This is a genomic window from Sorangium sp. So ce385 (assembly GCF_051474135.1).
GTDB classification, from domain to species: Bacteria; Myxococcota_A; Polyangia; order Polyangiales; family Polyangiaceae; genus Sorangium; species Sorangium cellulosum_D.
The window spans coordinates 5055247-5112917 of record NZ_CP150337.1; the positions used below are offsets into that span (position 1 = coordinate 5055247).

A 57671-nucleotide genomic window follows, 5' to 3' on the forward strand; every position below is an offset into this window, starting at 1 on the left:
GACGAAGCGGGACAGCACACCGCTCCGCAGCGGCGCGCTCGTCGCGACGCATCATATCGACGTGTTGCCGTACATCCACGCCGCGTCGAACCAGATGTCCCGGTTGCATCCCCCCGCGGCATAGTCGTTCTCCAGCGCGACCGCGAAGGAGTGCCAGCCCGCCTCGAGCCACACCGCATCGGACGTCTGGTGCGTCCAGCCGGCGCCGATCGGGCGCCGGCCGCGGGCCACGGCGTCGATGAAGAAGAGCGCGACCGGATAGCCGCTGCAGATCGAGCCGGCCAGGCGCGCGTGGAGGACGTACGAGCCCGCGGTCGAGACGTAAAAGTACTTGTAAGGTCCGCCGTTCCAGTTGAGCTGCAGGAACGCGTCGGCGTTGGCGCCCCAGCCGTATCCGACCGCGTACGGATACAAGTCATACTGGATGGTCTCGGCCTCGATGTACCAATCCGCACGCGCGACGCTCGGGGTCGAGGCAATCGCGAGCGCGCCGGCAACCGCCGCAATCTTCCAAGTGTTCAATGCTGCTCCAGTGGTTAAGAACGGTCCAGTTGGGAGGATGGATAAGACGACGGATCGTGCTTTGATGTCAAGCGCGCTCCGCGTCGCCTCGCTTCGTGAGGCCGCCGATCCGCCACGACATCGCAGCATGTCGCAGCGTCGCGATGCCGGCGTCGACCCGAGGGGCGCCGGGGGCTCGCGCTGCTCAGAACGTGATCTTGATGGCGTCCGCCGACCTGTTCGCCGGCCCGTGATGGACGACCTCGATGTTGTTCCCGTCGGGATCCAGCACGAAGGCCGCGTAATAGCCGGGATGGTACGGGCGCTCGCCGGGGGCGCCGTTGTCCTTGCCGCCCGCGGCGATCGCGGCGGCGTGGAAGCGCTCGACCGTCGCGCGGTCGCTCGCCTGGAACGCGAGGTGCGTCCGGCCGGTGAGCGCGCCCGCGGCGGCCCGTGAGCTCGCGCTCGAGACGAAGAGCTCGTCGGCCCAGAAGTAATCGTCGGCCTCGCCGCCGATGGGGACGCCGATCGCGTCGAAGACCGCCCGGTAGAACCGCTTGCTCGCCGCAACGTCCGCCACGACGAGCTGGATGTGATCGATGAGACGCCCGCGAACGATCTGCTGTGTTTCCATGCCTCTGCACTCCCATGAGCCGTGGCGCAGGGCAGGCCTGAACGGCACGGCCTCCCCTGCGCCTTCGTTGAACCTGGCGCACGGCGCGCGCGCCCCGCGGCGCGCCGGCGCCGCCCGCTCGGCGCTCAGCCGAGCTTGATGTTGCCCGCTCGGCCTCAGCCGAGCTTGATGTTGCCCGCTCGGCCTCAGCCGAGCTTGAAGTTGATCGACTTCGGCCGCGTCAGGTGCAGGAACCCGAGCGTCGAGAGCGTCGCGCCCTTGCCGCTGTTCTTCGCCGCCGTCCACGGGAGCGCCGGATCCAGCGTGTCGCACTGGTTCATGTAGACCGTGCCGACCTCGAGGTCGCGCGCGAGCCGCGCCGCGCGCTCGCGGTCCCGCGTCCAGACCGACGCGGTGAGCCCGAGATCGCTGTCGTTCATCAACGCCAGCGCCTCCTCGTCCGACGAGACCGGCACCACCGGCAGCACCGGCCCGAACGACTCGATGCGCATCACGTCGAGATCCGGCGCCGTGTCGACCAGCAGCGTCGGCTGGAAGAACCGCCCGCGGCCGTCGACCTGCGTCGCTCGGCCGCCGCAGAGCGCCCGCGCGCCCCGCGACAGCGCCTGCTTCACCTGCGCCTCCAGGAACGCCGGCGCGTGCGGCTGCGCCATCGGACCCAGGTTCGTCCGCTCGTCCGTCGGGTCGCCGAGGACGTACCCCTTCATCAGCTCCAGCGCCGCCTCCACGAACTTCGGATAGAGGTCGCGGTGGACGTACGCGCGCTCGACCGCACAGCAGCTCTGCCCGGCGTTGTAGCAGGCGCCGTCGACGATCCCGTCCACCGCCTTCTCCAGGTCGGCGTCGGCTGCGACATAGGCGCCGTCCTTCCCACCGAGCTCCAGCCCGGCGTCGACGGCCACCTTCTTCGACGTGGCCGCGTAGATCCGCCGTCCGCCTTCGACGGAACCTGTGAACGCCACGAAATTGACGCGCGGATCCGACGCGATGCGCTCGGAGGTCGGGTGGTCGCAGTGGAAGGCCTGGACCAGGCCGGGGGGCGCGCCGGCCTCGGCGAAGGCGGTCGCGAAGTGCTCCCCGCAGAGCGGCGAGCGCGGCGAGTGCTTGAGGAGCACGACATTGCCCGAGAGCACCGCGGGGATGACCACGTTCACGGCGGTGAGGAGCGGGTAGTTCCAGGCCGGGAGGTTGAACACCACACCGAGCGGCGCCCGCACGATCCGCCGCTCCACCCCCGGGAGCTCCGGGAGGACCACGTCGGCGAGCGCGGCCTCCGCGATCGAGATCATGTGCCGAGCTCGCTTGGCCATCCCCGCGATTTCGTTACGGGATTGGCGCAGCGGCTTGCCCATCATGCGCGTGATGTCGGCGGCGATCGACGGCGCGCCGGCCTCGAGGCGCTCGACCGCGCGCAGGCAGAGGGCGGCGCGCTCGGCGAGGGATGTGCGCGAGAAGCTCCGCGCGGCGGCGGCCGCGGCGTCGAGGAGGCGGTCGACCTCGGTCGGGTCGGCGAGGGGCCGGCGGACGGCTTCTTCGAGGGTATACGGGTTGTCGATCACCAGGTCGGGCATGGCGGGGGAGATTAACCCAGTTCCCTGAGAGGCCAAGCGTCGTCTAGACTCGGGACGAATGCGCGCCATCGCGGCAGGTCTATCGGACGTCGGCAGGGAACGGATCCACAACGAGGACCGATACATCCTCCTCCCCGAGTTCAACGTCTACGTCGTCGCGGATGGCATGGGCGGGCACGAGGCCGGCGAGGTCGCGAGCCGCATCGCCGCGAGCGCCATCGCCGGCTACTTCCGCGAGGCGAACGGCAAGCGACGCAAGGCGTCGACCGGTGACCGGCTCCGCGCCGCCGTGACCTACGCGAACGCGCGCATCTTCGCGCACGCCGACGACTCGCGGTTCTACCGCGGGATGGGGACCACGGTCGTCGCCGCGGCGTTCTCGCCGCGGGAGCGGAAGTTCTACGTCGCGCACGCCGGCGACAGCCGCTGCTACCTGCTCCGCAACGGCGATTTCGCGCAGCTGACCCGCGACCACTCGCTGATCGCGGACGCGCTCCTCGAGCGGCCCGACCTCACCGAGAGCGACCTCGCGTACCTGCCCCGCAACGTGATCACGCGCGCGCTCGGGATCGGCCCCAGCGTCGACGTCGACCTGCGCGCCGAGCGCGTCGAGGCCGGCGACGTGTTCCTCCTCTGCTCCGACGGCCTCCACGGGCTCGTCGACGACCGCGAGATCGCGCGCATCATCGAGGACAACGCCGTGCTCGCCGACGCGTGCTGCAAGCTCATCGACTGCGCCAACGAGAACGGTGGCCGCGACAACATCACCGCCGTCCTCATCCGGATCGAGGACACCGCCTCGGCGTCGTGGAGCCAACGCCCGAGCGCAAAGAGCCGCAACGCGCGGTAGCATCCGGAGGCGGTCGGAGGGGCCGAGGAGGACGACGCCACGCCGCGGCCTGAAACGCCAGGGCGGGGCGGCGGGCGCGCGCTCCTCCACCGCTTGCAGTTGTGTCGTAAAATTGCGAGGTCATGGCATGCGAACCACGTGGATCGGGATGGGGCTCGTTGTGGGCGCGCTGCTCGTCTGGGGCTGTGGCGGCGAGGCGGCGCTCGGCGAGGCGTGCGAGGACGAGGGCGCGGACGGCGAGTGCGAGGACGGGTCGGTCTGCGGCAAGCCGGACGACAGCGCGGCGCTCGAGTGCCTGAAGACGTGCGTCGAGCAGACGGACTGCCCGGCCGACCAGGAGTGCAACGGCATCTCCGGCTCGGACATCAAGGCCTGCAGGCCGAAGTAGGCGAGGCCTCGGCGGGGCGCGGCGCGCTCGGATGCGGGCGCGCCGCCTCGCCGCCGGGCGCCGCGCCGACGGCGCCCGGAGCACGCCGGCGCCGCCGCGCGCGGTGCTGCGCCGCGCTCAGAGCACGCCGGCGTGCGCGCGATCGAGCAGCTCGTCCATCACCTGGAACAGCCGGCGGTTGCCGTCCTGGGAGTAGCCGGCGAGCTTCTCCTCGCAGCCGGGGATGGCCTTCACGAAGTCCGCGACGACGGCCGGGTCGTCGAGCGAGTCGGCGCCGCGGCCGAACCCCTCGCGCTCGAGGTAGCGGGCGTTGAGCACCTGCTCGAACTGGCGCCCGAGGGGGACGGCGAGCATCGGCTTGCGCAGGTAGACCGCCTCGCCCATCAGCGTGAACCCCCCGCCGGCGATGACGGCGCGGCACGAGGCGAGGTCGTCGATGAAGCCCTCCTCGCTGAACGGGCGGTAGCGCAGGTTCCCCTCGACCTGCTCCTCGGTGATGCTCCGGCGCATCCCGTAGATGCGGCACTCGAGCCCGGTCCTGGCGAGCGTCTCGGCGAGCGCCTCGTTCCCCTCGGCGGTCTGGTAGACGAGCAGGTGCTCCCCGGGGCGGCGGTTCGCCGCGATGATCTCGGGGCGGAGGATCGGCGGCACCAGCGTCGTCTCCTGCTTGCGGACCGGGGGGCGGAAGAACGTGGCGATGACGTAGTGCTGGCAGAACGGCAGCTTGCTCTTCACGAACGCGCGCGTGAGCTGGAAGCCCGCCTCGTGGCCGGCGACGATCTCCGCGTCGTGGGTGCACCGGTTGATGATCTGCATGTTGTCGATCGAGAGGATCGGCAGCCGGTGGAGCTTGGCGTAGAGGTACGTCCACGACTCGAAGTCGCTGATCGTGAGCTCGGGGCGAAAGTCCTTGATGAGCTCGAAGTACGCGGCGATGTTCTTCGGGATGCCGGTCGCGCCGGAGAGCACGTTGGACCAGAGCGTCTTGCCGCGGCGCACCCGGTTCTCCTCGTAGATCATGTGGAGCCCGTGGATGCGGTTCACCCCCGCGAAGCGCTTCGACAGAAAATCGGTCGCGCGCCCCGACGCCATGATCTCGAGCTCGTGCCCCTGCTCGAGCAGGCGCTCGATCACGACGCGCGAGCGCATGGCGTGCCCCATCCCTTCGCCGACGACGCCGTAGAGGATCTTCATGGCGCGCGAGTGTAGCGGGCGCTGCCCGGGGTTCGGAAGGAAACGGCGGGGCGGGGGCGCGCTGGCCGGCGCGCCGACGCTGCGGCGCGGGCGGCGGGCGTGACGCCGCGCCGCCGGATCTGGAGCGAGCTCCTGCCGCTCGAGGTCGTGCGTGCGCCCGGAACGCTCGCGCTCCTCCGTCGGTACGGGCTGGAGCTCGCGATCGCGGTGCGGCCCCAGACGGCGGCGGGCCTGCCGGATCTCGCGGCGGCGTGCGCGGACGCGGGGGTCGGGGTCGCGGTGTGGCCGATGATCGCGGACGAGGACGGGCGCTGGGCGAGCGCCGGCAACGCGGCGGCGTTCGGCGCGTTCGTCGCGCGGCTGCTCGACGCGCTCGACGCGCGCGGCCTCGCCGCGGCGGAGGTCGCGGTCGATCTCGAGCCGCCGATCCAGGACGTGCGCCGGGCGCTCGACGGCGGGCGGGGGGCGATCGCGCTGGTCGGCGGCGGGGTCCGGGGAGCGCGGGCGGGCGCGGCCGGCCGGGACGCGCGGTGGCGGGACGCGCAGCGCGCGTACATCGAGCTGGCGGGCGCGATCCACGGGCGCGGGGTGGCGACCTCGGCCGCGGTCGTGCCGCTCGTCCTGGCCGACGGGCCGGCGGGCGGCTGGGAGCGGATCCTCGGGACGCCCGTGTCGACGCCGCCGTGGGGGCGGGTCGGCGCGATGCTGTACACGTCGCTGTTCGAGGGGTACTCGCGCGGCGCGCTCGGCCGGGACGACGCGGTCGCGCTGCTCGCCTGGGGGTGCGGCGCCGCCGCGCGGCGGTTCGGTCCGAGGGCGGGCGCCTCGGTGGGCGCGGTGGGGAGGGGCGCGCTGGGCGACGAGCCGGTGTACCGCTCGGTCGCCGAGCTGCGCGAGGACGTGGCGGTCGCGGTGACGGCCGGCGTGCAGGATCTCGCGCTGTTCGATCTCGGCGGGGTGCTGGCGCGGCCGCCGGCCGAGGCGTGGCTGGAGGCGTTCGTGGCGCCGCCGCGCGAGCCGCGCCTGCCCCGGGCGACGCTGCGGGCGCGCGGCGCGGTGGCGGCCGCGGCGCTCGTGGGGCGCGCGGCTCTCGGCGCGCGCTGAAGCGGCGGGTTCCGCGCTAAAGTTCAGTAATTGAGGTTGCGGACGAGAATGAGCGCCTTTCCATTCCCGTCCATGTCATCCTCCCAAGCCACCACGAAGCGGCCCTGATCATCCACGGCGGCCACAGGCGACCGTTGCTGACCGCTCGCGTCGCTGTTGACGGTGAAATCCGCCCGATTCTGTGCGCCGCTGGCCGTGAAGTCGCGCCCGAGGATCTGGTACACACCGTTGTCGTCCTGGTCGTCCTGCCAGACCACCGCGAAAGCACCGTCGCCGCGCATCCCCACGCTGGGCGCATATTGCTGGCCGTCAGCCACGCTGTTCACGGTCATCACCCCGAAGCGCTCGACGCCGGTGATCGTGAACCCGCGCGCATAGATCTGGTAGTAGCCGTTGTCGTCCTGGTCGTCCTCCCAGGCCACCACGTGGTTCCCGTTGTTCGCCATGGCGATCGACGGCTTTGTGTGCTGACCGGCGGCGTTCGTGTTGACCGCTTTCTGCGCGAAGCGGTTGCCGCCCGTCGCCGTGAAACCCCGGTGGTAGATCTGGAAGTTGGCGTCGTCGTCCTGGTCGTCTTCCCAGGCGACGACGAAGTCGCCATCGGAATCCATGGCGATGGCCGGATTGAACTGCTCGCCCGCGGCGACGCTGTTGACGGTGAAGGTCGGGATGCGCTCAGCGCCGGCCGCAGTGAAGCCGCGCGCCAAGATCTGGTAGTACCCGTTCCCATCCTGGTCGTCTTCCCAGGCGACGACGAAGTTGCCGCTAGCGTCGCAGGCCACCGCGGGCCTCGACTGCTGACCACCCGACACGGTGTTCACCGTTCGATCATGGAAGCGCTCGCTGCCGTTGGCGTTGAAGCCGCGCGCCAGGATCTGGTAGGCGCCGTTCCCGTCCTGATCGTCTTCCCACACCACCACGAACCTCCCCGAGTCGTCGATGGCGACGTCCGGGTGCTGCTGCTGACCGGCGTCCACGCTGTTCACGGCGATCTGCGAGAACCGCGCGTTGCCGTCCGGGTCGAAGCCGCGCGCGTAGATCTGACCGACGCCGTTGTCATCGTGGTCGTCTTCCCAGACCACCACGAAGTCGCCGCTCGGCGCCGTCGCGATCTTGGGATCGAAGCGCTTGCCCGTCAGCTGCACGTTGGCCATGCGATCCTTGAACAAGATATCGTTGGCCTTGTAAGCGTACGCGGGCATCGCAGACTGCATGTCGTAGCTGACGGTGTAGTTCTGTTGGTTGTGTTTTGTCGCGGTCGGGCTGGACGCCTGGTTGTAGTTCAAGTACAGCGTCGCCTGACAGTTCGCGAAGATCGCGCAATTGCCGTCTTCGACGCTCAGCGTCTCCACCGTGATCTGATTCTGCGCCGGCGCGAACGTGAGGACGCGCAGCCAGCCGTTGCCCAGCGCGTGGCCGTTGCCGAGGACCGGTTCGCTCTGGAAGTCGTTCAGGATCTCGTGTACGATATTGCCGTTGTTGCCGGTGCGGCGGCGGTACGACACCCCCTGGATGTGCCCGCTCACGGACATGAACACGTTGCTGTGGCGCTGGATCAGCTCTTCCCAGAGGTCCACGCCGTCGCGGCCCTCGAGGTTGTAGCCGTCGGCGCAGCCGCTCGCGTGCTCGGCGTTTTTGTCCATGTGGCAGTGCGTGGCCACGATGACGCGACGATCCGGGTGGTTCGCGATGACCTGATTCGCCCACGTCACGACGTCCTTGCGCGGCGCGAACTCGACGCTCACCACCATGAACTTGAGCCCGCCGGCCTCGAAGTACGTGTAGTTGTTGATGTTCGACGCGTCGTAAGCGCCGCCGTAGAACGGCTCGCCCTGGTAGCGCGGCTGACCGAAGTAATTCGCGTACAGCGAGCTGCGCTTGTAGGCCTCGTTGCTCGGGTAGATGTCGTGGTTGCCGATCGTCATGCTGTACGGCACGCCGGCGTTGTCCAGCAGCGTGTGCGCGGCGCTCGCCACGTCGTACTCGCTCGCGAGGTCGTGATTGGTGATGTCGCCGAGGTGCACCGCGAACTTGATGTTGCGCGCGCCGCGGTTGTCGACGAGCCATTGCATCTGGTGCTCGTAGACCTCGTACGAGGAGAACTCGCTGTAGTTTTGGGTGTCGGGGATCAACACGACCGAAAACGCGGACTGCGCGCTCGCGGGGCGCGCCGCTGCACACCACAGCGCGATGACGGATGCTATGAGCGTCAAACGATAGGTCTTTGTCATGTACGGGGGCTCCCCTGGCCGAAACGGACGAACCTGGCCCTAGTCGCGTTCACGCTTGTATACGGCGCAGATGGCAGCTCCGTGCGGCTCTCGTTACCTCTCGTTGCCGCTCGTCCCGAGCCGCGCTGCGATGCGCCGTCGTCCGACCGTCGGGCCACCGCTCGGTCGCCCTGCTGAAACAGAGACGCCACAGAGCACCGGTAGCGTCGGCCAGGCTCGCCGGTCCGTGAGCCGGAACCACCGCACGCTCGAGAGCCATGACTCGAACCGCCGCTCCCACAACCGCCGACTCGCCCGCGTTCGAGGGCGCACCGGGCCACACGGCCGAGAAGGCCAAGAGCGTCGCCGCGCGGTTGCGGCGCATCGCGTCCGAGCCGTTCCTTCACTTCACGCTGCTCGGGGCGCTCGTGTTCGCCGGACATCGCCTGGTGACCCGCGCGCTCGACGTGCCCACGGTCGAAGTGTCGGTGTCCAAACAGCGAGAGCTGGTCAAGCTGTTCGAGCAGCGTCAGCGCAGGGGCCCGAACGACGTGGAGCGCGAAGAGCTGATCCGACGCTACGTCGAAGACGAAGCGCTGTTTCGCGAGGGCCTGCGCCTGTCCCTGGCGCACACGGACCCTATGCTGCGCGCGCAGATCATCGCCCGCGTGCGCGGCATGCTGCAAGCCGAGCTCGATCGAACGCCGCCCACGGACACCGAGCTCCAACGCTACTATGAAGCGCGTCTCTCCGACTACGCCATCCCTGAGACCATCAGCTATCGCGAGTACCTGATCCGCAGCGGCCCGGACGCGGACGGCGACGCGCGACGGCTCTTGTCGTTGCTGGAACGACAAGAGGCGGCCGACGGGCCGGGGCTGCCCATCCCGACCGACCATTCGCACCGCTCCGAAGCGCAGCTAGCCTCATTGTACGGCCCCGAGCTCGCGCACGAGCTCTGGAGTCTGCCAAGCGGCAGCTGGCAAGAGCTGCGGTCCAGCAGCGGAGTTCACGTCGTGCGCGTCGTTGAGCGCACCGCGGCGTCGGAGCCCTCGTTCGCGGCCGTCCGCGAGCGGGTGAGCGCGGACTACCGCAAGGATCGGACCGCGCGCGCGTTTCAAGCGGAGCTCAGCCGCCTCACATCGCAGTGGCGCGTCCAGATCGCGGAGCAGCCATGACGAGGGCGACGCGGCTGCGCGCGGCAGCGATGCTGTGGGTCACCCTGTGTCTCCTGCGCGCTGCGAGCGCGCACGCCCACACACCCGCGCTGAGCGTGCTGGCGCTCGACGAGCGCTCGCCGGGCGAGTTCATCGCCAGCTGGGAGCGCACGCAGGGTATCCACGACGTCAGCGCGGCGTACGACTTGCTCAAGCCCGTGTTCCCCGAGCACTGCCAGCTCGCGGCGCCGCGCCTCGATTGCGGCGAGCGCGGGTTGTCAGGCCGCATCGGGTTCGACGGCCTGGGTGATCTCTCGACCGCCGGCATGATCAAGATCCAGTGGGTCGACGGAAGCACCCAGGTATTGAGCCTGACCGCCGCGCAGCCGCACGTCCGAGTGTCAGCGGCCCGGCTCGATACGAGCGCGTTGCGCGGCGTGTCCAACTTCATCTGGATCGGGATCACGCACATCTGGCTCGGGCTCGATCACTTGCTGTTCGTGGTAGGGCTGCTCTGGCTGCTGGACTCGTGGCGCGTGCTGATCAAGACCGTCACGGCGTTCACGATCGCGCATAGCTTGACGCTGGGGGCGGCGACCTTCGGGCTGCACATCCTGCCGACCGCCCCCGTCGAAGCCGTCATCGCGCTCAGCATCGCGTTCGTCGCCGTGGAGATAGCTGGCGAGGCACGCACCAAGCAGACGAGCTTGACCCGGAAGCGGCCCTGGCTGGTGGCGTTCGCGTTCGGTCTCCTGCACGGCTTCGGCTTCGCGAGCGCGCTGGCGGAGCTGGAGATCGCCAAGGCGGAGCTCCCGATCGCGGTGCTCTGCTTCAACGTCGGCGTGGAGATCGGGCAGCTGGTGTTCATCGCAGGCTTGCTGGCGCTCCGGCGGGCGCTGCGCACGCTCGAGCGCGCGTCGAGCCTACGCTTCGCGATGGCCGGTTGCTACGCGATGGGCATCCTGGCGATGTACTGGTTTTTTGAGCGCATCGTCGCTTTCATGCCCGACGTCTGACGTCCAGGCGGCCTGCCTCGGTCTCGACGCCTCCGCCGAGCACTAGGCGTGATGTGACTTGCCCTGGCCGCGGTAGCGCTTCCAGTGATGTCGTTTGTTCTTGTTCTTTGGCCTGCTGTTGCTGGAGCTGCCGATGGACGTCTTCTTGGTCGAGAGGGACATGCGCGCTCCATTGCGCCTGGACGGAGCGAGCGAAAGTGGGCTTCGTGCGAACGCGGCGGCTTCCGGCGAACGAGCTCGCCTGGCGCGCGCTGTCCGCAGCGGCTCAGGAGAATGGTTTGCGAGCAGAGCCCAGCCGTCCGGTCCTCATGATTCGCCGGCCGGCCGCGCTCCAGGAGCGAAGGATTCCTTTCGTTCTTGACCAGGTCGCTCGAGCACCTCGGATCCAATCACCAGAAGCTCGAAGCGCCCGCGATTTGTCGGCTGGTTGAAGATTTGAAAGCGCACGGGAACGCGCGCCCGTCCTGTCGCGCGCGCAGGGGCGGTGCGCCTGCCGAAAGCGCGCCGGTCCTGCGACCACGCGCCGCGCAGATATGTTGGGGAGTGAACGGCGAGAAACGGGCCCTTCTCTCGGTGCACACATTGACGTTCGCAGCGCGGTGTGTGATAGGTTGGTGCGGTTCGAGAACGTTTATCTTGCGCATCGGCGCTCTGCCCCTGAGGCCTGTCCCTGATTCCGTGATGGGGAAGAAATTGAACCACAGAGGGCACAGAGGGCACAGAGGGAAGAGAAGAGAGAGAAAAAGACTTTTTTATCCCTTTCCTCTGTGCCCTCTATGCCTCTGTGGCTTCTTCTCTCTCTCATGACCCAGGAATGAGCTCCGCCGACGCCGCGCCGGCTCGACTTGACGGAGGTGCTTATGAATCGAAGCAAGCGGTGGGTCCTTCACGCGACCCTGGCGATGTCCAGCGCGGCCGCGCGCGCCGGCAGGGGAACGGCGCTCGGCCTGGCGCTCGCGGCCGCGGCGTGCTCCACCGGCGGGGACGCCGGCGGGAGCGTGGATGCCGGCGATCGCGGCGACGCGCTCACCGAGAGCGCCGCGTCGGGGACGGGCGGCGCTCTGGCGACCGGGGGCGCCGGCGAGACGGGCGGCGGGGCCGGTGACGCGGGGCCCGCCGCGAGCAGCGGGGCCGGCGGCGAGGGGACCACCGCGGGCGGCGGCGCGCCGGACGACGGGGGAGCGACGGACGCGGGCGGCGGAGCACCCGACACGTGCAGCAAAGCCGCGGCCTGCGGCTCGCACAAGTGGGCGTGCTGGCCGATGCCCAATCCGGCGGGCAGCGGCCTGCCCAACCCCGCGAGCACCACCGATCTCGGGAGCGGCGTGGTGCGCGACGACGTGACGTGCCTCGAGTGGCAGAAGAGCCCTCCCTCCGAGGCGTACACGTGGGAACAGGCGATCCGCTATTGCGACGAGCTGACGCTCGGCGGGGCCTCGGACTGGCGCCTGCCGACCCGCATCGAGATGACGTCGATCGTGGACTTCACCCAGAGCCCGGCCATCGACAAGACCGCATTTCCGGGGGCGCGGGGGGGCTTCCACAAGACGTCGTCCGACTGGATCCTCACGATCCGGCAGGCCGGCGCCGGCGCCGGGCGCGATTATGCGTGGGCCTTCAACCTGAGCGACGGGATCGTCAGCAACGCAACCTCCAAGGCGACCGCGGCGAGCCTGCGCTGCGTGCGGGGCAACGGGGAAGGGGAGGCGCCGAGCAGCCCGGCCGTGCCGCCGCCCGACCAGTACACCGTCGTGTCGCCCGGCGAGGTGATGGACAACTACACGGGCCTCGTCTGGCAGCAGGGTTATTCGCCGACCACGCTGACCTGGGCCGAGGCGGAGAGCTACTGCGCGACGCTCGATCTCAACGAGCGCGCCTGGCGCCTGCCGAGCATCCGGGAGCTCGCGACCCTGGTCGATGAAGCCCAGGTGGCGCCGTCGATCAACAGAACGATGTTCCCGGACACGCAGTACGGCGCCCGCAGCAACGACTGGTACTGGGCCTCGCACACGGCCGTGAGGAACGCTCCGGCGGCGTGGGCGCTCAACTTCGATGATGGCTTCACCGGTTTCAACGCCGGTGAAAGCGGCAAGTGGAACCACTTCACGGCCGCATGGGTGAAGTGCGTGCGCTGACGGGGCCGCGCGGTCACGGGCGGGCAGGGCGGTGCCCGCCCGCCTCGTTTCGGTGGCGCGCGGCCGCCGGCGTCGGTTAGCGTGCCCGGGTGAGCCCGAACACGCTGCCGGCGCGCCCGCGCCTCGCCGCCCACGTGCTCGTGCGGCGCCACCTCGTCGGCGAGGAGGAGCGGATCATCCTGCACGACGTCCGCTCCGGGCAGCTGCTCCAGCTCGGCGCGCGGGAGTGGGTCCTGCTCTCCGCGGCCGACGGGACGCGCGACGTCGAGGGCATCGTGATCGCGGCCGCCCGCGAGGGCGCGCACGCGCGCGCGCCCGCGGCGCACGCGTTCCTCGCGCAGCTCCACGCCGCGGGCCTGCTCGAGGCCGAGGCCACCGGCGACGACGCGGTCCGCGCGGAGCCGGCGGCGGGGGCGAGGCCCGCGCGCGCGCCGGAGGAGCGCGGCGGCCGCGCGCGCCCGCTGGAGGTGCTGCCCGATTTCAGCCTGCACTGCGACGGCCGCGGGAGCTGCTGCCGGATCTACGCCTCGATCCTCTTCGACCCCGAGGAGGCGGCGCGGGCGCGGGCGCTGCGGCCCGACGTGCTGAGCGGCGGCGCCCGGCACGAGCGCGCCTTCACGCCCGAGCGCGGGACGTGGCCGTGCGCGGCCTCGGTGGTGGCGATGCGGGACGGCCGGTGCGCCTACCTCGAGGGCGAGGGGCGCTGCTCGCTCCACGCGATCGGCGGGCCCGAGGCGAAGCCGCTCGGGTGCCGGACCTTCCCGACCAGCTTCGTGGACGACGGCGAGTCGGTGCGGGTCTCGGTCGCCGCGGAGTGCGCCTGCGTGCTCGCCAGCGCGGGCCGCCCCGGCGGCGCCCCGCTGCTCGATCCGCGGCTGCGGGTGCGGGGCGACCTGGACGAGCGCATCGACGTGGCAGAGCTGCCGGATCGCGCGCCGATCTCGCCCGGCGCGACCGCGTCGCGGGCGGAGCTCGTCGCGTGGTCGCGGCGGCTCGCCGCGGCGGCGCCGCCGCCCGACGTGGCCGCGGGCCTCTTCGCGCTCGCCGCCGCCGTCGAGGCCGAGGGGCTCACGGGCGGCGCCATCGCGCGCTTCGAGCGGCCCGATCCGCTGGAGCCGGCGGCGCTCGGCCCGTGGCTCGCCGCGCTGCACGGGCGCGCGGCGCGGCGCGTTCGCGAGGACGCCGCCTGGAGGAGCGAGCGGGATCTCGCCCGGCGCGCCGCGCAGTGGATCGCGGCCGCGACCCTCGCGCTGGCCGAGCCCGACCTGCTCGCCGCGCTGCTCGCGACGCCCGCGCCCGCCCCGGATCGGGAACGCTTTTACCTGCGCGCGGCGCTGCACGGCCACCGCCTGATCGGCGCGCTGCCGCTCTCGCTCGCGCTGCGCGATCGCGCGGCGCGCCTCGTCGTGGCCCGGGCGCTGCCGGTCGCCGTCGCCGCGGCGGGCGACGACGACCCCGCCTGCGCCGAGCCGATCGCGCTCGTCGAGGCGATGCTCCGCGGCCACGGCCTCGAGGCCTACGCCGCCGAGGTGGCCGGGGCGCGGTGATCGCGCCGCCGGAGAGACACGGCCGCCGATCTTGTCGATAATGCGCCCGCGATGGACCAGCCCCCGCTCGACAACAAGACGGACTTCGCCGCGCACCCGCAGCTCCTCGTCGATCGGGACGGCGAGAAGCTGGTCGCGATCGTGAAGGCGAGCTTCGAGCTCCAGGAGGACGGCTCCTTCGAGCTCTCGCCGCCCGAGCGCGCGCGGGGCGTCCGCCTCGCCGACCTGCCCTGGGAGAAAGACAAGCCGGAGAGCGTCGCCTATCCGGCGGACGTGTGCCTCTTCAAGCCGGCCACCGACGTGATCTTCGTGGCCCGGGCGTACGCGCCGAACGGCAGGGCGGCGCCGTCCTTCGACGTGCGCGTCGAGGTCGGCCCGCTGCGGAAGTCGCTCGTCGTGTTCGGCAGGCGGCTCTGGGTCGACAAGGGCGCCGGCCTCACCGCGCCTTCGCCGATCGAGCAGATCGACATGCGCTACGACCACGCCTGGGGCGGGCGGGACGACGAGGATCCCGCGGCGATCGTCGAGGAGCCGCGCAACCCGATCGGCATGGGCGTCACGGGCGCGCCGGCCTCGCTCACGCACCAGCCGGCGCCGTACATCGAGGACCCCGCGTTCCCGATCCGGACCGCCAAGACCGCGCCGCCGCCCGCGGGGATCGGGGTCGTGGGCCGGCACTGGGAGCCGCGCCGCCGGTACGCCGGGACGTACGACGCGGCCTGGCGGGAGCTCCGCGCGCCGCTCTTGCCCGAGGATTTCGACCCTCGCTACAACCTCTGCGCCTCGCCCGGCCTGATCGCGGATCCGCCGCTCGCGGGCGGCGAGCCGGTGCGGACGCTCAACCTGACGCCCGAGGGGGCGCTCAGCTTCGAGCTGCCGCGGGTGCAGGTGGAGATCGAGTTCCAGGTGAAGGACCGCGCGCCGGCCGCGTTCGCGCCGCACCTCGACACGGTGCTGATCGATCTCTACGCCACCGGCCCGGAGAAGCCGGTGGCGGTCGAGATGGTCTGGCGCGCGCACGTCAAGGCGCCGCGGCGGATGAAGGACGCGCGCGTCGTCGTGCGCGAGCGGGGGCGCGCGTGAGGCCCCTCGCCGTCATGGTGGCCGCGGGCGCGGTCACGCCGATCGGGCTGCGGTCGATCGACACGGCGTTCTCGCACCGCGCCGCGGCCGCGGCGATGCGCGAGGCGCCGCTCGTGGACGGGAGCGGTGAGCCGATCACGATGTGCTTCCTCCCGACGCTCGATCCGCTCGTCACGGGGGCGCAGCGCGCTGGCCTGCTCGCGGCGCGGGCGCTCGGCGAGGCGCTCGAGAAGCTCGGCCCCGCGGCGCGGGCGCTGCGGATGCAGATGACCCTGTGCCTGGACGAGCACCTCGGGCAGCGGCCGCCGGGGGGCGAGGCGCCCGCGCAGCGGCTCGGCGCCGAGCTCGCGGCGCGCGGCCAGGCGCACGCGCCGGAGCTCGCGGTGAAGGTCTCGACGCGCGGGGCCGCGGCGGCGGGGTTCGCGCTGCCGGAGCTGTGCGACGCGCTCGGGCGGGGGGCGATCGACGCGGCGCTGCTCGGCGGGGTGCACACCGACTACGATCCCGCGCGCATCGCCGCGCTCGACGCGGCGGGGCGGATCTTCCGGCCGGACAACCTCGACTCGCTGATCCCTGGGGAGTGCGCGGCGTTCCTGGTGCTCATGCGCCCCGAGGTCGCGCGCCGCGCCCAGCTCCGCGACCTGGGGCAGATCGTCGGCGTGGCCACCGCGCACGAGCGGGCCCGCCCGGACAACGACGAGTCCGCGTTCCAGGCCGCGGGCCTCACCGCCGCGCTCCGCTCGGCGCTCGCGCCGCTGGCCGAGCGCGGGCTGCGCGCCGGCTGGATGCTCACCGACCTGACGTTCGAGACGTTCCGCCATTTCGAGCTCCAGGCGGCCTCGGTGCGCACACAGCACCTCTTCTGCGATCCGCAGCAGGTGGAGAGCCCGGCGCAGCGGATAGGCCATCTCGGCGCCGCGGCGATTCCGTTGCACCTATCGATCGCGTCGGAGGCGTTCGCGCGCGGGTTCGCGCCGCACCCGTGCGCGGTCTCGCTGGCCGGGAGCGACGGCGGGGAGCGCGCGGTGGTGGTGGTCGCGGCGCCGGGGTGAGGGGCGAGAGCGGCGGGGCGCGGGCTGGCGACCCGCCAACGACATGTCCGAAACCAGACACGACACCGGCGCGCTGAGCGCGCTTGCTCAGGAGCTGCTTCAGCGGCTCGGCATACGCCGCTCCGTCGAGTGGACCGTGCCGTCTTCCGAGCTCCAGAGGGAGCTCGCGACGCTGCGCTGGCCCTGCTCCAGCGCAGTGCTTCGCGCCGAGATGCTCACGGGCGGGCTCTGCCGCACGCCGAGCGGCGTCTTCGGCATCCATGCATCGCTGCGCTACTTGCGCGGCGAAGTGCCGTGGGACCGCGACGACCTGCAAGAGTACGGCTCGCGCGCCGATCCACGGGACGCTTCACAGACCCTCCTGCCCCTGTGGATGCTGGACGACCCTCGGGTGTGGCTTGCGCAGGACGGCTGCGTCTTCTACGGGAGTCATGTCGATGGCCCCGAGTATTTCACGCTCGCTTTCGAGGACGTGTGCCATCACTGGGAATCGATGGCGCTCCTGGACGGCTATGTTGTGGCGTATCATCGCCCTCACATCGTGGCTCGTCCGCGTCTGGAGTCGTCCTGCTTCGTCGGTGAAGCGGTCGCGCGTGAGCTCGGGATTTCTACCTTCGCGCCCGGCACGCGGGGCAGGACGCGCGCGTGGACAGGGCCGGGGGTGAACGTCGTGGAGCTCGACATTCCAGGCTTCAAGCAAGGCACCGACGTCGTCTCCGACAGCGCCGAGGGGGTCGTGCTCGCGGCCGCGCAGGCGCTCGACGCGGGCGGCGCGGCGCGCATCACGAGCCCGGAGCCGCTGGATGCCGACCTGCTGAGAGAGCTCCCGGTCTGCAGCGGGCAAGAGCGTCCATTCTCGGCCTGCCATGTATACAGATGGGGCAAGTTCTCATCGTACGAGGACGACCGCTACCGCCGGCGCCATCGCGGGGCGTAGTACCGGGTCGCCCAAGCTCCTCTTCGATCCCGCGGACCTGCCTGGAGGGTCGAGCGGGATCTCGCCCAGCGTCACGGGGGGCGGGGCGGGTAATCGGCGGGGCGCTCGAGAAGCTCGGCCCCTCTTTCGAGGAAGTTGTGGAGCACGCTCCTGGACGGCGCATGCGTCACCTCGAGCTTTACGACCCTGCCGACGTTGATGGGGACGTGAGCGCTTGGTCGCAACGCGTCTGGGAGGCCGCCCAGTAGTGGGGCGTCGTGGGCCACGGCGGCCTGCGTGCCGACGAGGTGACAGGGGAGGCGGCGCCTCCGCGGCGCCGCGGCGAGATCAACGAGCAGGGCGACGGCGGCGGGGCGGGACACGGTCGAGGGCGTCGAGGACGCGGAGGTGCATGGCGAGGCTTCGCGGCGCTCTTTTTCCTGCTCCCCGCCGCGCGCACCCCTGCGGTCAGCGTCGCCTCAGTTCACTTCGACGTGAGACCAGGGGAAGCTGCCGACCAGACGCAGGTAGTATCCGCCGTCGCAGGTAGCGGGATAGCTCGAGGACGGAACCCACGTGTTTGAGATGTTGACTCCGTTGAGCTCGACGGTCGCCATGTTCCAGGAGTTCAGGTTCGAGCTCGCCGCGTCGAAGAACACACACGTATTGATAGGACCGTTGTTCACGTAAGGGATGGTCACGTGCGCCGCCGACCCGCAGTCCGCGGGCACGCAGGTCGAGCAGGTGCCGCAGTCCACCTCGCACGACTGGCAACTCTCGAGCGCGGAGCAAACGCCGTCGCCGCAGCTCCCGGGGTCGGCCACCAGGGGCGCCGCCGCGGCGAGATCCGGGAGCGGGCCGATCTCGCGGCTCAGCTCGGACTGCTGCGGCTTCCCGGTATTCACGAGCAGATCGCGCAACTCTTGCGGCGTGAGCGGCCCTGACGCCTGCTGCGCGACGCTCTGCACCACGGCCACCGCGCCGCTCACGACCGCAGAGGCGCTCGACGTCCCGGAGAACGTCGCGGTATAACGGTCCCGCTCGCCCAGCGTTCCGCTGTAGAGCTCACCGGCACCTCCCGTCGTGGTCACGTACTCTCCCCAGGCATGGACATCCACGCGGCCGCCGGAGTTGCTGTAACACGTCGGCCTGCGCGAGGTCGACAGGCTCGCGCCCACCATCAACGCGCCGGAGTCCCGGACGGTCCGGTCGAAGACACCTCCGTACGACGGATGATCCAGATCCACCGAGCCGTTGCCGGCGGCCTCGACCACGATGATCCCGTTGGCCGTGGCCGTCTGGATCGCATCGAACTCGGCCGAGAAGAACTCCATGGGAACGAAGTCGCACTGGCTGGAGTTGCAGGTGCACGTGGCCGTGGCCGGGCCGCGAGCGTGCACCTCGATGAGCACGATGTCGCCGGCGTCCAGCTGCTCGGCGGCCAGCGCGATCGCGGGGCCGACGCCGTTGTTCAACCAGCTCGCGTAGCCGACGCCCGAGAGCGGCGCGACCCCGGTCACGCCGAAGCCGTTCTCCTGCCCGACCATGACGCCTGCCACGGCGGTGCCGTGATCGGCGTTCCCGGAGCTCGGCGCGGGCGCGTAGAAGAAGGGCGCCGGGAGATCCTCGTGGTCGGGGACCCAGTATTGCTCGACGTCGATGATCCGGACGTTCTCGCCACGGCCGCCCGGGAACGAACGGGCCTCGGCCACCCCCATGCCGTTCGCGTCGCTGCTCACATAGCCTTGCAGGGACGTGAAATCCGGCGTGTTCGCGTCCAGTGCCACGAGGCCGGCGCCCGCCTCCGGGGCCGCGGTCGCGAGCTCGGGCTTCGGCTGCGCATAGGCGATCTCCACGCTCGGGTGGGCGTTCAGCGCCTCCACCAGCTCGACCAGCGCGCTCCGTGGCCCTCCTGACCAGGGGGCGTCGAAGTAGAGCCCGAGATCCGAGAGCTGGATCGCGCTCCGTCGCTCGCCGCTGCTCTTGAGCGACGAGAGCCGCGCCTCCGGCAGCGGGAACAAGGGTTTGAGATCGAGCGAACGCTTCGAGAGCAGCGCGGTGATGCTGTCCAGATCATGCTGCAGCTGCTCGGGATCGAGGCCGCTTGCGGCGCTCGAGAGATCGCCGATACGATCGCTGCTCAGCAGCGAGCCGCGCAGCCGAACGCCTGTTCCTTCGTGGAACTTGATCACGACGCGAACGTCGGAGACGTCGCTCGGAATCCATGAGGACGCCAGAGACTTGTCCTGGAGCCTCCGCAGCGCTCGAGCGGGCGCGCTGGCCGGCTCGCTGGCGACCACGGGCGCCGACACCTGGGCGACCGGCTCGGCGTCGCCGCAGCCCAGGGCGATGGCCGAGAGCCCCAGCAGGGCGGCAGGCAAGGCCCGACGCACGGCGACATGACGGAATACGACGTTGGAGAGCTTGGTTTGGTTGACTGGCATAGGAGCATCAAAAACAAGGGTGAACGTTATCCTGTTCGAGAACGAACCAGACGACCGCCGTCGCTGTCCTCGGCCGCGCTGCGCCTCGTGCCCGACGGGGCTTCGAGCACCGAAACAGCCGTGTACGGGCGCGCGTTCATCGCGGAGACCGGCGCAGCGCCCCGCTGGATGCCGCCGAGGCGCTCACAGCGTTGCGGGCAGATGTGTCATCGCGACCGAGCACCGTCAAGGACCCCAGTTTGCGCTTAATGCTTCTTGACACTGGGCAGACCCCCTCATCAGATGCGCGTTGAACTCCGAGGGCGCCGCATGTTTTCTGGACGTGGGCGGCGGAGAGGTCTCATTCTCAGGCGCCGAGGCGGCGGCCTCCGGCGGGGGCGCCGGCGATCGCGTCGACGGAACCTTCGCGGGGTAGCGGCGCGCGGGCGCAGAGGTTCCGGGTCTCGACGACGACATCCGCGGCCTCCAGCGGCGCGCCCATAGAGACCGAGATCAGGCGTGGTGCGTCACGGGCGCGCCGCCCGGCTCGCGGTGATCACGACACCGCGCCGCTCCCGGATCCAGGTGCTCGGCGTGCGATCGAGCGGGCCGGTCACGGGCTGGGCTTGGCTTTATCCCGCACGTAGAGCGCCTCCACCTGCTGCCGGGCCCACGGGGTCCGTCGCAGGAATTGCAGGCTCGATTTGATGCTGGGATCGTACTTGAAGCAGCGAATGTCGATCATGCGTCCGAGCTGCTCCCAGCCGTGCTGCGCGACCAGGTGCTCGAGGATCATCTGGAGCGTGACGCCGTGAAGAGGATTGTTGGGCTGGGGTTGAGTCATATCGATGCTCGGGGGCGACCGCCCCGGAGGGCCAGCGTGAGCCCACGGTGTAGCACGTCGCGCGGCGGCCGCCGCACCCACGCCGCCCGCGCGCCCACGCCGCCCGTGCACGCCGAGGAGCGCTCGGTTTCATCCGCCCCCGCCCCGTCGTCGCAGCAACCCTGGCGGCACGTCCACCGGGAGATGGGTGCCGCCCATCTCGGGCAGGGGCGAAGCGTCTGGAGGCGCGCGAGCACGGTGCCACCCTCGCCAGGCGACGGCGGAGCTCCTCCGACGTGTCCGGTTGCACGGCCACGGTCGGCAGGTGCGGGAACCAGCGGGGTCGACGTTGCGGACGACACGTTCCCATCATGCCTAGCCGTCGCCCGCGGTGGTAATATGGGCGACATGGGTCACGCACGCCGCTTCCTCGCCGCAGCCCTGATCCCCGCGGCCGCTGCGGTCGCCGCAGCGTGCGGCGCGCCGGTCGAAGGCCCCCAGGGCTCCTCGCAGGCCGCGGGCTCGAGCGGGAGCGGCGCCGGCGGCGGGAGCACCGGCAGCACAGAGGCCGGTGGCGCGGGCACCGAAGGTACGGGGGCTGCGGGCGCTGGGGTCGGCGGAGCTGGGGCCGGCGGCAGCTGCATCCCCTTCTCCGAACCGCCGGGAGCCGAGTGTTCGCCGAACCTGCAGTGCAAGAGCACGGCGATGTCGTGCGTGTGCAGCGGCACGGACACGCTCTGCTCCTCGTCCCAGACCGGTCAGCAGAACGACGTGCACCCGCCGAAATCCCTCCCACCCGAGGGAGGCTGCTGCGACACCGAGGGCCTGGTCTGCGGCTACGAGACGTGTGGGCCGATCTGCCGGTGCACGAACGGCGCGTGGTCGTGCCAGGCGCCCGACGTCTGCCCGCCGTTCGAGTGCCCGGCCGATCCCTCGCAGCTCGACGGCCAGCGCTGCGAAGGGTTCCTTGGGCAGGTCTGCGCTCGATGCTCCCCGCCCTGGAGCTGCACCTGCGAGCTCCAGCCGACGGGGGCTGCCCTGTGGGAATGCGTCGAGATCCCGTGCTGAGCGGCCGCTCCGGCGGCCGGCACCCGATGTCGTCCCGGGGGCAGCCGCTGCGCGATCGCGCCCCGGCGCGGCCCCGCTACTCGGCCGGCGTGAAGCAAACCTCGAGCATCGGCCGGAGGGCGACGTTCGCATGTTCGCTCGACCGGATGTCGGTCCGGGCGTTCACGTCCTGCAGCGCGACGCCGTAGTTCGGCTGGGATCCATCCACCCAGGCCTGGACGAGGGGCGCCACGCTGGCGCTCACGGAGGCGTCCGCCTCGGCGACCGTGGTGATCACGGCCTCCACGGCCGGGGTGTACCCGGGGAAGTTGCCGGCGTGGACGGTCGACTCCTGCCAGGGGCCGTTCACGCGGTGCACCTCGATGGTGCCGGCGCTTGCCTTCCACGGGTGGGACAGCGTGAGGACCGCGGATTCGATGTTGGATCCCGCCGGGATGAACGCCAGATCGAACGCCAGCACGCCCGCCTTCACGTCCGCCGGCAGCGTCGTCGTGACGAGATACGGGTAATCGCCGTATGGCCACGAGATCCCGGGCTGGATATACGTATCCTGAACGCTCCCGTAGGTGCCGCGCTGCACGACGACGCACTGGGGCTCGACCTCGCAGGCATCGCCGATGGCGTCGCCGTCGACGTCGGCCTGGGAGGGGTTGGCTGCGCCGGGCCGTCGACCGGCGGGCGCGCCGAGCTCGCGCGAATCCTCGTGCTGTTGACGGAGGAGCACGCCCGTCCGCGCCGACGGTGCGGTCCCGCACGGAAGCATGTCTCTGGCTCCGCCAGAGGGCGCGCTCACAGCAGATCAGCGACAGCGCTCCACCGCGATTGGCGCCGTGCGGCTCGATCGACGCAAGCCACCGATCGCCGCAGGAATGCTGGCGACACGCGCCGCACCGTTCACGGCGAACAGAGCACCGGTGGCGGGGACGGCGGCACCAACCGAGCTCTTGCGGCAGACGCTCCCGCTCGATATTCAAGCTGGACGATGTTTCGTGGTTCCGACGATGCGGCCCTCTTGCGGACGGCCGAGGCGCAGGTGCTCGAGAGCTACGCCGCGCTCGTGCAAGTCGTGGCGCGTGTCGCGGCCGTCAACGCGCGTCTCGTGGAAGGCGGGGTGGCTCCGATTCCGCTCGCCACGTACACGCCGCCGCCCGCCGCGGTGGGGGTGCCGACCTCCGTGGAGCTCCTCCAGGGCCAGCGCGCGTACTACGCCGGAGAAGCCGCTCGTCTCGGCGAGGCCCTCCGCGCGATGGAGTCGGTGCTTGCCGAGCGCGCTCGCCCCGTCGCGCCGCTCCGGCCGGGGCCGCGCGCCGTGCCTGCCGCGTACGTCTTCGCGGAGCTGTCCCGCGGGGCATGGTCCTTCTTCAAGATCGCCCTGTTTCCGCCTTTCACGATGCTGATCGCGCCGGTCCTGCTCGCACCGTGGTTCGCTGGGCCGCTCGCGGGCGCCGCGGCGATGGCTGCGTTCCTCGTCGCGCTCTGGGGCGTGTCGCTGGCGGGCGCGAGGAAGCGCTTGCGGCTCCTCGCGCGCGGCGAGGTCGGCACCGTGCTCCAGAAGAGCGAAGCGTACTCGGGCGTGCGGCTCAGGAGCTGGCCCGTGCTCTGGACGAACGGCTGGGACATCGCGCTGCGCCCGTACTCGGGCCTCGGCTCGGCGACGACGCTCACGGTGCAGACCCCGCGCGGACGCATCGCGCAAGTCACGGTGCGCACGGGGCCATCGTTCCACGGCGTCGTGCTCGCCGATCCCGAGACGGGCGACGGCCTGGCGAACTGCGACTTCGCCTCTGCCCCGCGGCCGGATGCGCGGGGCGAATGGGACCCAGCTCTCCCGGGGCGCGTCTGGGCGACGAGCTGTCTCTCGGTCATCGCGTCGCTCGCGCTCGCCACCGCTGCGACCGTCGTCGTGCTCGCCTCTCTGGACCTCCAGGCGCTCTAGATCGAGGCTCGCTCTGCGGAGCTGCCCCTTCCCGCAACGGGCCGCCGCTCACGCGGTGAGAGGGGCGCCGGAGCCTTGGGCCGAGGAGGAGGCCGCGCGCTCGAGCGAGCACGGCGGATCGTGTACGGGGCGCGCCGGCGCGGACGTACCGGGTAGGCCGGAACGGCGCGATCGAGGTGGCGTGGGCATAGGCGGCTCCTCGCCTCGCATGCGCGGGCCCGTCGGCATCTCACGAAGCCGACCGCGGAAGTGCTAGGGTGCCCCGCGTGCCGACGATCTTCACCAAGGGCGACCTCCTCAACACCCCGGATCTTCACGCGTACGCGCACGGCGTGAGCTGCGTGGGCCAGATGGACACGGGGATCTCCGTGGCGTTCAAGAAGCGCTGGCCGGGCCTGCTCCCGGCGTTCGAGCAGCGGAGCGCCGAGCGGAAGCTCCAGCTCGGGGAGGCCTTCGCCTGGAGCGAGGGCGGCGACACGGTGTACAGCCTCGCGATCCAGGAGAACGCGACCAAGAGGCCCTCGCTCGCCGCGCTCGAGCGCTCGCTCGCCGCGATGGTGACGCACGCCGCCGGGGCGGGGATCACGCGGATCGGCGTACCGCGCGTGGGCGCCGGCAAGACCGGCCTCGAATGGCTGCGCGTCAAGAGCATCCTCGTGAAGGTCGCCAACGACAAGCCGGTCACGCTCGTGGTCTACGAGCAGTTCGTGCGCGCCCCGAGCGCCTGACGCCAGCCGAGCCCGCCGTCCGGGGCCCGACCCGCCGATCCGGCGCGCCTACTTGCCGACCTCGGCCGAATAGAGGCCGGCCGTCGTGCCGGGGAGGTCCGTCGTGAAGGCGAGGCGGCGGCCGCCGTGGCTGCTGAAGTAGGTCAGGTTCGCTCCCGGCGCGATGAGCCGGGGCTTCAGGGGATCGCGCGACAGGTCGACGACCTTCAGGTCGGCCGTCGACCTCGCGACGTCTTCCGCGTCGAAATGGGTGTTGTCGTTGAACGACACGAGGCCGCGGACGGCCGGCAGATAGCTCCAGCCCCCGTCGTCGCTGAACTGCCGCACGCCGCCCTCGCCCGAAGCCAAGAGGGGGGCGGTGCCGGTCGTCAGGTCGACGATGCGGGCAAACAAAACATGCTTCGAGTCGGCGCTGAAGGGCGGGCCGCCGAGCACGTTGCGCGCCTGCGGGTCGATCGACAGGGGCGGAGTACCGTGGCGCGCGTCGGCGAGCGCCACGTCGGAGAGGCCGGTCGCGGGGTCGCGCTGGGTGAAGAAGGGCACCTTGCTGCCGTCCGGCGACGCCCACGCGTCGGTGATGACCTTCGACCCGGCCAGGACCGTGAGAATGCCCCCGACCCCGTCGGCGATGGTCTCGGTCGACCGACAATCGCCCGGCGTGGCGCGGCGCAACTCGAGGCCGGCCTCCGTTTGCGCGGTGTACACGACGAGGCCGCGTTGGGTGAAGAAGCCCAGTCTCGAGCGCACCTCGTCGAGCGCGCTCACGTCGCCGTCGTCGGAGACGACGACGGGGTGCCCCGAGCCCGCCAGCGTCGTGAAGAACGACCCGCCGCCGGCGTCGGCGCTGAAGAAGGGGGGCGTGGCGACGCCGCCGAGCAGGTCGACCCTCTCGCCCCGCTCCCAGCTCGACAAGGTGGCAGAGCTCGCGCCGCCCTCGCAGTGCAGCGCGACCGGGTGCGAGCGGCCGTGGCGGCCGACGAACGCGGCGAAGGGCCGACAATACCCCGAGGGGAAGCCCATCGGCACCGCGCCGAGCAGCGTCGTGCGCTCGCTCATGTCGGTCGAGGCGAGCTCGACGTCGCCGACGCTGCCGTCGGCGTTGCTATGGGTGGGGAACAGCACCGAGCGGCCGTCGGCGCTCGCCGAGGTCGCGAAGGTCCCGATGGGCGAGGCGGCGGACGCCTCGCGCGGGCCGGACGCCGCGCTCCACACGACGAGGGGGCTGACCCCGAAGCCGGGCAAGCTCCGGTCGGGGTTGGTCCAGCAGAACGCGACCTTGCCGACGGTATAAACGAAAGCGGTGTTCCCGGGGGGCACCTGGGCGACGAGCTGCCTCGTCGCGCCCGGATCGAGCGCGGTCGCGTACACGCGCTCTCCGTCCTGATAGAGGGCGTGATTGTCGCTGGTGACGCCGAGCAAAAGCAGGCGAGCGCCCCGCTGCACCCGCCATTCCGCGGGCGTCGTGAGCGACGCCTGGCTCTCCGATTCCGCCTCTTCGGGGGGCGGGCTCGGCGCCTCCATCTGGGCGCAGCCGAGCAATGCCGCGCCGAATGTGATGCCAGCAAAGAAAGCTTTGACCATGTGCGGGTCTCCTCTTCGGTCAGACCCTAACGCGCGCAGGCACCCTGCGTTGGGGCCAGATCGTCGATGTCGCGTAGTCCAGTCGCCCGCGCGTCGCACGGAGCGAGGCGCGCGTCAGGGGCGATCACCCGCGGGCCTGGACCTGGCCTTCGGCAAGGTCTGCGCGAGCCGCCGCGCCGCGTCCTCGAGCTGGGCCTCGTCGCACGCGGCGAAGCCGAAGCGGGCGAAGTCGAGCGGCCAGCGACCGAGCGCGAAGTGGCTCGCGGGCTGGAAGGAGACGCCCGCCGCGTGCGCGCGCCGGGCCCACGCGTCGATGTCGACGCCGGGGGCCCGCGCCCAGAGGGCCATGCCCCCGCTGGGAGGGTCGAACTCGAGAGCGGGCAGGTGGCGCGCGAGCGCCTCGCAGAGCGCGTCGCGGCGGGCGCGGTAGGCGCGCCGGACCCGCTGCGTGTGCCGATCGATCTCGCCGTTTTCGAGCAGCTCGGCGACGGCGCGCTCGAGCGCGTGGTCGCCCTGGTGGTCGACGAAGGCCCGGTAGGCCGCGATCCGCTCGGCGACGTCGGGGGTCGATACGACGAAGCCGAGCCGCAGCCCCGGGGCCAGGATCTTCGACAGGGTGCCCAGGTAGACGACCACCCCGTGGCGGTCGGCGGACGCGAGGGGCAGCACCGGCCGCCCCTCGTAGCGGAACTCGTGGTCGTAGTCGTCTTCGAGCACGAGCAGGCGCCGGCGCCGCGCCAGCTCGAGCAGGCGCACGCGCCGCGCCGCGGTCAAGGTGACGGTCGTGGGGAGCTGGTGGTGGGGCGTCGTGTAGACCGCCTTGACCCTCCTGGCCGCGCAGAGCGCCTCGAGCGCGGCGACGTCGAGCCCCTCGCCGTCGAGCGGCACGGGCGCGAGCTCCACGCCCGAGAGCTCGAGCGCGCCGCGGGCGGCGGGGTGGCTGTACGCCTCGATCGCCACGCAGTCGCCCGGCTCGAGCAGCGCGCGCGCCGCGAGGTAGAGGCCCTGCTGGCTGCCGCGCACGATGTTGACCGACGCGACGCTCGCCCGCACGCCCCTCGCCCGGGTCAGCAGCTCGACGATCGCCCGGCGCAGGCGCGGCTCGCCCCGGGGGTCGCCGTAGTCCATCAGCGCGCGCGCCCCGGCGCCGAGCATCGCGCGGCGGTAGGCGCGGCACAGCTCCAGCCTCGGCACGAAGCCGAGCTCGGGCACCCCGCCGAGCAGGAGCAGATCGGCGCGCGGGGTCGAGGGCGGGGCCGGCAAGGGGCGTCCGGGCAGATCGAACCCGGCCCGGTCGGCGAGGGCTCGTCGGCGGAAGGGGGGCAGCTTGGCGGGCAGGTCGCTCGATACGTACGTTCCGGTGGCGGGCGCGCTCGTGATCCAACCCTGGCGCGCGAGCTCGAGGAACGCGGCGACCACGGTCTTGCGGTGCACGCCGAGCTGGGTGGCGAGCTTGCGGCTGGAGGGCAGCCGCTCGCCGGGGCGCAGGCGGCCCCGTTCGATGTCTTCGACGACGGCCCGCGCGATCTGCAAAAAGAGCGGCCCCTGACCCGCCGCGCCGAGCTGAAGAACGAGTTCTCGGGTCACCGCCACGCCGCCCGTGCCTGCGCCGGAGGGGCGGGGCGCCCTGGCGCCCGCCCCCGAGCTCTCGATGCCCCGCCGCCCGGGATCTGTCAACCGAGGCGCGGTTCGCCGCCGGCAGCGCTCGCGCGAAGGGGAGCCGCGTGGGACCGCCTCGTTCGTCAGCGCGCGCCGGCGACGGAGCGCCACCACGGGGTCGGCGCGTCGACGTGCTCGGGCTCGAAGGCCGCGCCGATCGGCGGCGTCACGACGCGCGCGCGGCGCTCGGCCGCGAGGGAGAGCAGCGTCTCGGCCGGCTCGTCCCAGTCGTGGAGGGCGAGGTTGAAGGTGCCCCAGTGGACCGGAAGGAGCGTGCCGCCGCCGAGCATCTGGAATGCGGTCAGCGCGTTCTCGGGGCCGAGGTGGATCGCCCCCCACGCCGGGTGGTACGCGCCGACCTCGAGCATCACCAGGTCGAAGGGGCCGTGTCTCCGGCCGATGTCCGCGAACTCGGGGAACAGCCCGGTGTCGCCGGAGAAGAAGACCTTGCGCCGCTCTGCCTCGATGACCCAGGAGGCCCAGAGCGTCTTGTTGCCGCTCGTCGGCCCGCGGCCCGAGAAGTGCTGCGACGGCGTCGCGGTGAAGCGAACGCCGCCCACCTCCGCGCCCTCGTGCCAGTCGAGCTCGGTGATCCGCGCGGGGTCGACGCCGAGCGCCTCGAGGTGCGCGCCCACGCCGAGCGCCGTGACGACGGGGACGCGCGTGCGGGCCAGCGCCTCGATGGTCGGCGCGCAGAGGTGATCGAAGTGGTCGTGCGACAGCAGCACGGCGTCGAGCGGCGGCAGCTCGTCGAGCGCCGCCGGCACGGGGTGGAAGCGCATCGGGCCCGCGAACGCGACGGGGGAGGCGCGCTCGGCGAACACCGGATCGGTGAGGACGCGGCGGCCGTCGATCTCGATCAGCACGGTGCTGTGGCCGAGCCACGTGACCCGCAGGCCGGTCGCGCTCCGCCGCGCCCAGGTCTCGTGAGGCCGCGCGAGGGGCAGCGGCCCGGGCGGCGTCCGCTGGCCGCGACCGAAGAAGTACTCGCCGATCACGGGCAACGCCGAGCCGTTCATGCCGGGGCCGGCGCCCGACGGGTTCTGGAAGCGGCCGCCCTTGAACTGCGCGGAGGCGCGCGCCCGCTCGAGTCGGAGCCCCTTGCGACGCTGGGAATCATTCATGAAGGGATGACCTCCTGCCGGGCGTGGCGCCTTGCGAGCCAGAGTCCGACGGCGATGGTGACCAGCGCGGCGCCCACGCCGAGCCACGCAGAAGGAGGGGCGTCGCGCTGAGCGCCGAAGACCCGTTGACCGCACGAGGCGGACGGCCGAACGGGCGCGCAGGACGATGTTTACAACTGGAGCTCAGGTTGTCAAGTTTGACATTGACGATTGAAGCGTTTGCTGGCAACTTCGATCATCGTGAGCGAAGCGAGCTCCACCGACAGGCCCGCCGACGACGTGCGCCGCCGCAAGCTGATGGACGCGGCGCTGACGGTGTTCCTGCGCTTCGGCTTTCGGAAGACGTCGATGGACGAGGTCGCGCGGGCCGCGAACGTCTCGCGACAGGGCCTCTACCTCCACTTCGCCACGAAGGAGGAGCTCTTTCGCGCGTCGGTGGCGTACTTCCTCGACACCGCGCTCGCCGCCGCCGCGGCCGCCCTCGCCGACGCGGAGCGCCCCCTGGAAGAGCGGCTCGTGGCCGCGTTCGACACGTGGGTGGGCCAGTTCGTGGGCGCGCTCGGGTCCGACGCGGCGGATCTCCACGCCGCCACGAAGGAGCTCGTCGGCCCGACGGTCGACGAACGTGAGGGGCAGTTCGTCGAGGCCGTGGAGGAAGCCCTGCGCGCCTCCGGGCTGGTGGCCGCCTACGCGCCCGCGGGCGTCACCGCGCGGCAGCTCGCGGAGACGTTGTACGCCGCCGCGCGCGGTCTGAAGTACGGCGCCGCGACGCGCGAGAGCTTCGTGGAGGGCATGTCCGTCGCCGCGCGGGTGATGTGCCTGCCGCAGCGGGACGACCGAGAGAAGCGGGCGAGGAAAAGACCGCCAGGCGTTCGCGGCGAGGGCGGCCGGCCGCGCAAGGCGCGCGGCACGACACGATAACGTGGGGCGAGAGGCGTGAAGGTCCTCCTCGTCGACGCGGCAGGCACGGCAGGGCAGGGCGTCTTGCGGGTCCGCGGCGCGGCTGCTGTCGCCAGCGGCGGCGTGGATAGCGCGCAGGGCGGCCTTCCAACGTGCATTGCCCGTGACCGGCGTTCATCCATGCACCCTCGTGCGGCGCGGGGCTCCGCGCACGGTCCGTGCGGGTGATGCCTCGTCGAGCTCGTCCTCGGCGGCGCGCTCGAGCGCCGCGCGGAGCTCGGCGTCGGCCGTGGCCTCGGCGGCGACGCGGATGAGGTCCTGCGCCTCGGGAACTCCGGCGATCCGCAGGAGGAGGGCAGCGCCGATGCGGCGATCCGGCGGGGCGCTGGTGTCGTCGAGGGCGTGGCGCACGTCCTCCAGGGTCAGGCCGGCCGCGCGGTAGTCGCCGGCGGTGACCATCCTGCGGAGATCCTCGCGCCAGGCCGCGGGGTCGCGACCGCGCCGCTCCAGCGCCTCGGCGCCGCGCGGGGCGGCGCCCCCCGCGACGCGCTTGCGCGCCTCGCGGACGCGCAGCGCGAGCGCCCTGACCAGCCCGCGCTCCGCCCGGAGCTCGACGGGGCGATCGTCCCCCTGGCGGACCAGGAGGAGGCGATCGCCGCGCGTCCGGACCGCGGTGAGCACGGCATAGGGGAGCCAGGTGCGCGTGAAGGGACGCTCGACGAGCACGCCGTCGCTGCCCACCACGAGCCGCGCGGGACGAGCGGTGGCGCGGATGAGCCAGTTGAAGAGCACGAAGAACGCCAGCGACTTTGCGTTTCCCAAGGCGGAGCGATCGACGAATACGCTGAGGTCGTCGAAACAGGCGCTCGCGAAATCCAGGACGAGCGCGGAGACCACGTAGCGGGCCCAGGCGGCCGCGCGGTCGCCTTTGACGCTGCCGAGCGAGACCGCGACGCGTCGCGCTTCGGGTCCGAGCCCGAGGGCCGCGAGCAGCCGCGCGCCCTCCTCCTCGCTCTCGACCTGCACCTCGAGCTGCCGTCCGCCGCGGAGCTCCAGCGCGACGCAGGGGCGCGGCTCGGGCACGACCAGGCCGGAGCGGATCGCGGCGCGCGGGATCCAGCGAACCGCGGCGCCACGGGTGAGGCGCAAGCCGGTCGCGCCGGCGGCCACGCGCACCGTTCCGCGCCGGGTGCGCGGAGCGAAGGTGACGAGGGCGCTCACCAGCACGAAGAAGAGGCCGGCGAAGAAGCCGGATCTGCTCCAGGCCAGGATGTCGCGGGCCACCTGACCGAAGAGCGGGGAGGCGAGCTTCTGCCCGAGGACGTCGGCGAGCGCGCCGGCGAGCACGGGGCCCACGCTCGCGAGCAGCGCGAGGCACTCGAACACACGCCCGAGACCCGGGTGACGCTGCGCAACGCTGGAGCTCGTGAGCTCGAAGGAGGGGCTGGTGGTGGCCGGCATGCGGCGGAATCGTCCCTGCGGGAGACGCGGATCCGAGCATAAACCGCGTCATCCGGCCGTGGCACGCTCGCCGGTCGTCGTGAATGTGCCGGATCTTCGACCCGAAGACGGCCAGCGCCCGCTACCAGGCCGGCCGCGACCGCTGCCGCTGCCAGGCGGCGCCGCCGCGATGCCGTCGAGCCGGTTGAACCACAACGACCTGTCGACACCCTCCCCGGAAAATTGAAATCCAACCCCGCGGTTGCCGACACCCTCCCTCGATATCGTCGATCCTGCCGGCCGCGTGGTCAGAGCGGCACGTCGCTCCAGCGCTCCACGGCCATCGCGTCGCCCCCGGAAACTGGCCGCGCGCGTAACGTCACTGCGCGCGGGCGCGCCGAGGCGGCCGGTCATCCGGCGATCAACCGGAGGAGGGCGAGCTCCGGCCGGCAGGTGAGCCGCGCGGGCAGGACGCTCGTGCCGACACCGCGGCTCACGTAGACCGGGCCGCGCTCGGTGGCGTACATCCCCGAGCGAAACCGGCCCGAGCCGGGCGGCACCCACACCGGCACGCCGAGCGCCCGGATCTGCCCGCCGTGGGTGTGCCCCGCGAGGCCGAGGTCGAAGCGCGGCGCGCCGGCAGGCAGCCTGTCGAACAGGCCCGGCGCATGCGTGAGGAACAGCCGCACGGGCGAGGCCGGCGCGCGCGAGAGGGCCGATTCCACATCGTCATGACCGCTGCAGAAGTCGTCCGTCGCGACGACGGCGATCCCGCTCCGGAGCAGCGTCGACTCGTTTCCGAGCAGCCGCGCGCCGGCGCGCGCATAGGCCTCGTCGAGGCGCCGCAGGGGCACGTGCCCCCAGTGCTCCCAGTTGCCCAGGGTGGCGACCACCTCGCGCCCCGGCGCGGCGAGCCTGCGGCAGAGCTCCTCCAGCGCGCCGAGCGCGCCCTCGTCCTCGATGGAGTCGCCGGTCATCACGACGAGGTCCGCGCCGAGCGAGCGCACGGCGGACGCGACCTTGTCGTGCACGCCGCCGAGCGCGCGCAGGTGCAGGTCGGAGAGGTGCGCGATCCGGAAGCCGTCGAGCGCGCGCGGGAGCCCGGCGACGGGGACGTCGTGCTCGGTGATCTCGAGCCACGACGGCTCGACGGCGAGCCCGTCCACCGCGCACGCGGCCGCAGCACAGCAGCCGGCGCCGAGGAAGACACGGCGCCTGAGCTTCAGGGACATGCAGGGGAGGGTACCATCGAGCCGGAGCTTATCGCCGGACGGAGCACCGGCCCCATCGCGCGCCGCGCCGGCCATCTCGAGATCCGCCGTGCAGCGCAGGAACCTGCTCCCCTCGGCCCTGTGCAGGAACCTGCTCCCCTCGGCCTGTGCAGGAACCTGCTCCCCTCGGCCCTGTCGAAAGCCACCGATGCCCAGGCCCCCCCTCCCGCTCGCCGGACTCCTCATCATCGCCGCCCTCGGCGCCGCCGCGACCTCCGACGCGGCCACGGACCATCGCGGCGCGGTCGCCCGCGGCCTCGACCTCTTCGTCCACGCGCCCGACCGCGGCGCGCCCGGCGCCGCCCTGCCGGTCCAGGTCCTCGCGCTCGGGTTCCCCACCGCGGTCACGCTCCGGCCGCTCGAGGCGGCCACCGTGGAGGCGACCTGGGACCCCGAGCACCTCGGCAAGGTCAGCGCCGTCCCGCCGCCCGTGCGGGTCACCACCGACGCGAAGGGGCGCGCTCACCTCGACGTCCCCATCCCCGACGGGCCCGAGCGCGAGCTCCGGCTGCTGCTCGGCGTGCGCGCCGGCGACCGGCAGCGGACCCGGACCCTCACCGTGCAGCGCCAGGCGCCGCTCCAGGTCGACCTGCACGTCCCCGACGCGCGCGTGGTGCCGGGCGGCGCGACGTCGGCGTGGATCACCGTGCAGAGCCAGGCCTCGGGGCAGCCGGCCCCGCGCGTCCCCGTCGAGGTCAGCCTGCTCGAGGGCGGCGTCGCGCGGCACACGATCGTGGTCACCACCGACGCCGCCGGCGTCGCCATGGCGCGCGTCCCCGTCCCCTGGATCGACGAGCCCGGGTGGCGCTGGGTCCTCCGCGCCCGCGCGCGCGGCGCGGCGGGGGCCGCGTCGAACGCCGCGCAGATCTCCCTCTCGCCGCGCGAGGAGACGCCCGGCGCCCCGCAGATGCTGGCCGAGTGGTCCGAGCAGGACCTGCGCGCCGGCGACCGCGCCGCCTACGTGATCCGGATCCGCGACGGCGCCGGCCAGCCCGTGGCCGGGCTGCCGGTGCGCGTCTGGACCGGGCCGAAGGGCACGAGCCCGCCCGAGGACAAGGCCGCGTGGGAGAAGCTCACCACGCCCGCGCGCACCGACGCGGCCGGCGAGATCCGCGGCGCGGCCGCGGCGCCCACCACCGTGGTGCAGGGCGTGGGGACCACGCTGCGCCTCGTCGCGCGCGCCTCGCTCGAGGGGCACGAGCTCGAGCGCGAGGCCACCGTCTCCGTGGAGAGCCCCACCTCGGAGGCGGCGCTGCTCCCGGAGGCGGGCGCGATCGTCCCGGGCGCCGCGCAGCGCATGCTCCTGCGCGTGCGCGACGCGCGGTGGAAGCCGGTGCAGGGCACCTTCACCGTCGAGGGCGACGGCCTGGAGGCCTCCGTGACCACCGACGCGTACGGCGAGGCCGAGGTGACCTGGGACGCGCCCGCCGATCTCGGGGCCTTCCGCAACGTCGGGCCGTGCGCCGGCGGCGTCGCAGCGGCGGTGCGCGTGCGGCCCGCGGGCGAGCTCCCGGCGCTCGCGTCGCGGCGCGAGCCGTTCGCGCTGTGCGTCTCCGTCGATCGCGAGGCCACGGCCCTGCTCCGGCCCGAGCGGCTCCTCGCCCGCGCCGGCGACGCGCTCGCGCTCCGCGTGATCGACGCCGCCGGCGCGGACGCCCGCGCTGGCCGCCGGCCGGAGGGCGGCAGGGCCGCGGACGGCGCCGGTTGGAGCGTGATCGTCCAGTCCTCCGCCAGCGCGGCGCGCGCGGCGAGCGCCTGGATCGCCGGGGGCCCGGAGGGCGGCGCGCTCGGCCTGCCGGACGGCGCCGCCGGCGTCTGGACGCTCAGCGCCGCCGCTCCCCGGCAGGGCGCCGCCGCGCGGCAGGCCGGCGGCGCGGTGCTCGTCGCGCCGCGCGTGCTCCCGCGGCTCGAGGCCCGCATCGCCGGCGGCCGCGCGGCCCCGCGCGGCGCCGTCGACGTGGACCTCGCGCTCACCGACGGGGGCGGTCGCGGTCTGCCCGGCACCGTCGCGGCCGTCGTCGTGGACCTGCACGGCGGGGGCAGCGTCGGCGGCCTCGCGGCGCTCGACACGCGCGCGCGGCTCTGCCAGGGCATGGTCGAGCCCGAGCGCTGCGGCGCCTTCCTGGAGGGCGATCCCGCGCTCGATCCGCTGCGGCGCGCGGAGCTCGGCGCGCGGGCGCGCGCGGCGATCGCGCCGGCGATCGATCCGGCCGGCGCCGCGAAAGCGGCGCTCGACGAGGCGTTCGGTCAGGTGCTCCGCTCGCTCGAGGGGGCGGTCTTCGAGGCCACCAGCGACCCGGAGCGGCTGCGCGACGTGCGCCGCCGCGGGCCGGACGGTGCCTATTCGTGGAACCCCGAGCTGATGACCCTGGTCACGGCCGCCATGGATGCGCCGCCCGAGACGCCCGGCGGCGAGCCGCTCTCGCTCGCGGACCTCCTGGCGGTGGACCCGCAGGTCACGTTCGATCACGTCGCTCGCCGTGTCACCCGCCTCAAGCTCTTCCGCATCCTCGCCGCGACGCGCGCGTTCCGGCGCGAGCGGCTGCTCGACCCCGACGAGCCGGCGCTCCGCGATCCGAACGCGCTGCTCCGCCGCCTGGTGCGCGACGAGCAGCTCGAGGAGTCGCTCCTGCGCGATCCCTGGGGCGGCACGATCCAGTTCACCCCGACGACCGCGCCGCCCGCGCCGTTCCTCACGGTGCGGCGCGGCTTCGCCCTGCACGCGCCCGGGCCCGACGGCCGGATCGGCACGGGCGACGACGTGCGCGACCCGTTCGAGCGCGTGCTCCGCTCGGGCACGCCGTACGCGAGGGCGGTCGGCGAGGATCGCCTCGTCGACGCGAAGTTCGATATGGAGGTCGGCGACGCCACGGTGTCGGCGTGGGAGAGCCTCCTGGAGGAGCTCACGGGCACGGCGCTGGGCGAGGGGATCGGCCTGGGCGGCATGGGCCTGTCCGGCGTGGGGTCGGGCTCCGGCATGGGGTTCGGTCAAGGCCGCGGCAGGGCGGGCGCCGCCGCCCGGACCTCGTATGGCGCGGCGCGGGGCGTGTTCTTCTGGTCGCCGCCCCAGCGCACGGACAGGGATGGCCGCCTGCGGATGCGCGTTCCGCTCGGCGACGTCGAGACGACCTACCGGCTCGCCTTCGTGGGCGTGCCGGACGGCGCCACGCCGGCCACGGCCACGCTCGACGTGCCCACCGCGCAGCCGCTCTCGGCGCGCGTGGAGGCGGGCGCCGCGTGGGTCGAGGGCGACGAGGTCGACGTGGAGATCTCGGTCCGGAACCGCTCGCCGAGGCCGCTCCGCGCGACCGTGGAGCTCACGGCGCGCGGCGCGGCCGCGCTCGCGGACGCGCGGAGCCGGGCGGCGGCGGTCGACGTGCCCGCGGGGGGCGCGGCGCCGGTGCGCGCGCGGGTGCGCGCGGTGCGCGCGGGGCGGGCGGAGCTCGCGGTCGCCGTGAAGGCGCAGGGGACGCCGGGCGACGCGCTCGTGCACGCGTGGGACGTGGGCCCCGCGGGCGAGCCCACCGATCTGACCCACGCCCAGGGCGTCGAGGGCGGCGCCACGGCCACGCTGCGCGTGTCGGCGGACGCGCAGCGCTACCGCCTCACCGGCCGCCCCCGGCTCGTCGTCGAGCGCGGCCTCGCGAGCGCACTCACCGCGGCGCTCGACGCCATGGATCCCGATCGGCTCACGTCCGCCGGGGCGATGGCGGACGCGGTGGAGGTGGCGGCGCTCGTGGGCCGCTGGGCCGCGTCGCGCGGGGGCGAGGGCGCGGCGCTCGTCGCGCGCGCGGAGGACATCGGCCGCCGCGCCGTGGGGCGGCTGCTCGCGTACAAGGCCGGCAAGAAGGACGTGGGCTTCTGGCCCCCGGCGCTCCGGGCGCGCACCTTCGCGCCCGCGGCCGTGGTGGAGGAGCTGCCGGAGCTCGACGCGCGCTGCCCGCCCGAGCCGCTGCAGCCCACGGCGGCGCTCGACGCGCTCGAGGTGGAGCCCTCGCCGGCCGGGGGCGCGGTGAACGCGTGCTGGGACGCGCTCGTCACGGGCACGCTGGACGAGGTGATCCGGAGCGGCGATCGCGTGGCGCTCGCCCGGGTCCTGCTCGCGCTCGCGGAGCGGCCGCACCGGGCCGCGCTGGCCGCGAGCGTGGCGGACCGGCTGCGCGCCTGGGTGGCGCTGGGCCCGACCGGCGGCATCACGCTGCCGCCGGATCAGGCCGAGGACCGGAGCGCGCGCGCGGTCGTCTACGCGGCGCTGCTCCGCGCCGCCGGGCTCGGCCGGAGCGCGGCGCCGCCCGCGACGCTCCTCGGCTGGGTGGGCGTGCAGCGGGACGTGCGCGGCGGCTACGGCGCGCCGGCCAGCACGCTCGCGGCGGTGCGCGCGCTCCTGGCCCACGGGGGCGAGGGCCGCGAGGTCGCGCGGGTCACGGTGACGTCGGGCGGCGCGCGCCGCGACGTGGAGGTCGGTCCGTCGGGGCGGCTCGTGGTGCCGCTCGACGCGGGCGCGACGGAGGTGGCGCTCGCGGTGGCGGGGCCGGCGGTCGTGGCGCGCCTGGAGCGCCCGGCGCTCCGCCGCTGGAGCCGACCGCCGGCCGCGGCGGCGAGCCCCGTGCAGGCGGAGATCTCCTGGCCGAAGCGCCCGCGCGCGGGCGCGACGGGCAAGCTTGGGGTCTCGCTGCGCCACACGCTGGGCCGCCCGATCGAGGTCGACGTGCGCATCCCGCTCCCCCCCGGGGTGTCGCTGGCCGCGCCGCTCGACGGCGTGCGGCAGGTGAACGGCGTGCTCGCGCTGCGGGCCTCCCTGGACGCGAGGCGGCTCTCGACGCTGGTGGAGATCCCGGTGCGCTTCGCGCTCGCCGGGAAGGTGACGGCGCCCGAGGCGCAGGCCCGGGTGGCGCACGAGGAGCTGCCGCGCGCGGTGGTCCCGGCGCGGCCGATCGTGATCGAGTGAGCGCCGGCATGGACCATGGACCAGGCGCTGAGCGCTCAGACCTGCGCCATGCCGCCGTCGACGAAGAGCTCGGCTCCGTTCGTGAAGCTGCTGTCCTCGGAGGCGAGGAAGACGGCGGCCTTGGCCACCTCTTCCGGCGAGCCGAGCCGCCCGAGGGGGACGCTGGCGACGAGGCTCGCCTTGATCTGCTGCGCCTGCTCCTCGGTCGCGCCGAGCCCGTGCAGCCCTGGGGTGTCGATCGGCCCCGGGCTGAGCACGTTGACGCGGATGCCGCGGTCCTTCAGGTCGAGCGCCCAGGTGCGCGCGAAGCTCCGCACCGCGGCCTTGGTCGCGCTGTAGACGCTGAACGCAGGGGATCCGGTGGAGGCCGCCGTCGAGCCGTTCAGGATGATCGACGCCCCGTCGCGCAGCAGCGGCAGCGCCTTCTGGACCGTGAACAGCACCCCCTTGACGTTGATGGCGAAGGTCTTGTCGAAATGCTCCTCGGTGATCGCGCCGAGCGGGGCGAGCTCGCCGCCGCCGGCGTTGGCGAACAGGACGTCGATGGGGGCGCCTCGCTGCTTCACCACCTCGAAGAGGCGATCGAGATCGGCGAGGCTCGAGACGTCGCTCCGGACGCCGGTGGCCCTCTCGCCGATCTCCTTCACGGCCGCGTCGAGCTCCGCCTGCCGCCGCCCGGTGATGAAGACGCGCGCGCCCTCCGCCGCGAACCGCTTCGCCGTCGCGAGGCCGATCCCCGTGGTGCCGCCCGTGACGATCGCTACCTTCCCCTGGAGTTTGTTGCTCATGGTGTCCGTCCCTCGATCGCGGCGCTCAACGTCGCCGGCCCCCTGGAGTTAGCGCCGAAGCGGGGGGCAGCCAGCCGGCGACCGTGGCACGCTGCGTTCCGCTGGCAGAACGACGAGATCACCGATGCAGGATCTGAACGACTTCTTCTTCTTCGCCGAGGTCGTGGCGAACGGCGGGTTCGCGAAGGCGGGGCGCGCGCTGCGGCAGCCGAAATCGAAGCTCAGCCGGCGGATAGCGCAGCTCGAGGAGCGGCTCGGCGTTCGCCTCATCGAGCGCTCGTCCCGCCGCTTCAGCGTCACCGAGGTGGGCCAGGCGTTCTACGAGCGCTGCCGATCCGTCATGAGCGAGGTGGCGCTGGCGGAGGCCATCGTCGCCGAGGCGCAAGGCGAGCCGCAAGGGCTCGTCCGACTGAGCTGCCCCACGGGCATGATGGAGCTGGTCAGGCCCATCCTGCCCTCTTTCATGGATCGCTACCCGCGTGTCGCCCTGCAGATCATCCCCACCAATCGGCGCGTCGACTTGATCGAGGAGCGAATCGACATCGCGCTTCGGGTGCGCACGAAGCTCGACACCGACGCCACGCTCACCCGGAAGACGCTCGCGAAGAGCCGCCGGCTCCTCGTCGCGAGCCCCGCCCTCGCGCGTCGCCTGGGCGGCGCGCCGGAGATCGCCGCGCTCGCCTCCGTGCCGACCCTCAGCCAGAGCGAGCAGGCCGGCGAAGATGCGTGGGAGCTCGTCGGGCCCGACGGGCAAACGCATGTCGTGCATCACGCGCCGCGCCTCTCGTGCGGCGATTTCGCCGCCCTGCGAGATGCGGCGATCGCAGGGCTGGGCGTGGCGTTGTTACCCGATCACATCGCTGCGGCGGACTTGAGGGCTGGTAAGCTCGTCCGCGTCTTCCCCGAGTGGTACGTGACCGAGGGCATCGTCCACCTCGTGTTCACCTCGCGCCGCGGCTTACCGCCCGCGGTCCGGGCGCTGATCGAGCACCTCGCGAGCCACATCCATGACGGCGTGATGAAGGAGGGTATCGACTGAGGATGATATCTCCCGACGGGCTGGCCACGACGCCCACGTGAGCGCGCTCGTCGGCGCGGCCGCGCTGCTCTCGGCGCGCAGGACCGCACCTCTCCGCGCTCGCTCCAGGGGAGCGGCCGCTCGCGACCGGCCCCCTCCCGGGCCGGGGCGCGCTATCCTCGCGCTGTCGTGGTCAACCTCCGCACCCTCGCGCCAGGCGACGAGGCCGCCCTCGAGGCGTTCCTCGTCCAGCACGCCGACAGCTCGATGTTCCTGCGCTCCAACGCGCGCGCCGCCGGCCTCGCGGACCGCGGCAGACCGTACCAGGCCACCTACGTGGCCGCGTTCGAGCAGGACCGCATCGTCGCCGTCGCCGCGCATTGCTGGAACGGGCTCGTGCTCGTCCAGGCGCCCGTCCACACGGAGGCCGTCGCGCGCGCCGCCGTCGAGCGCTCCGGTCGCGCCAAGCGGCTCGGCGTCTCCGGCCCGTACGGGCAGGTCGCCCGCGCCCGCGACGCGCTCGGCCTGCCCGAGCACGGCGCGGCCCGCGACGCCCGCGAGACGCTGTTCGCCCTGGATCTCTCGGCGCTCCGCGTGCCCGCCACGCTCGCTTCCGGCGAGGTGCTCTGCCGCCGCTCCGAGCCCGCCGACCTTGATCGGCTCGCCCGCTGGCGCGCCGCCTACTCTGCCGAGCTCTTCGGCTGGTCGCCCGGCCCCGCGCTCGACGCGTCGTCGCGCGAGCAGGTCGCGCGCCAGCACGAGGACGGCGACGCTTACGTCCTCGTGGCGGGCGAACGGGCGGTGTCGTGCACGTTCTTCAACGCGCGCCTGCCCGACATCGTGCAGGTCGGCGGCGTGTGGACTCCGCCCGAGCTGCGCGGGCGCGGCTACGCGCGCGCGGCCGTCGCCGGCTCGCTGCTCGCGGCGCGGGACGGCGGCGCGGCGCGCGCGATCCTCTTCACGGGCGCCGAGAACCGCGCGGCCATCGCCGCCTATGCGTCGCTCGGATTCACGCCCGTCGGCGATTACGGGCTCTTCTTGCTCGCCGGCGCCTGAGCGGGCCCATCCCGCCATCCGGCGAGAGCCGAGCGCTGCGAGGCGCGCTCACACCACGGCGCGCGCGAACTGTCCCGGCGTGATGCCGACGATGCGCTTGAAATGCCGGTTGAGCTGGCTCTGGTCGTAGAGGCCGACGCGCGCGGCGATCTCGGACGGCGGCACGCCCCGCGTGAGGAGCGCTCGAGCGCGACCGATGCGCAGCTGGGTCACATAGGCATACGGCGTCACGCCGAGCTGGTCGCGAAACGCGCGGATGAGCTGGAACTTGTCGAGCCCCACGTGCAGAGCGATCTCGTCGAGAGAGAGCGCGGTGACGAAGCGCTCGCGGATCAGCTCGAACGCGCGGCGCAGGGGGGCGCGCCAGCCGTACGGGCGTCCGCGCTCCGCGTGACCCGGACTGGTGAGCGCGACGAGGGAGCGCAGCGACTCGGCGAGCGCGGTCTGGACCGCGAGGGGCTCGGCGTCGCCCGCGTGGACGAGCGCGTGCAGGGTGAGGAGCGGCGCGCCCTCGGGCGCTCCGCGTTCGAGAAACAGGCTTGGCGGGGGCGCGAAGGGCCGGCCTCCGAGCGAGAGGCGCGCTTCGTCGACCAGCGCGTCGCTGAAGAGCACCACCTGGAAGCGCGCCGGTCCATCGCGGCGCTCCTCGCGATGCACCTCGCCCGGGAGCATGAGCGCGAGCGCGCCCGGCTTCGCCGTCCAAGCGCGCCCGCGCGCCCGCCACTCGCTTTGGCCGGCCGTGAAGGAGACGGAGGCGACGCGGTCCTTCACGGAACGGTGGCGCCGGGCGTCGCTGCGGCAGCGGGCCACGGTCACGCCGGGAAGCGCCTTCGGTTGCACGATCTCGATACGCAGCGGATCGTCCGGATCGCCGGCTGACAGAGGGCTCGGCATGCTCCGGAGCCTAGGGGGCCGACGCGCGCTGCGCCAGGCCCATCTCCGTGGATCCCACGCCGCGCGGGTCCCGTCAATTTCGCCCAAGCCGCGCCGGCGGAGGGTGGACATCCTCCGTCCCGAGGTCGCGGGTCTCGTCGTCCTCGACCCACCCGCGCGCGAATCCGACGGGCGTCGCGATCGCAGGCGATCCGCTGCGTCTCGACTCGGGCGCTGCCCTCCTCGACGCGCGGCAGAGCGCCTCGGCGCCGCGCGCTGGCATGACATGGCCTGTCGTTCATCGGGCATCAGGCCCACAGATCCGGAGCGAATCCTATGGGACGGTTGCAAGACAAAGTCGCGCTCATCACGGGTGGAAACATGGGGATCGGCAAGGCCGCGGCGCTGTTGTTCGCCCAGGAGGGCGCCAAGGTGGTCATCGCCGCTCGCCGGGTGGCCGAGGGCGAGAGGACGGCCGCGGAGATCGTCGCCCGAGGGGGGGAAGCCATCTTCGTCCCGACGGACGTGTCGCGCGCGGCCGACTGCGCCGCCATGGTCGCGGCCGCCGTGAAGAGGTACGGGCGGCTCGACGTCGCGTTCAACAATGCAGGCGTGGAGCAGGTCATCAAGACCGTGCCCGAGCTCGACGAGGACGAGTGGGATCGCGTGATCGACATCAACCTGAAGGGCGTCTTCCTGTCGATGAAGTTCCAGATCCCGGAGATGCTCAAGGCCGGCGGGGGCTCGATCGTCAACACGTCCTCCGTCGGAGGCCTCGTGGCGACGCCTGGTCTGTCCGCGTACGTGACGTCGAAGCACGGCATCCTCGGGCTGACCAAGGCGGCGGCCATCGATTTCGCTGCTCGCAACGTGCGGGTGAACGCGATTTGCCCCGGGGGCACGCGCACCGCGATGTTCGACAGGTGGATCGAGGATGGGACCGTGGAGCAACGCGTCCTCGCGAGCCACCCGATCGGCCGGTTCGCGGACCCGATCGAGCCGGCTCGGGCGGCCCTCTTCCTGGCGAGCGACGAAGCGTCGTTCGTGACCGGAGTCGCCCTGCCCATCGACGGCGGGCTCGTCGCGGCCTGACACGGCCGCTGGGTGGACGGGTCGCCGAACGGCCTCGACGCGAGCCTCCAGCCGGCCGCGCCGCGCGACGGCGCGCTCGCGCTGCGGGCCTCCCTGGAGGCGAGGCGGCGCTCGACGCCGGCGAGCTTGCCGCTGTCGCCTCCGTCCATCGTATCCTGGGCGCCGTGCGGACTCGCCCACCCGCCCCGCCCACCCGCGCTCGGCGCTTACCTCGGCGTCCTTCTGGACGGCCGGCCCGCCCTCGGCCGATCGCCTATGCTGTGAGCAGGCTGGCCCTCCGCGCCAACGCGAGCGTGAAGTGCTGCCGCCGGTGACCCGTGAAAAGAAGTGGCGATGAGAGCGTGATGCAGAAAGTGAGGAATCTCAAGTGGCAGACCGTCGCGGCGGTCGCGCTCGTCGTCCTCGGGCTAACTGGATATCTGTTGGTCCACGTGAAGGTGGCCGGACATAAGATGGCAGGCATCTCGAGGTCGGTCATCGTCCCCAGCTTGCCCTCAGTTGCATGTGTCCTGACAGCTCTGCAGGCGACGCGCGGCGTCACTGTCACGAAACACTACACGGTGCCTTCGGACGTCGGATGGCGCCTCCCGGAGGGATGTACCGACCATCCGGCGTATGACGTCATCGTCTATGAGTGCGGGGACTCTGGTGGCCAAGTGTACCTACACCCTGGTGTTGGGGCACGACCGCCTCAAGTTGCGTTCGAATCGACGCTGCACGCTCCGGGAGATCCAGGTGCGGAGTATCCGCCCGCCAGGCTGGACCGCATTCGTCAGACGCTAAGCTCGGTCTATGCGGAATTGTCGGCTCGCTGCGGTCCGCTGCCCGACGCGAGCTCGGTGATCGAAACTATATATTAACATGAGGCGACCATGGACCACGTCGTCACCCCGAGCCGCCGCGAGGTGAGGCCGCTCGATGGAAGCGCGGGGGCGACGCGCACCGCGACGTCGATGGCGCGCTCGCGCGGGTGCCGGGCCTCGGGGGTCCCGCGAATGCACGCGGCGCAGGGCGCGCGGCCAGCCCGGATCGCGCGGCGAGCGCGCGACGGCCCCCACGCCCCGCTCCCCGCGTCGGTCTCGTGCCCCCGCCCAGCGCCGGGGCTTGGCGCCGCCCGCCGATCGCCTACCATGGCCCCGATGGCCGACACCTTCGCCACCTTCTCCCTCGAGGGCGACAAGCTCCCCGCGGACACCGCCGTGACCCGCTTCGAGGCCGTCGAGGCCATCTCCACCCCCTACACGGTCGAGGTGCGCTTCGCGACGCTGGACGCCGCCTTCCGGGTCGAGGACTGCCTGCGCAGCCGCCTCTGCCTCCGCGTCACCGACACCTCCGGCGCGGAGCGCCTGTTCGACGGCATCGTCGACCGCGCGGGCTTCGCGCGCATCGCCGGCGACTCCCGCCAGTTCGACGTCCGCCTGCGGCCCGCCCTCGCGGCCCTCGCGCACCGCGAGGGGTGCCGCATCTTCCAGGAGAAGACCATCGTCCAGGTGGCGCAGACGATCTTCGAGGAGGCGGGCTTCGGCGACAAGGTCGAGTGGCGGACCGCGAAGGAGTACGAGCCGCGCGAGTTCATCGTCCAGTACCGCGAGTCGCACCTCAACTTCGTCTCACGCCTCCTCGAGGACAACGGCCTCTTCTACTATTTCCGGCACGAGGCCGCCGGGCACACGATGATCATCACCGACGACCCCGCCGCCTTCGCGGTCGAGGAGGGGACGCCGGTGCTCCTCCGCATGGCGCAAGGCGGGCTCCCGGGCAGCCTGCCGCTCAAGAAGCTCACGCGGACGCGCGCGCTGCGCACGAGCAGCGTCCACCTCCGAGACTACGATTTCGAGAAGCCCGACGTGAAGCCCGAGTCGTCGCTGCCCCGCAAGGAGGCCTTCGTCCTGCCCTATTTCGAGTACCCCGCCGGCTTCACCAAGGGGAGCGTGGGCGCCCGCCGCGCCGACGCCCGCATGCGCGAGCTCGCCGCCGACGCCGACGTGTGCGAGGGCGAGAGCCGCGCGGCCGGGCTCAAGGTGGGCGAGCCGTTCCTCGTCGAGGGCGCCGCGGAGCCGTGCCTGAACGGCGAGTTCGTGGTCACCCACCTCGTCTCGCGCGGCAACCAGACGCTCACCGGCGGAGACACGAACGTCGACGTCGAGAACCACTTCCGCGGCATCCCCAAGGGCGCCCCGTTCGCGGCCGAGCGCCGCGCGCGGCGGCCGCGCATCCGCGGCATCCAGACCGCGGTCGTCACGGGGTCGAGCGCCCAGGAGCAGGCGATCCACGTCGACAAATACGGCCGCATCAAGGTCCGCTTCTTCTGGGACCGGCAAGGCCAGCAAGACCACACCTCGAGCTGCTGGCTGCGCGTCTCGCAGATCGCCATGGGCGGCTCGATGATCCTCCCCCGCGTCGGCTGGGAGGTGTCCGTCGCCTTCCTCGACGGCGACCCGGACCGGCCCGTCGCCCTCGGGCGCACCTACAACGCCGAGAAGACGCCGCCGCAGGCGCTCCCCGCCTCCAAGGCGTCCGGCACGCTGAAGAGCATGTCGTCGCCGGGCGCGGGCGGCCATAACGAGATCGGCATGTCCGACAGCTCCGGCAGCCAGGGCTTCGGCATCCACGCCCAGAAGGACCTCAACGTCACCATCGGCAACGACAAGGTCGAGGAGGTCGCCGTCAACGAGGAGCAGCACATCAGCGTGAACGGCTCCCGGTCGGTCAAGGTCGACGAGTCGATCTCCGTGGCCGGCAATCAATCGCTCGACGTCGGCGCGGTGCTCTCGCACAAGATCTCGGGCAACCAGAGCATCTCGATCGGCGGCAACGACACGACCAACGCGATCAGCAATTATGTCGAGAAGATCACCGGCAATCGCTCCTACACGGTGAGCGGCAACCAGATCACCATCTCGAACGGCATCGAGCAGTCGATCACCGGCGACATGAGCCGCAAGGTCGGCGCGCTCCAGCTCTCCGGGAGCCTCGCGTCGATCAACGACAACGTCCTCGGCGGCATGAGCGAGACGGTGGGCGCCGTGAAGGCGCAGATCATCAACGGCAGCCACGGCGAGCAGATCACCGCGAACAAGGACCAGACGTCGCTCGCGGCCGAGCTCCACCTCACGAAGGGCTCGCTCTCCCACGTGGCGGCCGGCGTGACGAACCTCGTGGGCGGGCTCCATTACCAGAAGCTGAACGGCGACCTCGTGGTGCAGGCGCCGCTCATCACGCTCCTCGGCGCCGTCGGCGTCTTCAAGGGCGGCGGCAGCGAGCTCAAGCTCGGCGGCGGGCCCATCGTGATCAAGGGGTCCAAGATCGCGGTCAAGGGCGCGCTGGTGGTCAAGATGGGCGCGTCGATGAAGCTCGGATCGTGAGGTCCAAGGGCGCTTGTGAGGTGAAGAGTGGCTGACCATCATGTCCTCGCGATCCCCTCCGTCAGCGTGGAGGGCAAGGTCTACCGGGTGCTGCGCTTCGAGCTCTCCGAGCAGCTCTCGGAGCTCACCCACCTCGAGTGCGAGCTGCTCGACGACGCGGCGGCGCTCCCGAGGCCGAAGGAGGTCCTCGGCAAGCGCGCGGTCTTCACGCTGTCGCGCAGCGACGACACGCAGACCCGCACCTTCGCGGGGACCATCGTGCTCGCCGAGCTCCTGCCCGACCCCGACGACGTGCCGACCTTGCGGATCCAGGTCGCGCCGGCGCTGTGGAACCTCGCGCAGCGCGCCGACTGCCGGATCTTCCAGGACAAGAGCGCCGTCGACATCGTGAAGGAGGTCCTCGAGGGCGCGGGCGTGCCCGCGGGCCAGCAGGACTGGCGCGTGACCGAGCCGCACCCCTCGCGGGTCTACACGGTCCAGTACCGCGAGCGGGACCTCGATTTCGTCCACCGCCTCCTCGCCGAGGAGGGGATCTACTTCGCGATCCACACGAGGGGCGAGCAGGACGTGGCCGTCTTCAGCGACGCGCCGGCGGGCCTCGAGGACATCGAGGGCGCGACCTCGCTCCCGTTCTTCCAGGACTTCGGCGTCGCGGGCTCGGCGGATCGCGTGGCGCGCCTCTCCCGCGAGGTCTCGGTGCGGAGCGACAAGGTGTTCGTCCGCGATTACAACCCGGAGAAGCCCTCGCTCAAGCTGGAGGCGTCGGCCGAGAGCGACGATCCCGGGGAGCACGCGCTCGAGATCTACGAGTACCCGGCGCGCACCGCCGACGTGAGCGTGGCGGAGCGGCTCGCGAAGGTGCTGCTCGACGCGGTGCAGGCCGAGCGCGACGTCGTGCGCGGCGAGACCGGCTCGCTCGCGCTGCTCCCGGGGCGGCGCTTCTCGGTGGAGGGCCACCCGTACGAGCCGCTCAACCAGGAGTACCTCGTGGTCCGCTCGCGCATCGCCGGGAGCCGGCCGCGGAACTTCGAGCTCTCGGGCCGCGACGCCGCCCTGGAGGGCGCGCGCGACGTCCGGATGGCGTGCGAGTTCTGGGGCGTGCCGACCGGGACCACGCGCTACCGGCCCCCGCGCCGCGCCCGCGAGCAGGTCATCCCGGGCGCGCAGACCGCGATCACGACGGGGCCCTCGGGGCAGGAGATCCACACCGACGCGAGCGGGCAGGTGAAGGTGTCGTTCCACTGGGATCGCTCCGGCAAGAAGGACGACACGTCGAGCCGCTGGATCCGCACGAGCCAGGTGCCGACCGGCGGCTCCATGCTGCTGCCGCGCGTCGGCTGGGAGGTCACGGTGCGCCACGTCGAGGGCGACGCGGACCGGCCCTTCGTGATGGGCCGCATGTACAACGCGCTCACGCCGCCGCCGTACGCGCTGCCGAAGGAGGCCGGGAAGAGCTCGCTCCAGACCGCGACGACGCCGGGCGGGGGCAGCAGCAACGAGCTCCGGATGTCGGACACGAAGGGCGGCGAGGAGATGTTCATGAACGCCTCGAAGGACATGTCCACCGAGGTGAAGAACAACGCCACCGAGTCGATCGGCAACAACCACGCGAAGAAGATCGGCGCCGACCAGACGACCAACGTCACGAACAGCATGACGAGCAGCGTCGGGGCCAACCAGAAGATCTCGGTCGCGGGCAACCAGGCGATGAAGGTCGAGACCTTCCACGTGGACGACATCGGCGGCGACCACTCGCTCTCGATCGGCGGCAACCGCGACATGAAGATCGGCGGGGATCACAAGCGCGACGTCGCCGGCGACAGCGCGCTCAACGTCTCGGGCAACCAGATCGATCTCGTGGTCGGGTCGGTCACCGACCAGACCCTGGCCGGCTTCAACCACGAGGTCGGCGCGGCGCTCGTGGAGCTCGCGCTGGGCCACCGCTCGGTGACGGTCCAGGGCGACCGGAGCGAGACGGCGACCGGCGCGAAGGTGATCGCGGTCAAGGCCGGGCGGGGCGTCCAGGTCGGCGGATCGATGAACGTGAAGGTCGGCGGCGCGATCGTCAACGTCGCGAACGGGGATCGCGTGGAGAGCTCGCTCGGCACCTACACCGAGCTCGCCGGCGGCGCGCAGCTCGTCAAGGCGAACAACGTCGTCTTCGAGGCGACCGGCGCGCTCACGCTGGTCATGGGCGCGTCGATCGTGTCGCTGACGCCCGCGAGCGTCGCGATCCTCGGCCTGTCCGCGAAGCTCGACGGCGACGTCGCCGACACCGCGGCGCTGGTGATCGACAACTGAGGAGCAGGAGGCGAACGTGGCACGCGAGACGATTGCGCACTTCACGATCGACGAGGTCCCCGCCGCCCGGGTGCTCCGCTTCGAGTCGATCCACGAGGCGGGCAGGCCGCTCGTGGTCGACGTCGAGGTGATCCTCCACATGTTCCAGGAGCTCGACGCGATGATCGGCAAGCCCGCGGCGCTCTCCTTCGGCGCGCCCGGCGAGGCGCCGCGCGTCATCGCCGGCACGGTGGAGGCGGCGACCTCGATCGGCACGACCGAGCTCGGCATGGAGGCGATCGGCGCGCGCTACGCCGTGCGCGTCGTCTCCTCCCTCGCGCTCCTCGCGCGCAGCGTCGACGCCCGCATCTTCCAGGACATGAGCGCCAAGGAGATCGTCGCGCAGGTCCTCGAGGAGCACGGGGTCGCCCGGGTCGAGTGGCGGCTCAGCGGCGACTGTCCGAAGCGCGAGTACTGCGTGCAGTACCAGGAGAGCGCGCTCGCGTTCATCTCGCGGCTCATGGAGCACGAGGGCATCTACAGCTTCGTCGAGGTGGACGCCGAGGGGGAGCTGCTCGTCTTCGACGACGACAGCACCATCGCCGCGCCGATCCCGGGCGACCCCGCGCTGCCGTTCCGGCGGCGCACGGGCCTGAGCGCGGCGGACGAGCGCGACGCGATCTACGCTATCCGCGAGCTCGAGCGGGTGCGCTCGGGCAAGTTCGTCCTCCGCGACTTCGACTTCGAGCGGCCGGCGCTCGACCTCACGGCGAGCGCGGCGTCGAGCGAGCACGCCGAGCTCGAGCGCTACGACTACCCGGGCGGCTATGTCGAGCCGAGCGAGGGGCAGCGGCTCGCGCAGATCCGGCTCGAGGAGGAGCAGGTCGAGCGGCGGACGATCGAGATCGAGGCGGTCTGCCCGCGGCTCGCGGTCGGCCACACGCTCACGATCACGGACGCGGGCGAGCTCGACGGCGAGTACTTCCTCTTCGCGGTGACGCACAGCTTCGTCCACGACGACGGCGAGGAGCGCGAGGGCGCCGCGTCGCGCTCGAGGGCGCGGGCGCGCCTCGTGCCGGCCGACGTGAAGTACAGGCCGCGGCGCGTCACCCCGATCCCGGTCATCGAGGGGCCGCAGACCGCGACCGTGGTGGCGCCGGCCGGCGCGCAGCCCGAGGCGATCCACACCGACGAGCACGGGCGCTGCAAGGTGAAGTTCCACTGGGATCGCAGCGACGTCACCGACGACAAGGCCTCGTGCTGGATGCGCGTCGCGCAGCTCCAGACGTCGGGCTCGATGATGCTCCCGCGCATCGGCTGGGAGATGATCGTCGAGTTCCTGGAGGGGAACCCCGATCGTCCGATCGTCACCGGCCGCCTCTACAACGGCGTGTACATGCCGCCGTACGCGCTGCCGGAGGGCAAGACCCGCACGGCGATCCGGACCGCGAGCACGCCGGGCGGCGGCGGCGCCAACGAGGTGCGCTTCGAGGACAAGGCGGGCGCCGAGGAGATCATGGTGCACGCCCAGCACGACATGAAGACGGCCGCCGCGAACAACGCCAAGAAGAACATCGGCAACAACGAGACCACGGTGGTCGGGAACAACGCGTCCCTCGAGGTCGGCGGCAACCAGACGACGAAGATCACGAAGGGCTCGTCGAACACGGTGGGCGCGGATCAGACGGTCAGCGTGGGCGGCAACCGCACCCTCGAGGTGAACGCGGTGTCGGCCGTGACGGCGAAAGGCAACGCGACGACCACGGTGGGCGGGAACCAGTTCGAGATGGACGGCAACCCGCTCGAGGCGATGCTCGCGCTCGCGGCGCAGGCGGCGGTGCAGTTCGCGAGCGTGATGGCCAACAACGCGATCTCGGCGGTCCAGGGGCAGGTCGACGGCGCGATCAACCAGGTGATGGGGCCGATCAACGCGCTGACGCAGCAGGCGCAGGGGGTCGCGGGCGCGATGCGGGCCGTCGCCGGCGGGGACATGGGCCGCATGCCGGCGATGATCGCGGGCGCGTCGGGCATCCCCGGCGCGAGCCAGCTCGGGGCCGCGATGGGCGGAGGCGGCGGGGGCGGAGGCGGCGGCGGGGGCGGAGGCGCGCCGGGCGGCTCCGGTCCTCCGAACATGCTCGCGTCGATCGCCTCGAACGCGGTGCACAGCAGCCTGGCCGGGCGGGTCTTCGTCCAGCCGGAGGCGCTCGCCTCGGCGCTCGGCATGGACGCGGCCGGCGGCGGCGGCGAGTCGATGGCGAACGCGGCCGGGCCGGAGGGCAACGTCGACGGCGTCGACGCGACCGACCGCGAGAAGGGGCCCGGACACTCGACCGCGAAGGTGGCGGGCACCCACAAGGAGGACGTGGGCTCGATGAAGATCCTCGGCGCGGTCCAGGACATCGACAACAACGTGACCGGCAAGAAGACGATCGACGTCGGCGCCGCGACGGTGCAGGTCGCGTTCGGCAGCTACGCGGAGAGCGTCACCGGCTCGAAGAGCGAGAAGGCGACGGGGCTCGTGGTCCTCAGCAATGCGGGCGAGAGCGAGACGATCACCGGCTCGCGCACCGCGATGGTGGGCGGCGCGGTCGTCGACAAGCTCAAGGGGTCGCACGTGGTGCAGGCGGTGGGGCCGGCGACGTTCATCGGGGCGTTCCACAAGGTGGAGGCGAAGGGCGCCATCGTGTTCAAGTGCGGCGCCAGCGAGGTGGTGATCAGCGGCGGCGGCGTCACCATCAGCTCCCCGCTCGTGGCGCTCCTGGCGCCGAAGATCCAGCTGCCGAAGAAGGTCTCGGAGGTGTGATGGCGGCCTCGTTCGACGGGGAGCCCGGCCGGTCCGGCGCGCCGGCCGCGGTGGAGGAGCTGGAGCCCGAGGGCGAGCCCGGGGGGGCGTCCGGGGCGCCGCGCGTGACCCTGGACGACGTGCTCGCCGAGCCGGCCGCGGAGGCCGCGGCGCCGCTCCCGGCGCGGGGGGCGCAGCCGCTCGGCGCCGCGATGCGGACCGCGCGCGTGGCGGCGGTCGCGGGGCGGCAGGCGCGGATCGTCGTGCGGGGCGTGGCGGGGCAGGTCGAGGCGCTCGTCGCGCCCGAGGTCGATCCCGAGGTGATCGCCGACGCGCACGCCCGCGGCGACGCGGTGCTCGTCGAGCTCTGCGAGGGCGAGCCGCCGCTGATCGTCGGGGCCCTGACGACGCAGCGGCCGAAGGCGCTCCACCTCAAGGCGGGGACGATCACCCTCGAAGGCGAGCAGGAGCTGCTCCTCCGCTCCGGCCGGGGCGCGGTCCGCATCCGCGAGGACGGCGACATCGAGGTGGTGGGCAGCCGGATCAGCGCCGCGTCGCGGGGGCTGTTCCGGATCGTGGGGAGGCTGCTCCGGTTGAACTGAGGGGATTCGCCGGGGAGAGCTCGCGGCGGAGGGGGCGCCGTCGAGCGCGCGAGGGATTCCTAGCCACTTTGCCGGCGAGCTCCCCAGGCTCGGCGCGCCAGCGGCCGCTCTGGGGCGCCGCCGCGATCTACCGTGACAACTCACGAATGTTCCGTGACATGTCACGAGCCGAGCAGGCGCTCGACCGAGGGACTGGCGCACGGCGCGCGGTGAAAGCGCTCGATTCCGCTCCGTTTTGTCTCCTGATGGTGAACTAATCCAGTTCCATTGCTTCTGCGCAGCGAGGGACCAACGCGTCCCGATATGGCACGCGCGCTGCTACCTCACAGGGCTGGCAGCCAGCATGGCTTGCTCGATCGTGCCGGGGTTTGGAGGACGCGCGCTGGCCCCTGGACCTGCCGCCCCGGCGGCGACGCGCCCACGATGCAGAGGAGCGAACATGAGAGCCGACTCACGCGTATATCTACCATTGTTGATTGCATCTCTTCTGTCCGGATGCGCAGGGACTGACGATGACGGCTCCGCGCCGCCCGAAGATATCGGTGTCGCGGACCTCGAGGCATCGAGTCGTTTGCCGGAGCCTGCCGTGCGGCGGGTCGATCCGCCTCAGCTCACGCCGGAGCAGCAACGGCGGCAAGCAGAGGTGGATCAGCTCCTGGCCGAGCGATACCGCGGCTATCAGATCGTCGAGACGACCCAGGCCTACTCGGGCGACATCATCGACTGGGTGGATTCGGACACGATCCCCGGCGCACGCCTCGCGCCGCCGCCGCCGCCCTGGTCGGAGAAAGACCTCCGCCCTGCGTCCGGCGCCCAGCTCGCGCGCACCGAGCTCGAAGCTTATCCAGAGCTACGCGGACCGAAGGGGACGACGCCGATCCACAGGCCCGATTTCTCGGTGTACGTGATGGGTGAGACCGACGCCCAGTCACTTCAAGACTACATCGAAAACTATCAGGTGAGCGGGCAGCCGGCAGGTCAGAATCGGCTTTACGCCGGGCTCATCACGACCGCTGCAAACAAGGCGATCGCCGGCGTGATCAACCAGTTCCAGGGCGACGTAGAGACGGGAACTTTCACCCTGATTGAAGCGGCGACCCTATGCCGCGGGTGGAACGAGCCTACCACGCTGGAGATGGTCGGCGCGGTGGTGTCTCGCGACAGGGCCAACTTTGGCAACTCGCAGACGCGCATTCAGGTCGAGTTCTTCACGCATGGCCCCACGACAGTCGGCAATAACGTGGGTGGATGGGACACCTTCGTCACCGGCTTCGTGCCCGCGGCGGGCCGCCCGTACGGCCCCAACTCCGTGGTGCTCGCGTCGACGCCGGGGCTGGCAACACAGCAGGAGAGTCGTTTCGATATCTCGCAAGACGCAAGCAACAACTGGTGGGTCGCGCACAACGGGAACTGGCTCGGATACTATCCAGTCGGCCTGTTCAACCTGCTGGGTATCAGCGCATGTGAAGCGGCGTGGTACGGTGAAGTCTATGATCCGACGCCTACCGATTGGACGTGGACCGACATGGGGAGCGGACAGTTCGATACCGCTGGATACGCGTTTGCCTCCTATGTGAGAAATCCCACGTACCTAGACTTGCTTGGAGTCGGCCGGTATCCGGGCGTGCACGTTGCCATGGGACCCGTCGACGCTGCATGTTACACCCGCAGTGCATTGACGACGGGCGCTACCCCGTGGGATCGCTTCTTCTATCTTGGAGGTCCTGGTGGTAATGCTGTGGGGTGCAACTAGCTGCGATGGATAAGGCTCCGCGCGCGCGACACCGACGCCCGTTGTTCTGGCACGCTTCCTGCTTGGTCCTCGCGGGCTTGACCGCGTGTGCGGTGGCGCAAGAGAAGCCTGAGCGCCCCGCCGGGCATCCGGGGGGGCGCGCAGACCCGCCCCTGGCGGCCTCCGCGGGGGCCGCGTCGCCCGGCCCTCCGCCGCCCGGGGCTCCGCCCGCCACGCCCGCGGCGGCGGTCGTCGAAGAGGAGCCGCGGCGGCCGCCTCAGAACGTGCCGGAGCGAGCTTGTACGAAGGACGGCGAATGCGGTGACGGTTTTTGCGATCGGGGTCGCTGCGCCGCGACGTCGGCGTCGAGGCCGGTGTACGGGCGGACGTGCGAGCCGCTCCCCACGCTCAACCCGTGCGGGGCGTATCTCTGCTTGGAGGGCCGTTGCAGGTCGTGCGTATCTGACGCCGAGTGCACGAAGGCGATGGGCGCTCCCACGTGCGACCGCTTCGGAGCCTCGGAAGGGTTCCCGGGCCGCAGCTGCGGCCGGCATGTCCAGGGTCCACCTCCCGACCCGAACCGCAAGCCGCCCGAGCTGGTTCCGGCGCCCTCGACGCCGTGAGCCGCCTTGTCGAAGGGGGACTGCGATCTCCCGTCTCGTTGGCGTTCATGCTCTCCCGCGCCTTACGGCCCGTCTTCACCGTGCTCGCGCCGAGCTCGACGGCTTGCGCCGCCTCCAGGCCGGCGGAACGCACGATCTCGCGATAACGATCGAGGGTGACGAGCGAGATCCTCTGCAGCTCAGCGACGAGGAACGCCCATTTCTCATCGCGCACCGGAGCGAGCGCGATCTGCCTCGCGAGCGAAGAGAAACTTTAACGCAAAGATGCCGAGTGAAGACGCAGAATGCACGACATTGGTTCTTCTTGCGCCTTTGCGTTGAGCTCTCTCTCGGGATCCCTGGTCGTACTCGTGATGGGTGGAACTAGCGCTGCGCGCTCTGCTCGATGAGCGCCTGCCACCGCGCCTTGAGCGCCGGATTGGACTGGAAGCGCTCGTGCCACATCGCGTGGAGCGCGGCCCAGCCCTGCGGGCTGAGCCCGTAACGGCTCTGGATCTGCTGCTCGTGTCCCGGGCGCTCTCGCAGGTCGGCGCAGATGTGCGCGTACTCGCCGAGGGTGATCCGCTCCACGCGCCGCATCTCCTGCTCCTCGACGTCGGCCTGCGCCCGCGGGGCGGGCGGGGAGGTCGACGCGCTCGCGGGCGCTCCGGAGGCGGAGCTCGGCTGCTGGAAGGGCAGGGCCCAGCTCCCCGACGAGCGCTGGGGGGGCAGCGGAGCAGTCTCGTCTCGGACGGGCTGCGAAGGGGCGGAGCGCGCGAAGGGAAGCGCGCTGTCGGCTGGGGGTAAAGAGGTAGGGCGCGAGAAGGGCAGGGCCTTGTCGGCCGGAGGCGGAGAGTCAGGGCGCGAGAAGGGCAGGGCCTTGTCGGCCGGAGGTGAAGGGGTGGATCGCGAAAAGGGCAGGGGGGCCTTGTCGATCGGAGCGACGGCGGCCGTGCGCGAGAAGGGCAGGGCGCTGTCGGCCGGGGGCGGGGGGCTGGGGCGCGAGAAGGGCAGGGCCTTGTCGGCCGGCGGCGAAGGGGTAGGGCGCGAGAACGGCAGCGCCGTGTCGACCGGAGCGACGGGGACCGAGCGAGCGAAGGGCAAGGCTCTGTCGGCCGACAGCGGGCTGACCGCCCCGATGCGCGTTGCATTCAGGCTCGCTGCGGCCGGGGTCGCGGTGCTCTCGGGCGGAGGTGCGCTCGAGGCGTCGCGACGGAAGGGAAGCGCCTCGCGCGGCGCGACCGCCTGCATGCCGAAGAGCGTCACGTCGACCCTCGTCGGCGGCGGCTCCGAGCTCGCCGTGGGGGTGACCGCAGGCACCGGCGGCGGCATGGCCGGCGGTGGCGGCGACGGCATGGCCGGCGGGGGCGGCGACGGCACGGCCGACCCCAGCGTCGGCGCTTCCACGCGGCCAGGCCCTGGCGGCGCGCCCGCGCCCACCCTGGCCCACGGCGATCGCGCAGCCGCCTCACCGCCCGCGCCCGCGGCGGACGTCGGCGCCGCCCCGTCCCGGGGCGCGCTCCGCAGCGGGGAGAGGTGCGCCGCAGGCGCCACCGGCACCGGCCCCTCCAGCTTCCGGCGCGCGTCCCGCGCCTTCGCCTCGGCGCGGCCCTTCTGCTCCGCGACGAGCTCCAGGTAGCGCTGGCTCGATCGCAGCTGCCCCCGGGCGGCCCGCGCGGCGAGCCTCGACATCCAGCGCTCCCGCGCCGCCTCCCACGCCTCGACCGAGAGCCCCGCCCCGGCGAGCACCTCGTCCCGCGGCAAGCCCGCCTCGAGGGCCCCGGTGATGGCGGCGAGCTCCTCGAGCGTGATCGATCGGACCGTCCCCTCGCGCCCCTCGCTCTCCACCATGCCTCCCCGAGCCTACGCCCCTTCGCCGCTCAGCGATGCGCCGGCCGCCCCGGCCGATCTCGCCCAGCGGCCATCCCCGCTACCTCATCGCCCGCTGAAACTGCGCCATGAGCTCGTCGTCCTCCAGCATCGCCGCGGTCCAGCGCTGCTGCGCGCTCAGGTAGTCCTCCAGCGTCAGGTCCAGCCGGCTCAGCACCGTCGCCATGTCGGTGCCCCGCTTCATCGCGCGCGCCGCCTCGAGGAACCGCTCGAACGACAGCTCGCCCCTCGCGCGGCCGCGCTGGACCCGGGCGAACGTCTCGGCGAAGGCGGCGACGAGCGGCGGCACGCCCACCTCATCGCCGTCGTCCTCGTCGGCCTCGGAGAGCCGCGCCTGCCAGGCGTCGTCGAGCGCCTCCCACCCCGCCTCGTCGAGCCCGTGCTCCGCGAGGAGCGCCGCGCGGTCGGCACCCGGGTCGGCGAGCCGGGCGGCCAGCGTCGCGTAGACCTCGACGTCCTGCGCAGGATCCTTCATCGCGCGGCCAGGCTACCTCAGCGCGCGGCTTGGGGCCTCCTCCGCGTGGGTGTATCCATGGCGCGTGTCCTTCTCGTACCTGCCCTTCGTCGCGCCCGGCGGTCAGGAGGCGCAGCCCTCCGCGCCCGCCAGCCTCGACCTGCTCGCCCACGACGCGCTCGAGAGCGCGCACGCCGCGCTCCGCCGCGCGGCGCTGTCGCTCGAGCACGACGTCGAGCCGGTCACCGACCTGACCGGGCCCGCGCGCGCCCTGGAGCGCGCCCTCGGCGCGATCTACGACGCCTTCGACGGCCGCGCCGATCGCGTCGCGGCCGTGCGCGCCGCCGCGGCGGAAATCGACGGCGCTGCTGTGGCCGTCGTGGAGGCGGCGGGGCTCGAGGCGGGCCTCGCGGCGGTGGGCGAGCTGCTGCGGAGCGCGCGCGCCTGGCTCGAGCGCGCCGAGGCGCGGCTCGCCGCCGTGCCGCCGGCGCCGCCGCTCGACCCGCCGCCGATCCGGGCGAGCCGCGATCGGCCGCGGCTGCACGCGGTCCCGCGCGCGTCGCTCGTGCCGAGGATCAAGGTCCCGGAGCCGCCCCCGGCCGAGCTCGTCGCCAAGCCGCCGCCGCCGATCGCGCGGCCGAAGACGTTCGAGGAGCTCAAGGCGGCCGTCGAGGCGCTGAAGCAGCGGGCGCCCGCGCCCGGCGCGCTCCCCGCCGCGGCGGAGGCGCGGCCGCTCGCGGCGCGGCGCGACGACGATCCGCCCGCGCGCCCGGCGCCGCCGGGCTTCGCGCGCGAGCTCGGCGCCGCGATCGACGATCTCGCCTTCCTCCGCGCCCGCACCCGCGAGTGCTTCGAGGAGGTCGCGATGGTCGGCATGCAGCGGGCGCCGCTGCTCGGCGACCCGTTCCGCGGGGCGCTGGTCCTCGAGCGGCGCATGCTGGCGGCCATCGACGTGATCGCGGCGATCGGGGCGCCGGCGCTCGAGCACGTGCCGCGGCTCGTCGCCGAGGCCCCGGTGAAGGATCCGAGCCTGGCCTTCGCGAGCGCGATGGTGCTCGGCTGCTTCGCGGGCCGCGACGCGCTCGCCGCGGCGGAGCTCGCGCTGCTCCGGAGCGAGCGGGACAAGGCGTTCATCGAGGAGCTCGGCGCCGCCCTGAAGCTCGTCCCGCACGAGCTCCTGCCGCTCGCGCTCCGCGGCCTGCTCCGCGAGCCCGAGCCGCTGGTCCGCGCGATGGCGATCGACGTCCTTGGGTACCGCGGCCTCGCGACCGAGGACGAGCTCGTCGCGGCGGCCTCGGACGAGGCGGCCCCGGTCGCCGCGCGGGCGCTCTACCACCTCGCCTGCGGGCCGAGCCAGCGCTTACCCGAGCTGATCCAGCGCGCCCTCGCGGCCGAGGACCCGGCGCTCCGCGAGGCCGCCTGGACGGCCATGGCGCTCTCGGACCACCCGCACGCGTCGATCGCGCTGCGCGGCGCGATGGAGGCGTCCGAGGGCGGCGACGCCGCGGCGCTCCTGCTCGCGATCGCGGGCGACGAGGCGGACGCGCGGCACCTCGTCGCGCGCGCCTTCGAGGCGCCGCGCGAGGGCCTGCTCGCGGCCGTGGGCTGGACGGGCGCGGCCTCGGCGGTGCCGCTGCTGATCGATTTGCTCGAGCGCGACGGGGACAAGGCGGTGAAGCTCGCCGCGGCGTTCGCGCTGGATCGGATCACCGGCGCCGGGATGTGGGAGGAGGTCCCGGTGGAGGACGAGGAGATCGTGGTCGCCGATCCGCCCGACCCCGACGTGGGCGAGCCCCGCGAGCTCAAGCTCGCGCAGCTGGTGAGCGACCCCCGCGATCTGCCGCCGGCGCCGGCGCCCGAGATGGTGGAGCTGCCCAC

41 protein-coding genes (1 of these 41 running past the window's edge) are annotated in these 57671 nt (G+C 72.4%); 24 read left to right on the top strand and 17 right to left on the bottom strand.

What is annotated here, in order from left to right; translation table 11 throughout:
* Nucleotides 1-51: 51 nt before the first annotated feature.
* From WME83_RS18540 to WME83_RS18550, 3 genes are all read right to left on the bottom strand, one after another.
* A complete protein-coding gene (locus WME83_RS18540; protein ID WP_437320607.1) occupies nucleotides 52-522 on the bottom strand; it encodes a hypothetical protein in 471 nt (156 codons plus the stop codon).
* 184 nt (nucleotides 523-706) lie between these two features.
* Entirely contained in the window at nucleotides 707-1135 is a 429-nt protein-coding gene (locus tag WME83_RS18545) for a VOC family protein (protein ID WP_437320608.1), read from the bottom strand.
* Between the two features lie 185 nt (nucleotides 1136-1320).
* The gene (locus tag WME83_RS18550; protein ID WP_437320609.1) at nucleotides 1321-2706 is read right to left on the bottom strand and encodes an aldehyde dehydrogenase family protein; all 1386 of its coding nucleotides are present in this window, start codon (nucleotides 2704-2706) and stop codon (nucleotides 1321-1323) included.
* A 58-nt stretch (nucleotides 2707-2764) separates the two neighbouring features.
* Between WME83_RS18550 and WME83_RS18555 the strand changes: the two genes are divergently transcribed.
* Complete coding sequence (locus WME83_RS18555) at nucleotides 2765-3556, top strand: Stp1/IreP family PP2C-type Ser/Thr phosphatase (protein ID WP_437320610.1); 792 nt, start codon at nucleotides 2765-2767, stop codon at nucleotides 3554-3556.
* A gap of 127 nt (nucleotides 3557-3683) precedes the next feature.
* Nucleotides 3684-3944 (top strand): hypothetical protein, encoded by a 261-nt coding sequence (locus WME83_RS18560; RefSeq protein WP_437320611.1) that lies wholly within the window; start codon nucleotides 3684-3686, stop codon nucleotides 3942-3944.
* 117 nt (nucleotides 3945-4061) lie between these two features.
* Here the strand turns inward: WME83_RS18560 and WME83_RS18565 are convergent, their stop codons facing one another.
* Entirely contained in the window at nucleotides 4062-5138 is a 1077-nt protein-coding gene (locus WME83_RS18565; RefSeq protein ID WP_437320612.1) for an MJ1255/VC2487 family glycosyltransferase, read from the bottom strand.
* A 99-nt stretch (nucleotides 5139-5237) separates the two neighbouring features.
* Between WME83_RS18565 and WME83_RS18570 the strand changes: the two genes are divergently transcribed.
* Nucleotides 5238-6242 carry a hypothetical protein gene (locus WME83_RS18570; RefSeq protein WP_437320613.1) on the top strand — a complete coding sequence of 335 codons (1005 nt, stop codon included), beginning with the start codon at nucleotides 5238-5240 and terminating at the stop codon, nucleotides 6240-6242.
* 23 nt (nucleotides 6243-6265) lie between these two features.
* On the opposite strand, the gene WME83_RS18575 is transcribed toward WME83_RS18570, so the two are convergent.
* On the bottom strand, nucleotides 6266-8455 hold the full coding sequence (locus tag WME83_RS18575; protein WP_437320614.1) for a metallophosphoesterase: 2190 nt from the start codon (nucleotides 8453-8455) through the stop codon (nucleotides 6266-6268).
* Nucleotides 8456-8730: 275 nt separating this feature from the next.
* On the opposite strand from WME83_RS18575, the gene WME83_RS18580 reads away from it, so the two are divergent.
* From WME83_RS18580 to WME83_RS18610, 7 genes are all read left to right on the top strand, one after another.
* Entirely contained in the window at nucleotides 8731-9630 is a 900-nt protein-coding gene (locus tag WME83_RS18580) for a peptidyl-prolyl cis-trans isomerase (protein WP_437320615.1), read from the top strand.
* A gap of 29 nt (nucleotides 9631-9659) precedes the next feature.
* The gene (locus WME83_RS18585; RefSeq protein ID WP_437320616.1) at nucleotides 9660-10625 is read left to right on the top strand and encodes a HupE/UreJ family protein; all 966 of its coding nucleotides are present in this window, start codon (nucleotides 9660-9662) and stop codon (nucleotides 10623-10625) included.
* Nucleotides 10626-11485: 860 nt separating this feature from the next.
* Nucleotides 11486-12760 carry a DUF1566 domain-containing protein gene (locus tag WME83_RS18590; RefSeq protein WP_437320617.1) on the top strand — a complete coding sequence of 425 codons (1275 nt, stop codon included), beginning with the start codon at nucleotides 11486-11488 and terminating at the stop codon, nucleotides 12758-12760.
* Between the two features lie 89 nt (nucleotides 12761-12849).
* A complete protein-coding gene (locus WME83_RS18595; RefSeq protein ID WP_437320618.1) occupies nucleotides 12850-14307 on the top strand; it encodes a YkgJ family cysteine cluster protein in 1458 nt (485 codons plus the stop codon).
* Nucleotides 14308-14358: 51 nt separating this feature from the next.
* Nucleotides 14359-15390 carry a DUF2169 family type VI secretion system accessory protein gene (locus tag WME83_RS18600; RefSeq protein ID WP_437320619.1) on the top strand — a complete coding sequence of 344 codons (1032 nt, stop codon included), beginning with the start codon at nucleotides 14359-14361 and terminating at the stop codon, nucleotides 15388-15390.
* A complete protein-coding gene (locus WME83_RS18605; protein WP_437320620.1) occupies nucleotides 15387-16442 on the top strand; it encodes a beta-ketoacyl synthase N-terminal-like domain-containing protein in 1056 nt (351 codons plus the stop codon). The genes WME83_RS18600 and WME83_RS18605 overlap by 4 nt, the downstream gene beginning before the upstream one ends.
* 43 nt (nucleotides 16443-16485) lie before the next feature.
* Nucleotides 16486-17379 carry a hypothetical protein gene (locus tag WME83_RS18610; RefSeq protein WP_437320621.1) on the top strand — a complete coding sequence of 298 codons (894 nt, stop codon included), beginning with the start codon at nucleotides 16486-16488 and terminating at the stop codon, nucleotides 17377-17379.
* 458 nt (nucleotides 17380-17837) lie between these two features.
* Here WME83_RS18610 and WME83_RS18615 read toward each other — a convergent pair whose 3' ends face one another.
* Together WME83_RS18615 and WME83_RS18620 are read right to left on the bottom strand one after the other, a co-directional pair.
* Nucleotides 17838-19802, bottom strand: coding sequence for a S8 family serine peptidase (locus WME83_RS18615; protein WP_437320622.1), 1965 nt, complete (start codon nucleotides 19800-19802; stop codon nucleotides 17838-17840).
* A 592-nt stretch (nucleotides 19803-20394) separates the two neighbouring features.
* Nucleotides 20395-20625 (bottom strand): VF530 family DNA-binding protein, encoded by a 231-nt coding sequence (locus WME83_RS18620; RefSeq protein WP_020735680.1) that lies wholly within the window; start codon nucleotides 20623-20625, stop codon nucleotides 20395-20397.
* Between the two features lie 387 nt (nucleotides 20626-21012).
* On the opposite strand from WME83_RS18620, the gene WME83_RS18625 reads away from it, so the two are divergent.
* The gene (locus WME83_RS18625; protein ID WP_437320623.1) at nucleotides 21013-21672 is read left to right on the top strand and encodes a hypothetical protein; all 660 of its coding nucleotides are present in this window, start codon (nucleotides 21013-21015) and stop codon (nucleotides 21670-21672) included.
* A 76-nt stretch (nucleotides 21673-21748) separates the two neighbouring features.
* On the opposite strand, the gene WME83_RS18630 is transcribed toward WME83_RS18625, so the two are convergent.
* Entirely contained in the window at nucleotides 21749-22396 is a 648-nt protein-coding gene (locus WME83_RS18630; RefSeq protein ID WP_437320624.1) for a DNRLRE domain-containing protein, read from the bottom strand.
* 258 nt (nucleotides 22397-22654) lie between these two features.
* Here WME83_RS18630 and WME83_RS18635 point away from each other — a divergent pair, with 258 nt between their 5' ends.
* Both WME83_RS18635 and WME83_RS18640 read left to right on the top strand, forming a co-directional pair.
* The gene (locus WME83_RS18635) at nucleotides 22655-23608 is read left to right on the top strand and encodes a hypothetical protein (RefSeq protein WP_437320625.1); all 954 of its coding nucleotides are present in this window, start codon (nucleotides 22655-22657) and stop codon (nucleotides 23606-23608) included.
* Between the two features lie 266 nt (nucleotides 23609-23874).
* Nucleotides 23875-24336 carry a macro domain-containing protein gene (locus tag WME83_RS18640; protein WP_437320626.1) on the top strand — a complete coding sequence of 154 codons (462 nt, stop codon included), beginning with the start codon at nucleotides 23875-23877 and terminating at the stop codon, nucleotides 24334-24336.
* Between the two features lie 48 nt (nucleotides 24337-24384).
* Here WME83_RS18640 and WME83_RS18645 read toward each other — a convergent pair whose 3' ends face one another.
* From WME83_RS18645 to WME83_RS18655, 3 genes are all read right to left on the bottom strand, one after another.
* Nucleotides 24385-25917, bottom strand: coding sequence for a hypothetical protein (locus WME83_RS18645; protein WP_437320627.1), 1533 nt, complete (start codon nucleotides 25915-25917; stop codon nucleotides 24385-24387).
* A gap of 114 nt (nucleotides 25918-26031) precedes the next feature.
* Complete coding sequence (locus WME83_RS18650; protein WP_437320628.1) at nucleotides 26032-27504, bottom strand: PLP-dependent aminotransferase family protein; 1473 nt, start codon at nucleotides 27502-27504, stop codon at nucleotides 26032-26034.
* Between the two features lie 155 nt (nucleotides 27505-27659).
* Complete coding sequence (locus WME83_RS18655) at nucleotides 27660-28700, bottom strand: MBL fold metallo-hydrolase (protein WP_437320629.1); 1041 nt, start codon at nucleotides 28698-28700, stop codon at nucleotides 27660-27662.
* A 219-nt stretch (nucleotides 28701-28919) separates the two neighbouring features.
* On the opposite strand from WME83_RS18655, the gene WME83_RS18660 reads away from it, so the two are divergent.
* Nucleotides 28920-29621, top strand: a complete 702-nt coding sequence (locus tag WME83_RS18660; RefSeq protein WP_437320630.1) for a TetR/AcrR family transcriptional regulator — start codon at nucleotides 28920-28922, stop codon at nucleotides 29619-29621.
* 153 nt (nucleotides 29622-29774) lie between these two features.
* Here WME83_RS18660 and WME83_RS18665 read toward each other — a convergent pair whose 3' ends face one another.
* Entirely contained in the window at nucleotides 29775-31061 is a 1287-nt protein-coding gene (locus tag WME83_RS18665) for a hypothetical protein (protein WP_437320631.1), read from the bottom strand.
* Nucleotides 31062-31450: 389 nt separating this feature from the next.
* Nucleotides 31451-32272 carry a metallophosphoesterase gene (locus WME83_RS18670; protein ID WP_437320632.1) on the bottom strand — a complete coding sequence of 274 codons (822 nt, stop codon included), beginning with the start codon at nucleotides 32270-32272 and terminating at the stop codon, nucleotides 31451-31453.
* 187 nt (nucleotides 32273-32459) lie between these two features.
* On the opposite strand from WME83_RS18670, the gene WME83_RS18675 reads away from it, so the two are divergent.
* Complete coding sequence (locus WME83_RS18675) at nucleotides 32460-37259, top strand: alpha-2-macroglobulin family protein (RefSeq protein ID WP_437320633.1); 4800 nt, start codon at nucleotides 32460-32462, stop codon at nucleotides 37257-37259.
* Nucleotides 37260-37294: 35 nt separating this feature from the next.
* Here the strand turns inward: WME83_RS18675 and WME83_RS18680 are convergent, their stop codons facing one another.
* Nucleotides 37295-38047, bottom strand: coding sequence for an SDR family oxidoreductase (locus tag WME83_RS18680; RefSeq protein ID WP_437320634.1), 753 nt, complete (start codon nucleotides 38045-38047; stop codon nucleotides 37295-37297).
* A 124-nt stretch (nucleotides 38048-38171) separates the two neighbouring features.
* Between WME83_RS18680 and WME83_RS18685 the strand changes: the two genes are divergently transcribed.
* Nucleotides 38172-39086, top strand: coding sequence for a LysR substrate-binding domain-containing protein (locus WME83_RS18685; protein ID WP_437320635.1), 915 nt, complete (start codon nucleotides 38172-38174; stop codon nucleotides 39084-39086).
* Between the two features lie 168 nt (nucleotides 39087-39254).
* Nucleotides 39255-40121, top strand: coding sequence for a GNAT family N-acetyltransferase (locus WME83_RS18690; protein ID WP_437320636.1), 867 nt, complete (start codon nucleotides 39255-39257; stop codon nucleotides 40119-40121).
* Nucleotides 40122-40169: 48 nt separating this feature from the next.
* On the opposite strand, the gene WME83_RS18695 is transcribed toward WME83_RS18690, so the two are convergent.
* Nucleotides 40170-41015: an AraC family transcriptional regulator gene (locus WME83_RS18695; RefSeq protein WP_437320637.1), complete on the bottom strand. Its 846-nt coding sequence runs from the start codon at nucleotides 41013-41015 to the stop codon at nucleotides 40170-40172.
* 315 nt (nucleotides 41016-41330) lie between these two features.
* On the opposite strand from WME83_RS18695, the gene WME83_RS18700 reads away from it, so the two are divergent.
* The 6 genes from WME83_RS18700 (at nucleotide 41331) to WME83_RS18725 (ending at nucleotide 52868) form a co-directional block, all read left to right on the top strand.
* Complete coding sequence (locus WME83_RS18700; protein ID WP_437320638.1) at nucleotides 41331-42086, top strand: SDR family oxidoreductase; 756 nt, start codon at nucleotides 41331-41333, stop codon at nucleotides 42084-42086.
* 1139 nt (nucleotides 42087-43225) lie between these two features.
* The gene (locus WME83_RS18705) at nucleotides 43226-45451 is read left to right on the top strand and encodes a type VI secretion system Vgr family protein (protein WP_437320639.1); all 2226 of its coding nucleotides are present in this window, start codon (nucleotides 43226-43228) and stop codon (nucleotides 45449-45451) included.
* Between the two features lie 27 nt (nucleotides 45452-45478).
* Nucleotides 45479-47752 carry a type VI secretion system Vgr family protein gene (locus WME83_RS18710; protein ID WP_437320640.1) on the top strand — a complete coding sequence of 758 codons (2274 nt, stop codon included), beginning with the start codon at nucleotides 45479-45481 and terminating at the stop codon, nucleotides 47750-47752.
* 16 nt (nucleotides 47753-47768) lie between these two features.
* Nucleotides 47769-50534: a type VI secretion system Vgr family protein gene (locus WME83_RS18715; protein WP_437320641.1), complete on the top strand. Its 2766-nt coding sequence runs from the start codon at nucleotides 47769-47771 to the stop codon at nucleotides 50532-50534.
* Complete coding sequence (locus WME83_RS18720) at nucleotides 50534-51115, top strand: hypothetical protein (RefSeq protein WP_437320642.1); 582 nt, start codon at nucleotides 50534-50536, stop codon at nucleotides 51113-51115. The genes WME83_RS18715 and WME83_RS18720 overlap by 1 nt, the downstream gene beginning before the upstream one ends.
* 439 nt (nucleotides 51116-51554) lie before the next feature.
* Nucleotides 51555-52868 carry a neprosin family prolyl endopeptidase gene (locus WME83_RS18725; protein WP_437320643.1) on the top strand — a complete coding sequence of 438 codons (1314 nt, stop codon included), beginning with the start codon at nucleotides 51555-51557 and terminating at the stop codon, nucleotides 52866-52868.
* A 965-nt stretch (nucleotides 52869-53833) separates the two neighbouring features.
* On the opposite strand, the gene WME83_RS18730 is transcribed toward WME83_RS18725, so the two are convergent.
* On the bottom strand, nucleotides 53834-55300 hold the full coding sequence (locus WME83_RS18730) for a hypothetical protein (protein ID WP_437320644.1): 1467 nt from the start codon (nucleotides 55298-55300) through the stop codon (nucleotides 53834-53836).
* 79 nt (nucleotides 55301-55379) lie between these two features.
* Nucleotides 55380-55814 (bottom strand): hypothetical protein, encoded by a 435-nt coding sequence (locus WME83_RS18735; RefSeq protein ID WP_437320645.1) that lies wholly within the window; start codon nucleotides 55812-55814, stop codon nucleotides 55380-55382.
* 64 nt (nucleotides 55815-55878) lie between these two features.
* Here WME83_RS18735 and WME83_RS18740 point away from each other — a divergent pair, with 64 nt between their 5' ends.
* Nucleotides 55879-57671 carry the 5' portion of a hypothetical protein gene (locus WME83_RS18740; protein WP_437320646.1) on the top strand. It continues 313 nt past the right edge of the window, so 1793 of the gene's 2106 nt are visible here — the first part of the coding sequence; the start codon lies at nucleotides 55879-55881; its stop codon lies beyond the right edge, outside the window.

What these genes read in the sequence shown, in the direction of transcription:
- WME83_RS18545 (WP_437320608.1), bottom strand. Translation starts at nt 1,135, where the DNA reads ATGGAAACACAGCAGATCGTTCGCGGGCGTCTCATCGATCACATCCAG.
- WME83_RS18550 (WP_437320609.1), bottom strand. Translation starts at nt 2,706, where the DNA reads ATGCCCGACCTGGTGATCGACAACCCGTATACCCTCGAAGAAGCCGTC.
- WME83_RS18555 (WP_437320610.1), top strand. Translation starts at nt 2,765, where the DNA reads ATGCGCGCCATCGCGGCAGGTCTATCGGACGTCGGCAGGGAACGGATC.
- WME83_RS18560 (WP_437320611.1), top strand. Translation starts at nt 3,684, where the DNA reads ATGCGAACCACGTGGATCGGGATGGGGCTCGTTGTGGGCGCGCTGCTC.
- WME83_RS18565 (WP_437320612.1), bottom strand. Translation starts at nt 5,138, where the DNA reads ATGAAGATCCTCTACGGCGTCGTCGGCGAAGGGATGGGGCACGCCATG.
- WME83_RS18580 (WP_437320615.1), top strand. Translation starts at nt 8,731, where the DNA reads ATGACTCGAACCGCCGCTCCCACAACCGCCGACTCGCCCGCGTTCGAG.
- WME83_RS18585 (WP_437320616.1), top strand. Translation starts at nt 9,660, where the DNA reads ATGCTGTGGGTCACCCTGTGTCTCCTGCGCGCTGCGAGCGCGCACGCC.
- WME83_RS18590 (WP_437320617.1), top strand. Translation starts at nt 11,486, where the DNA reads ATGAATCGAAGCAAGCGGTGGGTCCTTCACGCGACCCTGGCGATGTCC.
- WME83_RS18600 (WP_437320619.1), top strand. Translation starts at nt 14,359, where the DNA reads ATGGACCAGCCCCCGCTCGACAACAAGACGGACTTCGCCGCGCACCCG.
- WME83_RS18610 (WP_437320621.1), top strand. Translation starts at nt 16,486, where the DNA reads ATGTCCGAAACCAGACACGACACCGGCGCGCTGAGCGCGCTTGCTCAG.
- WME83_RS18615 (WP_437320622.1), bottom strand. Translation starts at nt 19,802, where the DNA reads ATGCCAGTCAACCAAACCAAGCTCTCCAACGTCGTATTCCGTCATGTC.
- WME83_RS18620 (WP_020735680.1), bottom strand. Translation starts at nt 20,625, where the DNA reads ATGACTCAACCCCAGCCCAACAATCCTCTTCACGGCGTCACGCTCCAG.
- WME83_RS18625 (WP_437320623.1), top strand. Translation starts at nt 21,013, where the DNA reads ATGGGTCACGCACGCCGCTTCCTCGCCGCAGCCCTGATCCCCGCGGCC.
- WME83_RS18635 (WP_437320625.1), top strand. Translation starts at nt 22,655, where the DNA reads ATGTTTCGTGGTTCCGACGATGCGGCCCTCTTGCGGACGGCCGAGGCG.
- WME83_RS18645 (WP_437320627.1), bottom strand. Translation starts at nt 25,917, where the DNA reads ATGGTCAAAGCTTTCTTTGCTGGCATCACATTCGGCGCGGCATTGCTC.
- WME83_RS18655 (WP_437320629.1), bottom strand. Translation starts at nt 28,700, where the DNA reads ATGAATGATTCCCAGCGTCGCAAGGGGCTCCGACTCGAGCGGGCGCGC.
- WME83_RS18665 (WP_437320631.1), bottom strand. Translation starts at nt 31,061, where the DNA reads ATGCCGGCCACCACCAGCCCCTCCTTCGAGCTCACGAGCTCCAGCGTT.
- WME83_RS18670 (WP_437320632.1), bottom strand. Translation starts at nt 32,272, where the DNA reads ATGTCCCTGAAGCTCAGGCGCCGTGTCTTCCTCGGCGCCGGCTGCTGT.
- WME83_RS18675 (WP_437320633.1), top strand. Translation starts at nt 32,460, where the DNA reads ATGCCCAGGCCCCCCCTCCCGCTCGCCGGACTCCTCATCATCGCCGCC.
- WME83_RS18680 (WP_437320634.1), bottom strand. Translation starts at nt 38,047, where the DNA reads ATGAGCAACAAACTCCAGGGGAAGGTAGCGATCGTCACGGGCGGCACC.
- WME83_RS18685 (WP_437320635.1), top strand. Translation starts at nt 38,172, where the DNA reads ATGCAGGATCTGAACGACTTCTTCTTCTTCGCCGAGGTCGTGGCGAAC.
- WME83_RS18695 (WP_437320637.1), bottom strand. Translation starts at nt 41,015, where the DNA reads ATGCCGAGCCCTCTGTCAGCCGGCGATCCGGACGATCCGCTGCGTATC.
- WME83_RS18700 (WP_437320638.1), top strand. Translation starts at nt 41,331, where the DNA reads ATGGGACGGTTGCAAGACAAAGTCGCGCTCATCACGGGTGGAAACATG.
- WME83_RS18705 (WP_437320639.1), top strand. Translation starts at nt 43,226, where the DNA reads ATGGCCGACACCTTCGCCACCTTCTCCCTCGAGGGCGACAAGCTCCCC.
- WME83_RS18720 (WP_437320642.1), top strand. Translation starts at nt 50,534, where the DNA reads ATGGCGGCCTCGTTCGACGGGGAGCCCGGCCGGTCCGGCGCGCCGGCC.
- WME83_RS18725 (WP_437320643.1), top strand. Translation starts at nt 51,555, where the DNA reads ATGAGAGCCGACTCACGCGTATATCTACCATTGTTGATTGCATCTCTT.
- WME83_RS18730 (WP_437320644.1), bottom strand. Translation starts at nt 55,300, where the DNA reads ATGGTGGAGAGCGAGGGGCGCGAGGGGACGGTCCGATCGATCACGCTC.
- WME83_RS18735 (WP_437320645.1), bottom strand. Translation starts at nt 55,814, where the DNA reads ATGAAGGATCCTGCGCAGGACGTCGAGGTCTACGCGACGCTGGCCGCC.